Genomic DNA, 56562 nt, shown 5'->3' on the forward strand with positions numbered 1-56562 from the left:
GCTCGGAACGCCCGTACGGCATACCCGAGTACGGGCGCGGCCTGCGCCTCGTGTCCACGCTCTCCACGGCCTGGGGGATCACCTACCGCACCGGCACCAAGACGGTCTGGGCCCTGCTGCCCCTCGACGGCGCCCGCGACGCCGAGGACACCCTCGAGGCGTACGGCTGCGAGAGCGGGCCGAGCGCGGCCGAACTGCTCGGGCCCGACCTCTCCGCCTTCGCCGAGACCGCGCGAGGCGGGCACGACCCGGACTGGCGGGGCCGCGGGGCCCTCTCGTTCCTCGCGGAGGCCTCCGATCTGCTCGCCGGACAGCTCGACGAGGACCTGGTGGCCGCGCTCACCGGGCAGCTGATCGTGCCGCGGCTCGCCGACTGGTGCGCGGTGTGGCTGGAGGACGAGGCGACCGGCTGGCAGGGGCCCGAGACCGCGGTCGCCCCGGGGACCCGGCTGGCCCGCGTGTGGCACGGCAGTGAGAACCGGATCGAGGAGCTGCGCCGGTCGCTGGAGAAGGACCCGCCCCGGGTGCCCGACTCTGTGCGCTCAAGGGCCGTTCCCGTGCCGTGGCCAGGCGAGGCGCTGGGGCCGCGCGGGGCGACGGGGGCCGCGCTGGCGTACCGGCTGATCGCCGGCGGCCGGCCGCTGGGCACGCTCGTCATCGGGCGGGCCGGACTGCTGCGCTTCCCGGACGAGGTCACCGGGCTCGTGGAGGATCTGAGCCGCCGTGTGGCACTGGCCATCGGGGCTGCCCGGCAGTACGCCCGCCAGGCCACGATCAGCCGGGTGCTGCAGCGGGGCCTGCTGCCCGGCGCGGTCGCCGAGATCCCCGGGCTGCGCAGCGCCCTCGTGTACGAGCCCTGCGACAAGGGCGGCCCGAGCGGCGACTTCTACGACATCTTCCCGGCCGGCGACGGGCGCTGGTGCTTCGCGCTCGGCGACGTCCAGGGCAAGGGCCCCGAGGCGGCCGTCGTGATCGGCCTGGCCCGGCCCTGGCTGCGGCTGCTGGCCCGTGAGGGCTACGCCGTCCCCGACGTCCTGGACCGCCTCAACCAGCTCCTCCTGGACGACGCGACGGAGGCCGCGGACGCGGCGGCGCGTGCGCTGGTGGCCGCCGGCGCTCCCGTGCCGGTCGTCGACGACGGCCCGCACGCCCGCTTCCTCTCCCTCCTGTACGGCGAGCTGGTCCCCTTCGAGGGCGGGGTGCGTTGCACACTGGCCTCGGCCGGGCACCCGCTGCCGCTGGCCCTGGGCCCGGACGGCGACGTACGCGCCGTGGCGCGGCCGCAGACGCTGCTCGGGGTCGTGGAGGACGTGGCGTACGCCTGCGAGACCTTCGAGCTGCACCCCGGCGACACCCTGCTGTGCGTCACGGACGGGGTGACGGAGCGGCGCAGCGGCCCCCGGCAGTTCGACGACGCGGACGGGCTTGCGGCGGCGCTCACCGGCTGCGCCGGGCTGAGCGCGCAGCGGATCGCGGAGCGGATCAGGGGACTGGTGCACGACTTCGGAGCGAAGCCCCCGGAGGACGATCTCGCGCTGCTGGTCCTGCAGGCGGAGTGAGCGCGGTGAGGAGTTCCGGCGGTACGGGACAATGGAGGACATGCCTTCCGCACTCCCCGACGGTGAGCCCGTACCCGACGACGGGGCGCTGCCCGCACACGCCCTGGCCGGGGCCGCCGGGCGTCCCCTCGGCTTCTATCTCCACGTGCCGTACTGCGCCACGCGCTGCGGCTACTGCGACTTCAACACCTACACCGCGACGGAGCTGCGCGGCACGGGCGGAGTTCTGGCGTCCCGCGACAACTACGCGGAGACGCTGATCGACGAGGTCCGGCTGGCCCGCAAGGTGCTGGGCGACGACCCGCGCGAGGTGCGCACGGTCTTCGTCGGGGGCGGTACGCCGACGCTGCTCGCCGCGGAGGACCTGGTACGGATGCTGGGCTCGATCCGCGACGAGTTCGGGCTCGCGGACGACGCAGAGGTGACGACGGAGGCCAACCCGGAGTCGGTGGACGAGCGGTATCTCGCCACGCTCCGCGAGGGCGGTTTCAACCGGATCTCCTTCGGCATGCAGAGCGCGCGTCCGCACGTCCTGAAGGTCCTGGACCGCACGCATACGCCCGGCCGCCCCGAGGCGTGTGTGGCCGAGGCGCGGGCGGCGGGCTTCGCGCACGTGAACCTGGACCTGATCTACGGCACGCCGGGCGAGTCGGACGACGACTGGCGGGCGTCGCTGGAGGCGGCACTGGGTGCGGGGCCCGACCACATCTCGGCCTACGCGCTGATCGTCGAGGAGGGCACGCAGCTCGCGCGCCGCATACGCCGGGGCGAGATCCCGATGACGGACGACGACGTCCACGCGGACCGCTACCTGATCGCGGACGAGATGCTCGGATCGGCGGGCTACGACTGGTACGAGGTCTCCAACTGGGCGACGTCGCAGCCCGCCCGCTGCCTGCACAACGAGCTGTACTGGCGCGGCGCCGACTGGTGGGGTGCGGGCCCCGGCGCCCACAGCCACGTGGGCGGGGTGCGCTGGTGGAACGTGAAGCATCCGGGGGCCTATGCGGCGGCCCTCGCGGAGGGGCGCTCCCCGGGCGCCGGACGCGAGGTCCTGACGGGCGAGGACCGGCGGGTCGAACGCATCCTGCTGGAGCTGCGGCTGCGGGAGGGCGTTCCCTTGCCGCTGCTGCGGGATGCGGGGCTCGCGGCCTCGCGCCGCGCGCTGGCGGACGGGCTGCTGGAGGAGGGTCCGTACGGGGAGGGGCGCGCCGTACTGACGTTGCGGGGGCGGCTGCTCGCGGACGGTGTGGTGCGGGACCTGGTGGACTGATCGGACTGATCACCGGGCGGGGCCGGCCACCGCGCGGCGGTTCGGGCCCCGGCCCGGTCGGCGGGGTGGCGGCGTCCTGACGGCGTCGGAGGGCCGGTCGTCGCCCGGCCGGTGCTCACGGTTGTGCCGTGACGAAGTCGATCAGCTCCTCCACCCTGCCCAGCAGCTCCGGCTCCAGATCCTTGTAGGACCGCACCCGCGACAGGATCCGCTGCCAGGCCTCACCCGTGTTCTCCGGCCAGCCCAGGGCCCGGCACACGCCCTTCTTCCAGTCCTCGCCGTGCGGGATGCGCGGCCACTGCCTGATGCCGACCGACGACGGCTTCACGGCCTCCCAGACATCGATGTAGGGATGCCCGACCACCAGCGCGTGCTCGCTCGTCACCGACTCCGCGATGCGCCATTCCTTCGTGCCGGGGACCAGATGGTCCACCAGGACGCCCAGGCGGGCGTCGGGGCCGGGGGAGAACGACGAGACGATCGACGGCAGGTCGTCGACGCCCTCCAGGTACTCGACGACCACACCCTCGATCCGCAGGTCGTCGCCCCACACCCGCTCGACCAGTTCCGCGTCGTGGCGGCCCTCCACATAGATGCGGCCGGCACGGGCGACACGCGCGCGGGCCCCGGGGACCGCCACCGAGCCCGACGCCGTACGCGTGGGGCGTACCGGCACCTTCGACGGGCGCACCAGCGTCACCACCCGGCCCTCCAGCAGGAAGCCGCGCGGCTCCAGGGGGAACACCCGGTGCTTGCCGAAGCGGTCCTCCAGGGTCACCGTGCCCGCCTCGCAGCGGATCACCGCACCGCAGAAGCCGGTGCGCGGCTCCTCGACCACCAGACCGGGGTCCGCCGGGACCTCCGGCACGGGCTTGGGCTTCTTCCACGGCGGAGTCAGGTCCGGCGAATACTGGCGCATTCGGATGACGATAGGAGAACCGCGAACCCGCAAGGCGTACGGGGCGCCACGACACGCCGGGGCGAGCCGCCTTGCCCGCGGCGCGCGGGACCCGGGCCCCGTGGAGGGCCGTCGCGACCCTTCCCGGGCAGACGCGGCGGCCGGCGAGGACGAGCGCTCCGGGCAACCTCACGCCCGTGAGCGCGAGATACGTCACACGCCGTTCCGTGCCCGCGGGCGCCACAGGCCGCGGCGCCCGGGCGTACGGGGTGCGCCCTCGTCCGGGCGCCCGACCCGCCTCGATCGCGTGGGCCCGCCCGCTCTCCCGCGACCGGTCCGGCCGTGCCGTTTCGGACCGGAGGGCGTGGACGCCCGGTCCCCGGACCGGCCGCCCTCCGTCCTCGCCCTTCCCACGACACCGCCGTGCGGCGGTGTCGTGGGTGCCCGCGCGGCGGGGACACCCCGGGACAGGTCGGTACACGTCGGTACGACGGGTCGGAACGCGTGGGTACGACGGCGCTGCCGCCCTTGCCGGGGGCGTACCCGACCGCCGTACACTTGCTCCGGGATGTTGGCACTCGCATGCACAGAGTGCCAGGGAAGCGCCAAGGGGACACTGGAGGTGTGCGCGATGCTCAGTGAACGCCGGCTCGAGGTGCTGCGCGCCATCGTCCAGGACTATGTGGGAACCGAGGAGCCGGTGGGTTCCAAGGCCCTCACCGAACGGCACAAGCTCGGTGTCTCCCCGGCCACCGTCCGCAACGACATGGCCGTGCTGGAGGAGGAGGGCTACATCGCCCAGCCGCACACCAGCGCCGGACGCATCCCCACGGACAAGGGCTACCGCCTCTTCGTCGACAAGCTCGCGGCCGTCAAACCGATGAGCCCGCCCGAGCGCCGCGCGATCCAGAGCTTCCTGGAGAGCGCCGTCGACCTCGACGACGTCGTCACGCGCACGGTGCGGCTGCTCGCGCAACTCACCCGGCAGGTCGCGGTCGTGCAGTACCCCTCGCTGACGCGCTCCACGGTGCGCCATGTCGAGCTGCTGTCGATGGCGCCCGCACGCGTGATGCTCGTGCTGATCACGGACACCGGCCGGGTCGAGCAGCGCATGATCGACTGCCCCGCGCCGTTCGGCGAGGCGTCGCTGGCCGACCTGCGCGCCCGGCTCAACAGCCGGGTCGCCGGCCGCCGCTTCGCGGACGTCCCGCTGCTCGTGCAGGACCTGGTCGAGGCCTTCGAGGAGCCGGAGGACCGCAGTACGGTCGCTACGGTGCTCTCCACTTTGCTGGAGACACTCGTGGAGGAGACCGAGGAGCGGTTGATGATCGGCGGAACCGCCAATCTCACCCGCTTCGGGCATGACTTCCCTCTCACCATCCGCCCCGTCCTCGAGGCGCTCGAGGAGCAGGTCGTGCTCCTCAAGTTGCTGGGCGAGGCGAAGGATCCGGCCATGCGGGTGCGTATCGGTCACGAGAACGCGCACGAGGGACTCAACTCCACGTCCGTCGTCTCCGTGGGCTACGGTTCGGGCGGCGAAGCAGTAGCGAAACTCGGCGTGGTCGGACCGACCCGCATGGATTACCCGGGAACGATGGGAGCGGTACGAGCGGTGGCACGGTACGTCGGACAGATCCTGGCGGAGTCGTAAGTGGCCACGGACTACTACGCCGTACTCGGCGTGCGCCGCGACGCGTCGCAGGAGGAGATCAAGAAGGCGTTCCGCCGGCTCGCCCGCGAGCTGCACCCGGACGTCAACCCCGATCCCAAGACGCAGGAGCGGTTCAAGGAGATCAACGCCGCGTACGAGGTGCTGTCGGACCCGCAGAAGAAGCAGGTCTACGACCTCGGTGGCGACCCGCTGTCCCAGGCGGGCGGCGCCGGTGCGGGCGGCTTCGGCGCGGGCGGTTTCGGGAACTTCTCGGACATCATGGACGCCTTCTTCGGCACGGCGTCGCAGCGCGGACCGCGCTCACGCACCCGCCGGGGCCAGGACGCCATGATCCGGCTCGAGATCGAGCTCGACGAGGCGGCCTTCGGCACGACGAAGGACATCCAGGTCGACACCGCCGTCGTCTGCAACACCTGCAACGGCGAGGGCGCCGCACCCGGCACCTCCGCGCAGACCTGTGACATGTGCCGCGGCCGCGGTGAGGTCTCGCAGGTCACCCGGTCCTTCCTGGGCCAGGTCATGACGTCCCGGCCGTGTCCGCAGTGCCAGGGCTTCGGCACCATCGTCCCGAACCCGTGCCCCGAGTGCGCGGGCGACGGGCGGGTGCGCTCCCGCAGGACGCTCACCGTCAAGATCCCCGCCGGCGTCGACAACGGCACCCGGATCCAGCTTGCGGGCGAGGGCGAGGTCGGCCCCGGCGGCGGTCCCGCCGGTGACCTGTACGTGGAGATCCACGAGCTGCCGCACTCGGTCTTCCAGCGCCGCGGGGACGACCTGCACTGCACGGTCACCATCCCGATGACGGCGGCGGCCCTCGGCACGAAGGTCCCGCTGGAGACGCTCGACGGCCTGGAGGAGGTCGACATCCGTCCCGGCACGCAGTCCGGGCAGTCGATCCCCCTGCACACCCGCGGTGTCACGCATCTGCGCGGCGGCGGGCGCGGCGATCTGATCGTCCACGTCGAGGTGCAGACGCCGTCGAAGCTGGACCCCGAGCAGGAGCGCCTGCTGCGCGAGCTGGCGGTGCTGCGCGGCGAGGAACGGCCGCAGGGGCAGTTCCAGCCGGGTCAGCAGGGGCTGTTCTCACGGCTGAAGGACGCGTTCAACGGGCGCTGACCGACGGGCGGGCGCCCGGCGTTCCGTAGGCCGGATTCCGCTGCCCGCGGACCTTCACCCATCGTCCTGATGCGTTGTTCCTTCCCCTGGCATATGCCAGGGGAAGGCCGGATTCGGACTTGTTCGGGGGACGTGACAACATGCCGTCATGTCCTCCGCGCTGACCGATCTCCTCCGCCTTCCGATCGTGCAGGCCCCCATGGCGGGCGGCGTCTCCGTGCCGCAGCTCGCCGCCGCCGTGACCGACGCCGGCGGCCTGGGATTCCTCGCTGCCGGGTACAAGACGGCCGACGGCATGTACCAGGAGATCAAGCAGCTCCGCGGGCTGACGAACGGACCCTTCGGTGTGAACGTGTTCATGCCGCAACCCGAGTATCCCGGTGCAGGCGGCGGCTCCACCGGAGCGGCCGGCGCCGCGCTGCCTTCCGCCGCGGCCGTGGAGGTCTACGCCAACCAGCTCGCCGGTGAGGCCGCCTGGTACGAGACCGAACTCGGCGACCCCGACAGCGGCCGCGACGACGGCTACGACGTCAAGCTCGCCGTTCTCCTCGACAACCCGGTGCCGGCCGTCTCGTTCCACTTCGGGGTCCCCACTGCGGAGGTCCTGGACTCCCTGCGTCGCGTGGGCACCTTCACCCTTGTCACCGCGACCACCCCGGACGAGGCGCGCGCCGTGCAGGAGGCGGGCGCGGACGCGGTGATCGTGCAGGGCGTCGAGGCCGGCGGACACCAGGGCACCCACCGGGACATCCAGGAGAACGACGGATCCGGCATCGGTCTGCTGGCCCTTGTGTCACAGGTGCGCGAGACCGTGGGCATCCCGATCGTGGCGGCCGGCGGCATCATGCGCGGCGGCCAGATCGCCGCGGTGCTCGCCGCGGGTGCGAGCGCCGCGCAGCTGGGCACGGCCTTCCTCGCGACCCCCGAGTCCGGGGCCCACCCCCTGCACAAGCAGGCGCTGACCGATCCCCTGTTCGTGCGGACGGAGTTGACGCGCGCGTTCAGCGGGCGCCCGGCCCGCGGTCTGGTCAACCGCTTCATGCGGGAACACGGACCCTACGCGCCGGCCGCGTACCCGGAGATCAACCACCTCACCGGTCCGCTGCGCAAGGCGGCCGCCGCGGCGGGTGACGCACAGGGCATGGGGCTGTGGGCCGGGCAGGGGCACCGGCAGGCCCGTGAACTGCCCGCCGGGCAACTGGTGGAGGTGCTGGCGGCCGAACTGGAGGCGGCGGCGACAGCGTTGTCGAGAGGCGGTGCCGGGCGATGACGGCTCCCGTCTTCGTCGTGGACCGACTCGACGGAATCGGCCCGGAGTTCGTGCTCGACGGACCGGAGGGCCGGCACGCGGTGTCGGTGAAACGGCTGCGGCCCGGTGAGGACGTGGTCCTCACCGACGGACACGGCCGGTGGACCGAGGGCGTGGTGAAAACGGCCGAGGGCAAGGACCGGCTGGTGGTCATGGACCTCGAGTCCCTCCACGAGGAGCCCCCGCCGGCGGTGCGCATCACCGTCGTCCAGGCGCTGCCCAAGGGCGACCGGGGCGAGTTGGCCGTGGAGACGATGACCGAGGTCGGGGTGGACGCGATCGTCCCCTGGGCGGCCTCCCGGTGCATCACGCAGTGGAAGGGCGACCGCGGGCTCAAGGCGCTCGGCAAATGGCGGGCCACCGCCCGCGAGGCGGGCAAGCAGTCGCGCCGGGTGCGCTTCCCCGAGGTCGCGGACGCCGCGACCACCAAGCAGGTGGCGGAACTTCTGGCAGAGGCCGATCTCGCCGCGGTCCTGCACGAGAGCGGCGACGAGCCCCTGGCGACGGTGGACCTGCCCGCGGAGGGCCGGATCGTGCTGGTCGTCGGGCCCGAAGGAGGCGTGGCTCCCGAGGAGTTGGCGCTTTTCGCGGACGCGGGTGCGAGGGCGTTCCGGCTGGGGCGTACCGTCCTGCGTACATCGACCGCCGGAACCGCGGCGGCCGCTCTGCTGCTCGGCCGTACGGGCCGCTGGTCCTGACCCACGGGGGCGTTCCATGGAACTCGCACAGATACGACTGCTGGTCTCGGACTTCGCCGAGTGCTACCGGTTCTACGCGGAGGTCCTCGGACTCAAGCCCCAGTCGGGAGCGGTGGACGGACCGTACGAGAAGTTCAGCCCCGCCACCGGTTCGGCGGGCATCGCGCTGCAGGACCGGTCGATGATGGCCGGGGTCCTCGGTGAGCTGTCCGACGAGGCCAGCGGCCACCGTTCGCTCGTGGTGCTGCGGGTGGACGACCTGGACGCGTACTGCGAGCAGATCACGTCCCGGGGCGCGACCCTTCTGCACGGTCCGGCCCCCATGACCGACCGCATGCGTGTCGCCCACCTCAAGGACCCGGAGGGCAACCTGGTGGAGCTCCAGGAGTGGCTCCTGCTGCTCCCCTGACGATCCTTCGGCGCGCGGCGGCACACATCCCGTGGGAGTGAACGGGGGCGTGCACATGGCTGTATGCGCCCTGTCCCCCTGCGCCGTGGAGTGGCAGGCTGCCCTCCATGGGGGTATTGAGACGGATCCGGCGGCGCCCCGGAGGCGGGCGGCTCGTCGCCGTGACCGGGGCCGTGCTGGTCACCGCGGGCGGAGCCGTCGCCTGCCAACCCGGTGATCTGAGTTCCGCGTCGGTGGCCTACACGACCGACCAGACCGCGACCAGGCAACTGGAACGGCAGCATGTGAACGTGCGCTGGCTGAGCTGCGTGGGCGACTACGGCAGCAGATCCTCCACCTCCGGCCGGACGCCCGCGCCGTCCGCGAGCACCGTCGTCACCGTCGACTGCCAGGGCCAGACCGACGACAAGAGGGACATCACCGTCACGGGCAGGGTCACCCGCGCCGTCGACGGCAAGTGCGTCCGCGGGAACCTCACGGCCACCGTGGGCGGCAGGCGCTGGTTCCGCGTGAGCGGCCTCGGCGACTGCAACGCCGCCGGCACCCCGATTCCACCCGTCACGTTCCGCCCGACCGCTCCCGGGCAGCCCGGGCCCACCGTCACCGTCACGAAGACGATCTGGTGCCAGGGCGACCCGACCTGCTGGCCGGTGCGGGGCAAGTGACGTCCCCCCGGGGCGGTTTCATCTGGGGAAAACCCCTGTCAGGGAACGAGATCGCTGCTTAGGGTGATCTGGTGACTCAGTCCGTATCGCCCGCGTACCTCCGGTTCCCGCATCTGCACGGCGAGTTGGTCGCCTTCACCGCCGAGGACGACGTCTGGGTCGCCCCGCTCGACGGCGGCCGCGCCTGGCGGGTCAGCGCCGACAACGTCCCCGTGAACCACCCCCGTATCTCCCCGGACGGCACGGTCGTCGCCTGGACCTCCACCCGCGACGGTGCCCCCGAAGTCCACGTCGCCCCGATCGACGGCGGCCCCTCGAAGCGCCTGACGCACTGGGGAAGCGCGAAGACCCAGGTGCGCGGCTGGACCCCCGAGGGCCGGGTGCTCGCGCTCAGCACGGCCGGTCAGGCGTCGCTGCGCCGCACCTGGGCGCGTGCCGTGCCGCTCGACGGCGGACCGGCCACCACCCTGCCGTACGGGCCCGTCGGCGAGGTCGCGTACGGGCCCGCCACGGTCCTGCTGTCCGCGCCGATGGGACGCGAGGCCGCCTACTGGAAGCGGTACCGGGGCGGTACCGCCGGCAAGTTGTGGATCGACCGTGAGGGCGACGGCGAGTTCGTGCGGCTGCACGAGGACCTCGACGGGAACATCGAGTACCCCCTGTGGGCGGGGACGGGGGACCGGGCGAGGATCGCCTTCCTCTCCGACCACGAGGGCGTCGGGGCGGTGTACTCCTCGCAGGCCGACGGGTCGGATCTGCGCCGCCACACACCCCTCGGGGAAGCGGACGAGAGCGGGGAGGGCTTCTACGCCCGCCACGCCGCCACCGACGGCACCCGGGTGGTGTACGCCTGTGCCGGTCAGCTGTGGCTCCTCGACGACCTGGACGGCGCCGAACCCCGGCGGCTGGACATCCGGCTCGGCGGGCAGCGCGCGGACCTCCAGCCGTACCCGCTGCACGCGGGCCGCTGGTTCGGCACCGCCTCGCCTGACCACGGCGGACGCGGCAGCGCGATCTCCGTGCGCGGCGCCGTGCACTGGATCACCCACCGTTCGGGGCCGGCCCGCGCGCTCGCCGCGGATCACGGCGTACGAGCCCGGCTGCCGCACACCTTCCGCGCCGACGGCGAGGAGTGGGTGGTGTGGGTGACGGACGCGGAGGGCGAGGACGCGCTGGAGTTCGCGCCCGCCACCGGATTTCTCCCGGCGGCCACCCCCCGCCGGCTGGCGGCCGGGCAGTTGGGGCGGGTGCTCGGGCTCGCGGTGGCACCCGACGGCGGCCGCGTCGCGGTCGCCACGGACGACGGACGGGTGCTGCTCGTCGAGCGGGACAGCGGCGAGGTGCGCGAGGTCGACCGCAGTGACGACGGGGAGGCCGACGGGCTGGTCTTCTCACCCGACTCGGCATGGCTTGCCTGGTCGCACCCCGGCCCGCGCCCGCTGCGCCAGCTCAAGCTCGCCAACACGGCCGACCTGTCGGTGACCGAGGCGACCCCGCTGCGCTTCCGGGACTACGCACCGGCGTTCACGCTGGACGGCAAGCACCTGGCGTTCCTCTCGGCGCGCTCCTTCGACCCCGTCTACGACGAGCACGTCTTCGACCTGGCCTTCGTGGGCGGTTCACGGCCGCACCTGATCACCCTGGCCGCGACCACGCCGTCCCCCTTCGGGCCGCAGCGGCACGGCCGCCCCTTCGAGGCGCCCGAGAAGGACGAGACGCCCGACAGCGAGGGCGCCCCCGCCACCCGGATCGACCTGGACGGGCTCGCCGACCGGATCGTGCCCTTCCCGGTCGAGGCGGCGCGCTACTCCGGGCTGCGGGCCGCCAAGGACGGTGTGCTGTGGCTGCGGCACCCCGTGCGCGGAGTGCTGGGTGCCTCCCGCGCCACACCCGACGACCCCGATCCCAAGACCGAGCTCGAGCGCTACGACCTGGTCCAGCAGCGCATCGAGCATCTCGCCGCGGACGCCGACCACTTCGCGGTCAGCGGTGACGGCAAGCGGGTGCTGCTGTGGACCGACGGCAAGCTCAAGGTCGTACCGAGCGACCGCCGCGCCCCGAACGACGACGACAGCGACGCGAACATCACGGTCGACCTGTCGCGGGTGCGGCAGACCGTCGACCCCGCCGCGGAGTGGCGGCAGATGTACGACGAGACGGGCCGTCTCATGCGGGACAACTTCTGGCGGCCGGACCTCGGCGGGATCGACTGGGACGGGGTCCTGGACCGCTACCGGCCGGTGCTCGCACGGGTGGCCACGCACGACGACCTGGTGGACCTGCTGTGGGAGGTGCACGGCGAGCTGGGCACCTCCCACGCGTACGTCACGCCGGCCGGCCACGGGGCCGACGCGGACCGGCGGCAGGGGCTGCTCGGTGCGGACATCTCCCGCCACACCGACGGCCAGTGGCACGTCGACCGGGTGCTGCCCTCGGAGACCTCCGACCCGGACGCACGGGCGCCGCTCGCCGCACCCGGTGTGGCCGTGCGCACCGGGGACGCGATCGTCGCGGTGGGCGGGCGGCCGGTGGACCCGGTGACGGGACCCGGGCCGCTGCTGGTCGGTACGGCGGGCCGGCCGGTGGAGCTGACGATCTCCCCGGCGGGCGGCGGGGATCTGCGGTACGCCGTCGTCGTCCCGACCGCCGACGAGGAGCCGCTCAGGTACCACGCCTGGGTGGCGGACCGGCGGGCGTATGTGCACGAGACCTCGGGCGGGCGGCTCGGGTATCTGCACGTGCCGGACATGGTGGGTTCCGGGTGGGCGCAGCTCCACCGGGACCTGCGGATCGAGGTCGCCCGGGAGGGGCTGGTCGTGGACGTCCGGGAGAACCGGGGCGGGCACACCTCCCAACTGGTCGTCGAGAAGCTGGCGCGCCGGATCGTGGGCTGGGACCTCCCGCGAGGGCTGCGGGCCTACAGCTATCCCGAGGACGCCCCGCGCGGGCCCGTCGTCGCCGTCGCCAACGAGTTCTCCGGGTCGGACGGGGACATCGTGAACGCGGCGGTCAAGGCGCTCGGGATCGGGCCGGTGGTCGGGACACGGACCTGGGGCGGGGTCATCGGGATCGACAGCAGGTACCGGCTTGTGGACGGGACCCTCGTGACGCAGCCGAAGTACGCGTTCTGGCTGGAGGGTTACGGCTGGGGCGTGGAGAACCACGGCGTCGATCCGGACGTCGAGGTGGTGCAGGCGCCGCAGGACCACGTCGCCGGGCGCGATGTGCAACTGGACGAGGCGGTGCGCATAGCGCTGGCCGCGCTCGAGGAGCACCCGGCGAAGACGCCCCCGGAGCTGCCCCGGCTGTGAGCCGGCGCCCCGCACCGGCGGCCCGGTGAGCCACCTCGCGTGGTGCCGACCCCCGCGGGTGCGGCGCCGGTGGGTCGCCGCGCCCCGGGCCGTCCGCTCCCGTGGAGCCCCGGTCGGCCGACCGGCCCGGGGCGGCCCGCGCCCCTCCGCGGCGGAGTGCGGGGACTCCGTCGGCGGCGGCCGGGCGGATACCATGCCGTCGTCGTGATCAGTCGGTGTGAGGAGGCACGCACATGGCGGGAGAACCGCAGGACGACTGCCTGTTCTGCAAGATCGTCGCGGGGCAGATCCCGGCGACGATCGTCCGGGAGACGGAGACCACCGTCGCCTTCCAGGACATCAACCCCCAGGCACCGACCCATGTCCTGGTCATCCCCCGGGTCCACTACCGGGACGTCGCCACCCTCGCCGCCGCCGTACCGGCCGTGGCCGCCGACCTGCTCCGCGAGACCGGCGAGGTCGCCGCGCAGGAGAAGCTCGAGAGCCACCGCGTCGTCTTCAACACCGGCAGCGGCGCCGGGCAGACCGTCTGGCACGCGCACGCCCACGTTCTCGGCGGCCGCGGCCTGCAGTGGCCCCCCGGGTAGGACGCCGTGTCCGTACGCGAACTGGTCGTCCTCGGTACCGCCAGCCAGGTCCCGACCCGGCACCGCAACCACAACGGCTATCTGCTGCGGTGGGACGGGGACGGCATCCTCTTCGACCCCGGCGAGGGCACCCAGCGGCAGATGCTGCACGCCGGGGCCGCCGCCCACGACCTGCGCCGGGTCTGTGTCACGCACTTCCACGGAGACCACTCGCTCGGGCTGGCCGGAGTCATCCAGCGGATCAATCTGGACAAGGTGCCGCACCGGATCACCGTGCACTACCCGAAGTCGGGGCAGCTCTTCTTCGAGCGGCTGCGGTATGCGACGGCCTACCGGGAGACCGTCGGGATCACCGAGGCGCCGGTCGCGGAGGACGGCGTGATCGCGACGACCCCCGCGTACACCCTCGAGGCCCGGCGGCTGTCCCACCCCGTCGATTCCTTCGGCTACCGGCTCGTCGAGCCCGACGGGCGGCGCATGCTGCCCGAGCGGCTCGCCGCGCACGGCATCAAGGGCCCGGACGTGGGCCGCATCCAGCGCGAGGGCTCCCTGGACGGAGTCGCGCTGGAGACCGTGAGCGAGGTGCGGCGCGGGCAGCGCTTCGGGTTCGTCATGGACACCCGGCTGTGCGACGGGGTGTACGCCCTCGCGGAGGGCTGCGACATGCTGGTCATCGAATCGACCTTCCTCGACGCGGACGAGCAACTGGCCGTCGAGTACGGGCATCTGACGGCAGGCCAGGCGGCGCGGGTGGCGCAGGGGGCCGGTGTGCGGCACCTGGTGCTCACCCACTTCAGCCAGCGCTACGCGGAGCCTGAGGAGTTCGAGCGGCAGGCCCGCGACGCCGGGTTCGGGGGCGAGCTGACCGTGGCCCGCGACCTGCTGAGAGTGCCTCTCCCGAAACGGGTGTGACCAGGCCGTACGATGCTTTGATGCCCCTCCCCAAAGCTGAACTGCACCTTCATGTCGAAGGCACCCTCGAGCCCGAGCTGGCCTTCGCGCTGGCCGCGCGCAATGGTGTCGAACTGCCGTACGCGGACACGGAAGAGCTGCGCAAGGCGTACGCCTTCGACGACCTCCAGTCCTTTCTGAACCTGTACTACGAGCTCATGGCCGTGCTGCGGACCGAGCAGGACTTCGAGGACCTGGCCGACGCCTACCTCGAGCGGGCCGCGGCGCAGGGAGTGCGGCACGCCGAGATCTTCTTCGACCCGCAGGCCCATCTCGCCCGGGGTGTCGGTATGGGCACGGTCGTCGAGGGGCTGTGGCGGGCGCTCGGACGCAGCGAGGAGAAGCACGGCGTCTCCACCCGGCTGATCATGTGCTTCCTGCGTGACGAGTCCGCCGATTCGGCGCTGGAGACGCTCGAGGCCGCGAAGCCGTACCTGGACCGGATCATCGGGGTCGGTCTGGACTCAGCCGAGGTCGGCCATCCGCCGGCCACGTTCCGTGCCGTGTACGAGGCCGCCGCCGCCCTCGGACTGCGCCGCGTCGCGCACGCCGGTGAGGAGGGGCCGCCGGAGTACATCACCGAGGCCCTCGATCTGCTCGGCGTCGAGCGCGTCGACCACGGGCTGCGCTGCCTGGAGGACCTGGCCCTCGTCGAGCGGCTGGTGCGCGATCAGGTGCCGCTGACGCTGTGCCCGCTGTCCAACGTCCGGCTGCGCGCCGTGGACACCCTGGCCGACCACCCGCTGGCCGCGATGCTCGACGCCGGACTGCTGTGCACCGTCAACTCCGACGATCCCGCCTACTTCGGCGGGTACGCGGGGGACAACTTCCACGCCGTGCGCGACGCCCTCGGCCTGAGCGAGGAGCACATGCGCCGGCTGGCCCGCAACTCCTTCGCCGCCTCCTTCCTGGAGCACGACGAGGAGCGGCGGGCGCGCTACCTGGCCGAGGTGGACGCGTACGAGTTCGGCGGGCGCTAGAGGGTTCCGGGTCCCGGTGCGGCGGCGGCCTGCCGGGGCCCTGCCGTGTCGTACTCCTCTCGCACCGTCACCGCCGCCGCGTCGAGCGGGAACTCCACGACGGCCTGCTCCGGTGCGCCGGCCGGGGGTACCGCCCCCGAGGGGGTGCCCGTGGTGACGGCCACCACGACGGCCGGGGTGCGACGACGTGCGGCGCCGGACCGCAGCGGCCGGCCACCGGTGTGCAGGGCGACCGCGGTCAGCGGGAGCGTGATGGCCAGCAGGCCGACGGCGAGGATCGTCCCCATCGCCGGGAAGCCCGCCCGAGCGGACAACAGGCTGCCGGCCAGCGGGCCCGCGGCCGTGCCGAGCGAGGAGGCCGAGCCCACGAGGACCGCCCAGCGGCCGCGCCGGTCGAGGGAGGCGGCGAGGCCGATCAGATACGACAGCACGATCGGGTAGAGCGTGTTCCAGGCGATCTCGCCGGTCGCGAAGGTGCCGAAGCCGGTGGCGGAGGCGCTGAGCGCGATACAGCCGGCGATGAGCGCGGTGCCCAGACCGATGGGGAGCGCGCGGCCGAGACGCGGGCCGAGTGCTCCCGCGCCGATCACGCCGAGCAGTCCGGCCCCGAGCGCGATCGCGAAGACCGCGCCGACGGTGACCTCCGTGAGATGCGCCTGGGTGAGGCCGATACGGCCGCTCACGCCCCACAGCGAGTTCTGGGCGAGGGACCAGCACAGAATGCCGGCGGCGAGGACGATGCCGGAGCGGGTGTGGGGCAGTGGGCCGCTCTCCCCGGTCCCGCGGGGAGCGGTGGTGATCCGCGCCGGGGTGGACAGGCGGCCGGTCGCAGGCCACACCAGCAGTGCGGTGAGCGCGAGGGCGGCGAGCGGGAGTCCATGGCCCGGGCCGAGCCGGGGAACCGTCAGGTAGATCACGCCGGCGAGCGCGGAGACGCCGAGCAGGCCGAGTGTGGAGGTGCGGTGCGGGTCGCGCTGGGCGGCGATCCCGGTCGCGGCGACGGTGGTCGCCGTACCGGAGCCGAACCCGCCGGCCACCGCCCCCGCGACGACCACGGGGATGCTGTGGCTGAGCGCCGCCGTGCCGTATCCGGCGGCGGCGAGCAGGAGTCCGGCACGGGCGAGTCGGCGGGGGCCGATCCGGTGGACGTGCGCGGCGAGCAGGAAGCCCGCGCAGGCCGAACCCAGCAGCAGGGCACTGCCGATGGAGCCGGCTTCGGTGGAGGAGAGCGGAAGGCCCGAGTCCAGCCTGCCGACGGTGGTGGGCAGGAGGTACGCGGCCAGATACCCGGATGTGAAAAGGGCGACGAGGGGCCAGGGCGGAGCAGGACGGGAGGACACGGGCGTTCCAGGGCATACGGAAGGAGCGGCGGAAAAACGGGGGATGGGGCGCCGACCGTCGAACGACAGGAACGCGCGGGCAATTTGTATCAAGCACGCGGTTCAAGAAAAAAGCGCGGGGTGTGTGATCTGGGTCACTAAAAGGTTTGGGGCTGGTCGGGCCGGGTACAAGCGCCGTCTTTTGGTTGGCGGGGACCCTGGATCACCCTGGGTCAGCGCCAGCGCGGTGCCCCGGTTCCGCCGCCTGCCGCCCCCTCGATCCGGGTCCGGATCTCCCCCATCACCGCGACGATGTGCTCCTCGTGACCGGGCGTCAGCCGGGCCACCGGCACCGAGCAGCTGATCGCGTCCTGGGCCGGCATGTCGTAGCGGAGGGCGAAACCGAAACCGACGATGCCGGCGACGCCCTCCTCGCGGTCGATCGAGTGCCCGCGCTCACGGGTCACGGCCAGATCCGCCAGCAGCGAGGCGCGGGATGTGTGCGTGTGCGGGGTGAGGGCCGCGTACGGGCCCTTCGGCAGCCATGCGTCGGGCCGCTCCGCCAGCAGTGCCTTGCCGAGTGCGCCCGCGTGCGCGGGCAGCCGCCGGCCCACGCGGCTGATCGTGCGGAGGTATTCGTGCGATTCGCGCGTCGCGAGATAGGCGACGTCGGTGCCGTCGAGGCGCCCCATGTGGATCGTCTCGCCGAGGGCCTCCGACGCCTCGTCGAGGTACGGGCGCACGGCGCGCACCCGTGGGTCGGAGTCCAGATAGCTCGTGCCTGTCAGCAGGGCGTGGATGCCGATGCCGTAGAGCGAGCCGGTGACGTCCGTGCGGACCCAGCCCCGCGAGACAAGGGTCTGCAGCAGGGCGTACATCGAGCTGCGCGGCACCTCGAGCTGGTCCGCGAGCTCCTGCAGGCGTGCCGGACGATCGCCCCGCGCGGCGAGTACCTCGAGCAGCTCGACCGTGCGCGCGGCCGACTTCACCTCGCGGACGCCCCCGGTGTCTGACATGCGCCGATCGTAATCCGGGCGGGGGAGTGCGGGGGCCGGTCCGCATCCCGCCGTTGACGGGGCCCGTCCATGTATCTAATCTGCATTTGTATATATGGATGGCGTCTACATGAGGAGATGAGTGCAGTGGGCGGCGCCAGGGACGCGGACCCGGAGGCGGTGGCACAGAGGCTGCGGAACGGCATGGCACAGGGGGTCCTGTCGTTCCCGCTCACCAGCTTCCACAAGGACGGCTCGCTCGATCCCGACGGATTCCGGACCCATGTCGCGGCGCAGCTCGCCGCCGCGCCCGGCGCCGTCTTCCCGGCCTGCGGTACGGGCGAGTTCTTCTCCCTGGACGAGGAGGAGTACGGACAGGTCGTCGCCGCGGCCGTGGAGGCGGCCGGCGGGCGGGTACCCGTCGTCGCCGGTGTGGGATACGGCTGGGCGCAGGCCGTCCGGTTCGCGCGGATCGCCGAGCAGGCGGGCGCGGACGCACTGCTCGTCCTGCCGCACTACCTCGTGGCCGCACCGCAGGACGGACTCGTCGCGCAGCTGGAGCAGATCGCCGCCCGCACCCCGCTCCCGCTCATCGCCTACCAGCGCGGCCAGGTCGCCTTCGGCACCGAGGCGTTCCGGCGTGTCACCCGCATCCCCGGCGTCATCGGGCTCAAAGACGGCCACAGTGACCTCGACCGGCTGCAGCGCCTCACCCTCGCAGCGCCCGAGCGCTTCCTGTTCTTCAACGGGGCCGCCACCGCCGAACTCCAGGCGCGTGCGTACGCCGCGGTCGGGGTGCCGGCCTACTCCTCCGCCGTCCACGCCTTCGCACCCGAGATCGCGACCGCCTTCTTCGCGGCGCTGCGCGACGGCGACGACGCCCTGGTGAAGACGCTGCTGCGCGAGTTCTACGTTCCGCTCGTCGCCGTCCGCGACCGGGTGCCCGGATACGCCGTGTCGCTGGTCAAGGCGGCGGCCCGGCTGCGGGGCGGCCGGGTGGGGCCCGTGCGCGCCCCGCTCGTCGATCCCTCGCCCTCCGATCTGGCCGATCTGGAGGTCCTGCTCGCCGCCGGACTCGATCTCGTAGGAGCCGCCCTGTGACCGCCGCGACCTCCCGTGACCTCACCATCGCCGAGGTGCGCCTGACACCGATCCTGGTCGCCGACCCGCCGCTGCTGAACACCCAGGGCGTCCACCAGCCCTACACGCCCCGGCTGATCGTGGAGGTGGTGACCGACGACGGGACCACGGGGGTCGGCGAGACCTACGGGGACACCAAGTACCTCGAACCGGCCCGGCCCCTGGCGGACAAGCTGATCGGCCGTCCGGTGTCCCGCCTCAACGGCCTGTTCGCGCTCGCCGACGACGTCGCCGTCGACGGCTCCCGGTCCGGCGGCCGGCTCGACGTCGGCGGGCTGCGCGGTGTCCAGACCGCCGACAAACTCCGCCTGTCCGTCGTGTCCGCCTTCGAGGTCGCCTGCCTCGACGCCCTCGGCAAGGCGCTCGGCCTGCCCGTGCACGCGCTCCTCGGCGGCAAGGTGCGGGACGAGGTCGAGTACAGCGCGTATCTCTTCTACAAGTGGGCCGGCCATCCGGAGGGAGTGTCGAGCGAGCAGGACGAGTGGGGCGCAGCCCTCGATCCGGAGGGAGTGGTCGAGCAGGCCCGGAGGTTCAAGGAGCGGTACGGCTTCACCTCCTTCAAGCTCAAGGGCGGCGTCTTTCCGCCGGCGGAGGAGATCGCGGCGGTCCGGGCGCTGGCCGCGGCCTTTCCCGGGCACCCCCTGCGGCTGGATCCGAACGGTGCCTGGTCGGTGGAGACCGCGCTGGCGGTGGCCCGCGAGCTGGGCGACGTCCTCGAGTACCTGGAGGACCCCGCCCTCGGCACCCCGGCCATGGCCGAGATCGCCGCGCGGAGCCGGGTGCCGCTCGCCACCAACATGTGCGTCACCACGTTCGCCGAGATCCGGGAGGCGTTCACGCGCGGCGCCGTCCAGGTGGTCCTGTCCGACCACCACTACTGGGGCGGGCTGCGCAACACGCGTGAACTCGCGGCGATCTGCCGTGCGTTCGGCGTCGGGGTGTCCATGCACTCCAACACGCACCTCGGCATCTCCCTCGCCGCGATGACCCATGTCGCGGCCACGGTGCCGGACCTCCACCACGCCTGCGACACCCACTACCCCTGGCAGACCGAGGACGTCGTCACCGAGCGTCCCGCCTTCCGGGACGGCGCGGTCGCCGTGTCCGACGCCCCGGGGCTCGGCGTCACCCTGGACCGCGACCGGCTGGCCGCCCTGCACGAGCGCTGGCTCGCGGACGACGGCGCCCTGCGCGACCGCGACGACGGCGCGGCCATGCGCGTCGCGCATCCCGGGTGGCGCGCGCCCGCGGTCCCCCGCTGGTGAGGTCCCGGCGGCGTCGCGCCGACGCCGCCGCCGGGCGAGCCGTTTGGTGCACACTGGCTGGATCCGCACCATGTCAGGGAGCCCACCGTGACCGCGACCGCCGGAGAGGGACCGCACCACCCCCACATCGGGGACGGGCCGCACCACCATCCCCACGTCGATCCGCTCGCGCCTCTGCGGGCGCCGGGCGATCCGTCCTGTGACGTCTACCTCACGGGGACGGTCTTCCTCGACATCATCTTCACCGGGCTCGCGTCCGCCCCGGTGCGCGGCACCGAGTCCTGGGCGCGCGGGATGGGGTCGAGCCCCGGGGGCGTGGCCAACATGGCGGCGGCGCTGGCCCGCCTCGGCCTGAAGACCTCCCTGGCCGCGGCCTTCGGCGACGACCACTACGGCGAGTACTGCTGGGACGAGCTGGAGCAGGGCGAGGGCATCGACCTCTCGATCTCCCGCAGGGTGTCCGGATGGCACTCCCCGGTCACCGTCTCCATGGCCTACGAGGGCGAGCGGACCATGGTGTCGCACGGCCACGAACCACCGCCCGAGGAACCCGCGCCCGCCTGCCCGCCCCGCGCCCGGGCCGCCGTCGCCTCACTGACCCCGGGCAGACGCGCCCCCTGGATCGCCGAGGCGGCCAAACAGGGCACCCGCGTCTTCGCCGACGTCGGCTGGGACGACACCGGTGCCTGGGACCTGGCGGGCCTCGCCGACCTCGAACACTGCGAGGCGTTCCTGCCGAACGCGCAGGAGGCCATGCGGTACACCGGCACCGAATGCCCCCGCGCCGCCGCGCACGCGCTGACCGAACACGTGCCGCTGGCCGTCGTCACCCTCGGCGCGGACGGTGCGTACGCCGTGGACGGCAGCACCGGGGAGACCGCCGCCGTGCCCGCGATCGCGGTCGAGGCACTGGACCCCACGGGGGCGGGCGACGTCTTCGTGGCGGGTTTTGTGACCGGCACACTGGCCGCATGGCCGCTGGCCGACCGCCTGGCCTTCGCCGGTCTGACGGCGGCGCTCTCGGTGCAGGAGTTCGGCGGGTCGCTCTCGGCGCCCGGGTGGGCCGAGATCGCGGCGTGGTGGAGCAGGGTCCAGTCGTACGAGGACCAGGATCCGGCGGCGCTCAGCCGGTACGCGTTCCTGGAGCGGCTGGTGCCGGACGAGTGCGTGGACCCGTGGCCGCGGCGGCGCGCCGTGCCGACGATCGGATTCCGCAGGGCGACATGAGCGCGAGCCGCCCGCGCGACGTACCGGTACCGCTCAGAAGCCCAGACGGCGCAGCTGCTTGGGGTCGCGCTGCCAGTCCTTGGCCACCTTGACATGGAGGTCGAGGAACACCGGGGTGCCGAGCAGCGCCTCGATGTGCTTGCGGGACTTGATGCCGACCTCCTTCAGGCGCTTGCCCTTCGGCCCGATGATGATCCCCTTCTGACTGGGCCGCTCGATGTAGACGTTCGCGTGGATGTCGAGGAGCGGCTTGTCCGCCGGGCGGTCCTCACGCGGGAGCATCTCCTCCACCACCACCGCGATCGAGTGCGGCAGTTCGTCGCGCACACCCTCCAGCGCCGCCTCGCGGATCAGCTCCGCCACCATGACCTGCTCCGGCTCGTCCGTCAGGTCGCCCTCGGGGTAGAGCGCGGGCCCCTCGGGCAGCAGCGGGATCAGCAGGTCCGCCAGCAGGTCCACCTGCTTGTTCGCGGTCGCCGACACCGGCACGATCTCCGCCCAGGCGAATCCCAGCTCCTCGCCCAGCCGGTCGATCGCGATGAGCTGTTCCGCCAGGGTCTTGGAGTCCACGAGATCCGTCTTGGTGACGATCGCGACCTTCGGGGTCTTCTTGATCCCCGCCAGCTCCTTGGCGATGAAGCGGTCACCGGGACCGATCTTCTGGTCGGCCGGCAGACAGAAGCCGATCACGTCCACCTCGGCCCACGTCGTGCGCACCACGTCGTTCAGCCGCTCGCCCAGCAGCGTCCGCGGCTTGTGCAGACCGGGGGTGTCCACCAGGATCAGCTGCGCCTCGGGGCGGTGCACGATGCCCCGCACCGTGTGCCGTGTCGTCTGCGGCCGGTTCGAGGTGATCGCCACCTTCTGCCCGACCAGAGCGTTCGTGAGGGTGGACTTGCCCGCGTTGGGGCGGCCCACGAAACAGGCGAAACCTGCCCGGTGGACGGCCTCGGTCGGCTCGGAAGACTGGGTGCGAACGCTCATGGCGCCCATTCTCCCTGATCCACGGAGCCCCTCCGCACGATCCGGCCCCGCCCCGGAGCCCGCGCCTTCCCGGAAGCGCCGCCGCACCACCCAGCGTCACGGCGGCGTGCCCGTATGCGACCGGGAGAGGTGCGCACACGCAGCTGCCGGGACCTTACGGCGGGGGCCGGCACCGCCTACGATCACGGCGTCCCGGGCCAATGGCGCCCCGGTCGCCCACTTCGCCTCGCAGAAGGTCACCCCCGGCATGAAGCTCATCACCGCCGTCGTCAAACCGTTCCGCCTCGACACGGTCAAGACGGCCCTGCACGAACTGGGCGTACACGGACTGACCGTGAGCGAGGCGAGCGGTTACGGGCGCCAGGGCGGGCATACCGAGGTGTACCGCGGCGCGGAGTACCGGGTCGACCTCGTGCCCAAGGTCCGCATCGAGGTCGTGGTCGAGGACGCGGACGCCGACGGCGTCGTCGACGCGATCGTGAAGGCCGCGCGGACGGGGAAGATCGGGGACGGGAAGGTGTGGGCGGTACCGGTCGACACGGTGGTGCGGGTCCGGACCGGTGAGCGGGGCCCCGACGCGCTCTGACCGCCGGACGAGCCGTCACGGTCCCGAGGCCACCGGGGTGTGCGGGAGGCCGACGGGGACGCGGCCCGGGGGCTGATGCGCCGTCATGAGGGGTCGTGGGCCGCACCGATGGGTGCGGCCCGACGAGCGGGCCGACACAGGCGAGGGCACCGGGCGGCGCCCCGGATCTCAGCCCGCCGTGACCGTGTGCCGCAGTACTCCGTCGGGCGACGCCACCAGCACCGGCGTGCCGGGCCCGCCGAGGTCCCGCACCGCCGCCCGGTCCTCCGCGGACGCGGACTCCGACATGGTCACGACCGCGGCGGCCTCCAGGGACTTGGCCCCCGACGCCACCGCCATGGCCACCGCCGTCTGCAGTGCGCTCAGCTTCAGCGACTGAAGTTCGACGGTCCCGGCGGCATACGTGCGCCCGGTCTCGTCCCGTACGGCGGCACCCTCGGGCACACCGTTGCGCGCCCGTACGGAACGGGCCAAGGTGACGATCTTGCGGTCGTCGGGGTCGAGCGCGGTGCTGTCGGTCATGCCCCGAGCATACGGAGAGGTCTTGCGGTCGCCGGGCGACGGGGTCCGTCGTCCGGTGCCGGTCCTCGTCAGGGGCGGTCGAGGCGGAGGCGGTCGGCGCGCGGAAGTCCGGCGACGACGAGGTCGTACGAGTCCTCGACGAGTTCCCGGACCAGGCGGTCCGGGAGCCCGCCGTCCACGGTGACGGTGTTCCAGTGGCGCTTGTTCATGTGCCAGCCGGCCACGATCAGGCCCTCGTGCTCGGTGCGCAGGCGCACCGCGTCCTCGGGATCGCACTTCAGGTTGACCTTCAGGGGCCGCCCGGCCAGGTTCGTCAGGGCGAAGAGCCTTCCCTGGACCTTGAAGACCGAGGTCTGCGGATCGAAGGGGAAGTCCTCCACCGCGGCGTTGAACGACAGGCAGAACGCGCGCAGCTCCTGTGGGGTCATTCCGCCTCCGGCTCCTCCCGCGGGGGCCCGGCCGGGCCCACCGGCTCCACCAGCACGGTCGCGATCCTGTTCCGGCGTCCGGCCGCGGCCTCGGCGGTCAGCCGCAGTGCGCGTCCGTCGGGGAGCTCCACGAGCGACGAGGCACCGGCGATGGGCACCCGGCCCAGTGCCTTCGCGAGCAGTCCGCCGACCGTCTCCACGTCCTCGTCGTCGTAGGCCTCGAGGCCGTACAGCTCGCCGAGGTCCCCGATGTCGAGGCGGGCGGTGACCCGGTAGCGGTCCTCGCCCAGGTCCGCGACGGGCGGCAGCTCGCGGTCGTACTCGTCGGTGATCTCGCCGACGATCTCCTCGAGGATGTCCTCGATGGTCACGATCCCGGCCGTGCCGCCGTACTCGTCGATGACCACGGCGACGTGGTTGCGGTCCTTCTGCATCTCGCGCAGCAGATCGCCGGCGTTCTTGGTGTCGGGCACGAACGTGGCGGGCCGCATGGCGGTGGACACCAGCTCGGACTCGGCGTCGCGGCTGATGTGCGTCTTGCGGGCCAGGTCCTTCAGATACACGATCCCGACGATGTCGTCCTCGCTCTCGCCGGTGACCGGGATGCGCGAGAAGCCGGATCTGAGGGCCAGGGTCAGGGCCTGGCGAATGGTCTTGTAGCGCTCGATGACCACCAGGTCCGTGCGCGGGACCATCACCTCCCGCACGAGGGTGTCGCCCAGCTCGAAGACGGAGTGCACCATACGGCGCTCCTCGGCCTCGATGAGGGACTCCTTCTCGGCGAGGTCGACCAGCGCGCGCAGTTCCGCCTCGGAGGCGAAGGGGCCGCGGCGGAAGCCCTTGCCGGGGGTGAGCGCGTTGCCGATGAGGATCAGCAGGGAGGGGATCGGGCCCATGATCCGGGCCAGCGGCACCAGGACGTACGCCGCGACCGTCGCCGTGTTCAGCGGGTGCTGGCGGCCGATGGTGCGCGGGGAGACCCCGACGGCGACGTACGAGACGAGGACCATGACCGCGATCGCGATCAGGAGCGCCTCGGCGGTGTTGTCGAACTCCCGGAGGCAGGCGAAGGTCACGAGCGCGGCGGCGGCCATCTCGCAGGCGACGCGGACCAGCAGCGCCACGTTCAGGTAGCGCGTCGGGTCCGCGGCGATCCGGGCGAGCTTCGCGCTGCCCCGCCGGCCGCTGCGTACGGCCTCCTCGGCGCGGAAGCTGGAGACCCGCGCCAGGCCCGCCTCCGCACAGGCGGCGAGCCAGGCGACGACGACCAGAGCGATCGCGCCGATGACGATCTGAGGGCTCATGAGACGGTCGGGGCAGGGGACGGGCCGGTCAGGCCCTTCTCCGCGCGCCAGCCGTCCACGATGGCCGCCTGGAGACCGAACATCTCGGCCTTCTCGTCGGGCTCCTCGTGGTCGTAGCCGAGCAGATGCAGCACCCCGTGGACCGTCAGGAGCTGGAGCTCCTCGTCCATGGAGTGCTGCGTCGGCGCCTCGGCGCCCTGCTTGGCGGCGACCTCGGGGCACAGCACGATGTCGCCGAGCAGCCCCTGCGGCGGCTCGTCGTCGTCCTTGGACGGCGGCCGCAGCTCGTCCATGGGGAAGGACATGACATCCGTCGGTCCGGGCAGCTCCATCCACTGCACGTGCAGCTGCTCCATGGCGTCGGCGTCCACGACGATCACCGAGAGCTCGGAGAGCGGGTGGATGCGCATCCGCGCGAGCGCGTAGCGGGCGATGTCGAGGATCGCCTGCTCGTCGACCTCGGTGCCGGACTCGTTGTTGACGTCGATCGACATGGTGCTGCTGGTCTACTTCCCCTTGTGGGCATGCCCGGCCTTGCCGCGGCCGGGCTTCTGCGTGCCGTTCTCGGTGCCGTTCTGGCTGTCGTACTTCTCGTAGGCGTCGACGATACGGCCGACGAGCTTGTGCCGTACGACATCGTGGGACGACAGCCTGGAGAAGTGCACGTCCTCGACGCCTTCCAGGATCTCCTGGACCTGCCGCAGGCCGCTCTTGGTGCCGTTCGGCAGATCGACCTGGGTCACGTCACCCGTGATCACGATCTTCGAGTCGAAGCCGAGGCGGGTGAGGAACATCTTCATCTGTTCGGGGCTCGTGTTCTGGGCCTCGTCGAGGATGATGAAGGCGTCGTTCAGAGTGCGGCCACGCATGTAGGCGAGCGGGGCGACCTCGATCGTCCCGGCGGCCATGAGCCGCGGGATCGAGTCGGGATCGATCATGTCGTGCAGCGCGTCGTACAGCGGGCGCAGATACGGGTCGATCTTCTCGTACAGCGTGCCGGGCAGGAAGCCGAGCCGCTCGCCCGCCTCGACCGCCGGCCGGGTCAGGATGATGCGGTTGACCTGCTTGGACTGCAGGGCCTGCACGGCCTTGGCCATGGCGAGATAGGTCTTGCCGGTACCCGCGGGACCGATGCCGAAGACGATCGTGTGCTTGTCGATCGCGTCCACGTACCGCTTCTGGTTGAGGGTCTTGGGGCGGATCGTGCGGCCGCGGGAGGACAGGATGTTCTGCGTCAGCACCTCGGCCGGGGTCTCCGGTCCGTCGCCCTCACCGTCGTCGCTCGCCCGGAGCATGGCGATCGAGCGTTCCACTGCGTCCTCCGTCATCGGCTGTCCGGTGCGGAGCACCAGCATCATCTCTGCGAACAGGCGCTGGATCAGGGCGACATCCGCCGAGTCGCCGACCGCGCTGATCTCATTGCCCCGGACATGGATGTCGACCCCCGGGAAGGCCGTCTCGATCACGCGCAGGAGGGAGTCGCCTGAACCCAGCACCATCACCATGGGGTGCTTGGCGGGGACGGTGATCTGTGTGCTCGCCTGCCCCTGCGCAGGGGTACGAGCTGTGGGTGTCTGAGTCATGGGCCGGCCCGCAGGCCTGCGGTTCCTCCTCGTCACGGCCGCGTAGCTGAGGGCGGCCTCGCGATTCCAAGGGTACGACGCGGTACTGACAAGGCCGTAGGGCTTTTCGGGGCCGAAGTTTCCCGAGTGGGATCCGGCCCGGCGCCCCGCCGTGCCGCCCCGGTCCACGGCCGTCCTCGGGGTGTGCGGCGCCGCGGTGCTCCGGCGTCAGTCCACACCCCGGATCCGCCGCACAAGCAGCGCCCCCGCCAGCCCGACCACCGCCGCCACCAGGTAGAGCACCCGGTAGCCGCCCAGATACGTCACGATCGGCGCGGCCAGGGCCGGGGCGGCGACCTGGGGAAGGGCGTTGGCCACGTTGATCACCCCCAGGTCCTTCCCGCGGTCCAGGGCCTTCGGCAGGACATGGGTCATCAGCGCGAAGTCGACCGAGGTGAAGACCCCGAAGCCCACACCGAGGACGGCCGCCGCGACGACGGTGCCGGTCCAGGTCTGCCAGCCGGACAGGGCCGCCGTGGCGAGCGCCATCAGCACGCCGGACCAGATCACGAACGGTTTGCGCCGGCCCACCCGGTCCGACCAGACCCCGCCGACCACGACCGTGGCGAGGAGGGTGGCGCCGTTGACCGCGGTCAGGACGAGAACGCCCTGGTCGGGGTCGTGGTAGCCGATGCGGTCCCGCAGGTAGTACAGCAGGTACAGCAGCACCAGCGCGTTGCTGAGATTGATCAGGAAGCGGGTCAGCCAGGCCCAGCCCAGATCGGGGTGGCGGCGCGGACTCAGCCGGAACCCGGCCAGGAAACCCCGCCAGGACCAGGGCGGCCGGGCCGCTGCGGGCAGTCGCAGGTCCCGGTGGCGCAGGACATAGGGCAGCACGCCCACCACCGTGAACACCGCGCATGCCGCGTAGCCCGCGCGGATGCCCCCGGCGACGGTCGCCAGACCGGTGCCGCCGACGACGCCCAGGATCTGCGCCGCACCCAGCCAGCCGCCCACCGAGCCCCGCTGGGAGGGCGGCACCCGGTCGGGGACCGCCGCCGTCACCGCCGCGAAGGCGGCGTTCAGCGTGAGCTGCACCAGGCACCAGCCGAGCGCCATGGTCCACACCCCGCCCGCCCCGCCCAGCAGCAGGAGTGACAGCGCCCCGCCCGCCGTCCCGGCCACGATCCACGGTGTGCGGCGGCCCCGGCGGGAGGTGGTGCGGTCGGACAGCGCACCGAAGAACGGGTTCGCGACGAGCGACACCACCGCGCCCGCGCCCGTCACCCAGGCCAGCATCGTCTCCTTGGACATGCCGGCGCCCGGGGCGAAGTCCGTCGCCTGGGAGGCGAGCAGGATCTGCAGCGGGCCGTACCAGCCGACCCAGATCGCCCCGTTGGCCAGTGCCAGGGCCGAGGTCCAGCCCCGGCCGACCGGCTCGACGGGCTCGGCAAGAGCGTCCGGGGGCCGGTCGGCGGGCCGCTCGGCCGTTGTCATCTCTGCGCCCGCAGCAGGTCGCGCAGCCACGCGTAGGACGCCTTGGGGGTCCGCTCCAGCGTCTCGAAGTCCGTGTGCACCAGCCCGAAGCGGCGCGTGTACCCCTCGGCCCACTCGAAGTTGTCCAGCAACGACCACACGAAGTAGCCGCGTACGTCGACCCCCGCCTCGACGGCCCGGTGCAGCGCCCGTATGTGGCCGTCCAGATAGGCGATGCGCTCCTGGTCGTCGACGCCCTGGTACGAGCAGCCGTTCTCGGTGATGAGGACGGGCGGGAGCCGGTCGCCGTAGCGCTCGCGGAATCCGGTGAGCAGTTCGGTGAGCGCCTCCGGGACCACCGGCCACCCGAAGTCCGTGACCGGACGGTCCTCGATCTCCCGGACCGTGAAGGGCAGTTCGGCGGGGAGCGAGAGACCGCCGAACTCGATCTCCGCGCCCTGCGGTGCGCCCACCCTCGTCGGCGCGTAGTAGTTGATCCCGTACCAGTCGATCGGTTCCGCGATCACCTTGAGATCGGCCTCGACGTCACCCGGCATCAGTTCGCCGAACCCCTCGGGGTAGCGGCCGATCAGGAGGGGGTCCGAGAACAGGCGGTTGAGCAGGAGGTCGTAGAACTCCGCGGCCTCCCTGTCCTCCGGGCTCTCGGACGCCGCCCAGGTCGGGCCGTGCGAGTTGGCGATCCCGATGTCGCCCGCCCCGGCCGCGCGCAGGGCCCGTACGGCCAGGCCGTGGGCGAGCAGCTGGTGGTGGGCCACCGGCAGTGCGTCGAACATCAGCCGCCTGCCGGGGGCGTGGACCCCGAGCGCATGGCCCAGCAAGGTGTGTTCGGCGGGCTCGTTGAGCGTGATCCACTTGGCGACGCGGTCGCCCAGGCGCTCGGCGACGACGCAGGCGTGGTCGGCGAAGCGGGACGCCGTGTCCCGTTCCAGCCAGTCCAGGGCCACCGGAAGGTCCCAGTGGAACAGGGTGACCACCGGCCGTACGCCCGCCGCGCACAGCGCGTCGACCAGGCGGTCGTAGAAGTCGAGGCCGCCGGGGGAGGCCACCCTCGGCCAGGAGACCGAGAAGCGGTAGGCGTCGACACCGAGGCCGGCCAGCAGCGCCACGTCCTCGTGACTGCGGTGGTAGGAGTCGCAGGCCACCGCCGCGGTCGAGCCGTCCTTCACCCGCCCAGGCTCGGCGGTGAACACGTCCCACACGGAGGGCTCGCGGGTGTCCGCCGCCCCTTCGATCTGGTGCGCCGAGGTCGACACACCCCACAGAAAGCCGGCCGGGAACTGAGGCATCGGGTTCGTCACCATGCGCCGGATCATCCTTACCGTCGGTAACGGAAGTCAACGGCCGGGAACGAACCATCAGTCGGAATCTCGAGGGTGGCAGGGGCCCCCGCCCCGGGCGGGGGAGGGTCAGGCGCCTTCCTTCAGCACCCGTGACACCAGTGCCCGCTGCTCCTCGGTCAGCCGGGGGTCCGCGCAGTACACGGTCCTGCCGTCCACGGTGATCTCGTAACTGAAGCCGTCCGGCACCACGGCGGGCGGCGCGCCCCGGCCCGCGGCGACCGCCCGCTCGGCCAGGGAGTGCCACTCCTGGGCATCGGCCCGTCCCGAGGTCTCCACCTCGGCCCGGCGCTCGATGCCCGCGAACCCGCCCGTGCGCCTCACCCGAATACGCATGGCACCTGTCTAGTACGACAACGGGCGTGAGGGCTACGAGGCGGGCACCCCGACCTGTTCCCAGGCCTTGAGGACGGCCTCCTGCTCCTCGCCGCCCTCGGTGTAGCGGGTCCTCGCGGCCGCCACCGTCAGCCTGGCGAAGTCCGCGAAGGTCGCCTCCGCCGCCAGCTCCCCGCCGGCCAGCACGTCGTACCAGATCTGCCCGGCCCGTTCCCAGGCGTGGCCGCCGAGCGCGGTGGCCACCAGGTAGAAGGCGCGGTTGGGGATACCGGAGTTGATGTGCACCCCGCCGTTGTCGCGGCCGGTGTTCACATAACCGTCCATCGTCGACGGTTGGGGGTCCTTGCCGAGGACGTCGTCGTCGTACGCGGTGCCCGGTTCCTTCATCGAGCGCAGTGCCTTGCCGGTCACGCGCGGCGCGAGCAGCCCCGCGCCGATCAGCCAGTCGGCGTCGGCGGCGGTCTGGCCGAGCGTGTACTGCTTGATCAGCGAGCCGAAGACGTCCGAGACCGACTCGTTGAGCGCGCCCGACTGCCCGAAGTAGGCCAGGTTCGCCGTGTACTGGGTGACTCCGTGGGTGAGTTCGTGGCCGATCACGTCGACCGGGATGGTGAAGTCCAGGAAGATCTCGTCGTCCCCGTCGCCGAACACCATCTGCTCGCCGTTCCAGAAGGCGTTGTCGTAGCCCTCGCCGAAGTGCACCGTCGCGTCGAGCGGAAGGCCCTTGCCGTCGACGGAGTCCCGGCCGTACGCCGTCCGGTACAGCTCGAAGGTGGCGCCGAGCCCCGCGTAGGCACGGTTGACCGAGGCGTCCTGACCGGGTTCGTCGCCCTCGCCGCGGACCTTCCTGCCGGGCAGGTTCTCCTGGTGGCCGGCGTCGTAGACCGTTCGGTACGGCTTGCCCGCGGTGTGCTCGGGAGGGGTGGCCGCGGGGGTGCCGATGACGGTGGTCAGCCGGCGCCGGGTGCGCTCCAGGGCGTCGCGCTCGAGTGTGCGGCGCGCGGGAGCGGCGAGTCCGGAGTCCTCGTGCTGTGCGAGCTTGTCGAGGACGTGGGGCGGCACGATCGTGCAGAAGACGGGCTGGAAGCCCCCGTTGGTGGTCATGACCGGAACCATTGCACTGCGTAATGGGATTGTCACTACCTGCAACCATGATTGGTGAACTGCGGCCGTGGCGGGCCGCGTGTCGCCGGGTGCGGTGTTATGGCGTTCCGTGTGAGGGGGAGGCGGGTGTGATGCGGCACACTTTATGTCCGAATTGTCCCTGCGGTCCCGCATACTGATACGGGCCTTCGCGGTCGGCGTGGCTCGGCTAGCATGCGGAGCATCATGCGTTTCGGGCTGCTCCTCCTTAGCTGCCGCGGCGAGGGCCTGTAGTCGAGGCCGACTCCCTCCCCGCGGAGTTCGGCGTTGCGCCGTCGGCCGTCCTTCCGGACCCCATGAGGAGCCCACGCACCATGGCCAACCGCCAGCAGCCCACGTCCATGCCGATCCACAAGTACCGTCCGTACGACCAGGTCGACATCCCCGACCGCACGTGGCCGGACCAGCGGATCACCCAGGCTCCGCGCTGGCTCTCCACCGACCTGCGCGACGGCAACCAGGCCCTGATCGACCCGATGTCGCCGGCGCGCAAGCGTGCGATGTTCGACCTGCTGGTGAAGATGGGCTACAAGGAGATCGAGGTCGGCTTCCCGGCGTCCGGACAGACCGACTTCGACTTCGTGCGCTCGATCGTCGAGGAAGAGGGCGCGATCCCGGACGATGTGACGATCTCCGTACTGACCCAGGCCCGCGAGGACCTGATCGAGCGGACCGTCGAGTCGCTGAAGGGCGCGAAGCGCGCGAACGTCCACCTGTACAACGCCACGGCCCCGGTCTTCCGCCGGGTCGTCTTCCGCGGCTCCCGCGACGACATCAGGCAGATCGCGGTGGACGGCACCCGGCTGGTGATGGAGTACGCCGAGAAGCTGCTGGGTTCCGACACCGAGTTCGGCTACCAGTACAGCCCCGAGATCTTCACCGACACCGAGCTGGACTTCGCCCTGGAGGTCTGCGAAGGGGTCATGGACGTCTGGCAGCCCGAGCCGGGCCGCGAGATCATCCTGAATCTGCCCGCCACCGTGGAGCGCTCGACCCCGTCCACGCACGCGGACCGTTTCGAGTGGATGCACCGCAACCTCTCCCGCCGCGAGCACGTCTGCCTGTCCGTCCACCCGCACAACGACCGCGGCACCGCGGTCGCGGCGGCCGAACTGGCCCTGATGGCCGGTGCCGACCGCGTCGAGGGCTGCCTGTTCGGACAGGGCGAGCGCACCGGAAACGTCGACCTGGTCACCCTGGGCATGAACCTCTTCTCCCAGGGCGTCGACCCGCAGATCGACTTCTCCCACATCGACGAGATCCGCCGCACGTGGGAGTACTGCAACCAGATGGAGGTCCACCCCCGCCACCCGTACATCGGGGACCTCGTCTACACCTCCTTCTCCGGCTCCCACCAGGACGCCATCAAGAAGGGCTTCGACGCCATGGAGGCCGACTCGGCCGCCCAGGGCAAGACGGTCGACGACATCGAGTGGGCGGTGCCGTACCTGCCGATCGACCCCAAGGACGTCGGCCGTTCCTACGAGGCGGTCATCCGCGTCAACTCCCAGTCCGGCAAGGGCGGCGTCGCCTACGTCCTGAAGAACGACCACAAGCTGGACCTGCCGCGCCGGATGCAGATCGAGTTCTCCAGGATCATCCAGGCGAAGACGGACGCCGAGGGCGGCGAGGTCACGCCGAAGGAGATCTGGTCGGTCTTCCGGGACGAGTACCTGCCGAACCCGGACAACCCCTGGGGCCGTATCCAGGTCAGGACCGGTCAGTCGACGACGGACACGGACGGCGTGGACGCCCTCACGGTCGAGGCCACCGTGGACGGCGAGGACACGGTGCTGACCGGATCCGGCAACGGCCCGATCTCGGCCTTCTTCGACGCCCTGCAGTCCATCGGGATCGACGTGCGCCTGCTGGACTACCAGGAGCACACGATGAGCGAGGGTGCCTCCGCGCAGGCCGCCTCCTACATCGAATGCGCGATCGACGGAAAGGTCCTGTGGGGCATCGGTATCGACGCGAACACGACACGTGCATCGCTGAAGGCGGTCGTCTCGGCCGTCAACCGCGCCGAGCGCTGACCCTCTGACCGGCATGTTCGTGGCCCCGTCCGCCCCGCAGGGCGGGCGGGGCCACGTCATGGACCAGCCATTTCTGCCCAAGATCACGGAGAGGTCTCGTCCGGGGTACTGACTTCGCATCACCAATGTGGCTAACATCACGCCAACGCGGCGATGTTGCCGCGGCGGCACCGCCCACGCCCTCAAGGCAGTGGGGGAGTTACGGAGGTGCGACGTGCTGCCAGGACGGGGACGCAACGGCCGAGGAGCCCGCAGAAGTCGCGTCGCGCCCGTCCTCGGTATTCGCACCGTGTGGACCGCCGCAGGTGACGGCGAGTTCTTCTGCCCCGGCTGCGGGGGCGATCGCAACTACCAACGGCTCACCGGCCGCCGCCGCTTCGCCCTGGTCGGCGTTCCGGTCCTGCCCCGTGGCGAGACGGGCCCGGTCGTGGAGTGCGCGGCCTGCGGCCGGCACTACGGCACGGACGTCCTCGACCACCCCACCACGACCCGCTTCTCGGCGATGCTGCGCGACGCGGTGCACACGGTGGCCCTCGCGGTCCTCGCCGCGGGGGGCACCTGCTCGCGCACCTCCCTGGAGACGGCCGCCACCGCCGTTCGTTCGGCCGGCTTCGACGACTGCACCGGGGACGGGCTCAGCGCCCTGGTCGACGCCCTCGCCGCCGACACCGGCCGGGTCAGCGGCGAACCGGGCGGCGCGAGCCTCGCCATAGAACTCCACGAGGCGCTGGACCCCCTCGCCCCTCACCTCGCGCCCGCGGGCCGCGAGTCGATTCTCCTCCAGGGTGCCCGGATCGCCCTGGCGGACGGGCCGTACACCCCCGCCGAACGCGACGTCCTGGCCACGGTGGGCGCGGCTCTGACGATCTGTTCGGACGATGTGACCCGCCTGCTGGCGGCGGCGCGCACGCCGTCCTAGTCACTCACATCGGTGACATGATCGCGGCGCAGGGATCACGGACGGTGACGGTGGGGAGCATGTGACCGACAACGGTCACCGTCCCGCGAGGGACGCACTCCCTGGGGGACAGACATGACCCTTCCGTTCCGCGCCCTCGTCGCCGCGGCCGTACTGTTCACCCCGCTCTTCGCGACCGCACCCGGCTCCGCGAGCACGGGCTGTGTCTCCTCGGTGCCGTACACCGCAGGGAAGAGCGGATACGACACCTACCGGATCCCCGCGGTCGTGACCACACGGAAGGGGACCGTGCTCGCCTTCGCCGAGGGCCGGCGGAACGGGGCCGGGGACAGCGGCGCCATCGACGTCGTGCTCAGACGCTCCTTGGACGGCGGCTGCACCTGGGGGCCGCTGGGCGTCGTCGCGTCCGGCAGGAGAGACACCCGGGGCAATCCGGCGCCGGTGGTGGATCCGGGTACCGGCCGGGTCGTCCTGGTCACCTCCTACAACAGCGGTGCGGTGACGGAGGCGCAGATCATGCGCGGTGAGGCCGCACGCGCGCAGAGCCGCCGGGTCTTCGTGCAGACGAGCAGTGACGACGGGCGGCACTTCACGGCCCCACGGGAGATCACCTCGCAGGTGAAGAGGCCGGGCTGGCGGTGGTACGCGACAGGCCCGGGCCACGCGATCGCCCTCACCCGGGGACCGTATGCGGGCCGTCTCGTCGTCCCCGCCAACCACTCCACGGCGCCGCCCGCGGGCTCCTCCGACACCGGGCGGGAGGCCAGGTACTACGCCGCGCACGCGCTCTACAGCGACGACGGGGGGCGCAGCTGGCACATCGGTTTCACCGACGGCTCCCACGACGGTCGCGACAACTCCAACGAGAGCAGCGCGGCCCAACTGCCCGACGGCAGGCTCTACTTCAGCGCCCGCGACCAGGGCGGAACACAACGGGGCAACCGCCTCGACAGCTACTCGAGCGACGGCGGCGAGACCCTCGACCGCCCGTACACGATGCAGCACGGTCTGGACGACGTCCCGGCCGTACAGGCGAGCGTCCTTCAGCTCGGCGGCCGGGCGGCGCCGTTGCTCTTCTCCGGGCCCTCCGTCCCCACCGCGCGCCGGGCGATGGCGATCTGGCGCAGCACCGACGGCGGAGCGACCTTCACCAAGGCGCTGACGCTGTCCCGGAAGCCCGCGGCCTACAGCGACCTCGTACAACTGCGCGGTGGCAGGGTCGGGATCCTCTACGAGACGGGTGCGACCGGCATGTACGACACGATCGCGTTCCGCCGGATCCCGGTCGCCGACCTGGACTGACGTCTACAGCAGTCCGGCCCCCGCCAGGAACTTCGCCACCTGCTCGGTCTCCGCCTCCGACAGCGGCACCTGCGGCTCCGCCGTCGCGGGACAGGCGATCACCCCCCGCAGGTGCAGGGCCGCCTTGAACGCGCCCAGGCTCGACGAGCCGCCGCCCATCCGGGCCGGATCCCCGACGCGCACCATGCCGTACAGGCCGCACAGCCGTTCCTGCTCCGCCCGCGCCGCGTCCCAGTCGCCCGCGCGGCACAGGCGGTACAGCCGGACATAGCCCTCCGGGTCCACGTTGGCCAGCCCGGGCACCGCACCGTGTGCGCCGAGCGCCAGGGCCGAGTCCATCACCAGCTCCGAGCCGGTCAGTACGGCGAAGCCCTCGAGCCCGGGGCGGGTGCGGGCTCCCGACACGACCGTGCGGAAGCCGGCCAGGTCACCGCTGGAGTCCTTCAGCCCGGCCAGGGTCCGGTCGGCGGCCAGTTCCAGGACCAGTTCGGGGCTCAGCCGGGAGTGGACGGCGACGGGGATGTCGTAGGCGACGACGGGTGCGGGGGAGCGGTCGGCGATCAGCCGGTAGTGGCGGGCGATCTCCGCGGGGTGGGTGCGGGTGTAGAAGGGCGCCGTCACGACCACGGCGTCCGCGCCCGCCTCCGTCACATCGGCCACATGGTCCAGCACTCGCGGCGTCGTCATGTCGATCGCCCCGGCCAGCACGGGGAGCCGGCCGGCCACATGGGAGACCACCGTCTCCACCACGAGACGGCGCTGACGATCGGTCAGGTACGCGGCCTCCGAGGACGAACCGAGCACGAACAGGGCGTCCACCCCACCGTGCACAAGATGGTCGACGAGCCTCACGAGCGAAGAGACGTCCACCTCGCGTTCCGGTGTCAGGGGCGTGCAGACGGGCGGGACGACACCGGTCAGCGGTGCGGGGAAGGACATCAAGGCTCCCGTGCGGGTTTCTGGTCCGGCAGTAGCCCGGCCGTGGCGGTGGCCGGGAAGGGTACCGCCGCCTGGCGCACCAGATCGCGGGTCGGCACGCCCTCCTCCACAGGATGGTGGCAGCGGAAGCGGTGTCCGGTGGCCGACGCGCCCGAGAAGTCCGGCATCACGGTGGCGCACACGGCGTCCGCCCTCCAGCAGCGGGTACGGAACGGGCAGCCGCTCGGCGGCCGGGTCGCGGAGGGCACCGGGCCGGCCAGCGGGATCGCGTCCAGCGGATCGAGCAGACCGGGGGCGGCGGAGAAGAGGGCACGGGTGTACGGGTGCCGTGCGTGGTCGGTGACCCGGTCGGCCGGGGCCTCCTCGACGATCCGGCCGAGGTACATCGTGACGACCCGGTCGCTCATCCGGCGGACCGTCCGGATGTCGTGCGAGACGAAGACGATGGCCAGGCCCAGGCGTTCCTTGAGGTCGAGCAGGAGGTTCAGGATCTGCGCGCGGACCGAGACGTCCAGCGCGCTGGTCGGTTCGTCCGCGACCACCAGGTCCGGTTCCAGCGCGAGGGCGCGGGCGACGGCGACGCGCTGGCGCTGGCCGCCGGAGAGCCGGCCGGGCAGACCGTCGGCGAGGGCGCGGGGAAGCCCCACGAGGGACATCAACTCCCGTACCCGCTCTTCGCGCTGGGCCGGGGTGCCACGGCCGTGCACGTCCAGCGGGTCCCGCAGGATCCTGCGCACTGTCAGCCGCCGGTTCAGGGCCGTCGACGGGTCCTGGAAGACCATGCCGGTGCCGGCGCCGACGACGGACCGGCGTTCGGCGGGCGGCATCGACCACAGGTCGCGGCCGCGGAAGAGGACCCTGCCCGACGTCGGCCGTTCCACCCCCACCAGCACCTTCGCCAGTGTCGACTTGCCGCAGCCGGACTCGCCGACCACCCCGACCGTCTCACCGGGTGCCACGCAGAGGTCGGCGCCGGTCAGCGCGTACACCGTGTCCCGGGTGAACAGACCACCGCTGCGGGCCCTGTGGACGACATGGGCGCCGGACAGCTCCACGACGGCGTTCATGAGAGGGCCTCGCTGTCCGTGCTCACCGGATCGACCGCAGGATGGTGGCAGGCCGCCCTGTGCGTTGCGGGTCCGAGCAGCTCCGGTGCCGTGGCGCGGCACACCTCGCCGGCCAGCGGGCAGCGGTCCGCGAAGCGGCAGCCCGCCGGGAAGCCCGCGGGCGCGGGGACGACCCCCTTGATCTGCGTCATTCGCTCGGCCGACGACTCCAGCGACAGCACGCTGCCGAGCAGCCCGCGGGTGTAGTGATGGGCGGGCGCCTCCACCAGGTCCGCGGTGACCCCGCTCTCCACGATCTGCCCGCCGTACATGACCACCATCCGGTCCGTGACGTCCGCCACCAGCGCCAGGTCGTGCGAGACGAGGATCAGTGCGAAGCCCAGCTCCTCCCGCAGCCCGAGCAGCAGCTCCATGATCTGCGCCTGCACCGTCACGTCCAGGGCGGTCGTCGGCTCGTCGGCGACGATCAGCTTCGGGTCGCGGGAGAGTGCCATGGCGATCAGCACGCGCTGGCGCTGGCCGCCGGACAGCTCGTGCGGGTAACTGCGCAGGGTGCGCTCGGGATCGAGGCCGACCAGAGCGAGCAGCTGCGCGGGGTTGCGGCGGCCGCCCCGCCGCACGACCTGTTTCAGCTGCGCCCGGACCGTCATCGCCGGATTCAGCGAGGACAGGGCGTCCTGGTAGATCATGGCCATCTCGTGGCCCAGCAGCCGTCGCCGCACGCGCATCGATTCGCCCACCAGCTGCCGCTCGCCGAACCGCACCCGGCCGCGCACCCGCGCCCCCTTCGGTTCCAGGCCCATCACCGCGAGCGCCGTCAGCGACTTGCCGCAGCCCGACTCGCCGACCAGGCCGAGGACTTCGCCGCGGTGCACCTCGAAGCTGATGCCGTCCACGATGTCGACGCCGTGGTGACGGCCGGGGAAGCCGATGGCGAGGTTCTCCACCGCGAGCACCGGCTGCCCGCCGGGCAGCGGGCGGGCCCGGGAACGGAGCCGCAGCGCCGCCTCGGCCAGGCCGGGCAGGGCGACCACCTCTCCGCTGCCCGGTTCCGGCGCCTCCAGGCGGTCCTGGGCCATGTCCACGTCCCGGCCGGACGGGGCCGCCCAGGCGTCCGAGACGCCCTCCGACAGGACGTTCAGCGAGAGGACCGTGATCAGCATCAGCAGGCCCGGGAAGGCCGTCGCCCACCAGCCGCCGGTCAGCACCATGTTCTTGCCGTCGGCGATGACGCTGCCCCACGAGGGGTCCGGGGGCCGCACGCCCGCCCCGATGAAGGACAACGACGCCTCGAACACGATGGCCTCGGCGACCTGGACCGTGCAGAACACGAGGACAGGAGCCGCGCAGTTGACGGCCACGTGCCGGACGACGATGTGGGGCGTGCGGGCGCCGATGACCCGTTCCGCCGTCACATAGTCCTCGCCGTACTGGTCCAGGACGTTCGCGCGGACGACCCTGGCGACCGGCGGGGTGAACAGGAAGGCGATCGCGCAGATCAGGACCGTGATGCCGCCGCCGAAGACGGAGATGAGGACGGCCGCGAGCGCGATGCCGGGGAACGCCATCACGACGTCCAGGCACCGCATCAGCGTCTCGTCGACGGCCTTGCGGGAGGTCGCCGCGACAGCGCCCAGGAGGGCTCCGACGACCAGGGCGAGGGCCGTCGCACCGAGCCCGATGGCGAGTGACCAGCGGGCGCCGTACATCAGCCGGCCGAGGATGTCCCGGCCGAGGCTGTCCTGGCCCATCCAGTGACCGGCCGACGGATGCCCGCTGCCGTCCACGGGCTCCTGCTGGTCGAGCGGATCGTGCGGGGCGATGAGGGGTGCCAGCAGCGCGACCAGCACGACCAGGGCCAGGAAGCAGACCGCCACCCGCGACGGCAGCGGCATCCGGCGCAGTCCGCGCAACCGGACACCCGGACGGGACAGGGTGTCGGCGAGTGCCTTGCGGGTGATCATCGGGCCGCGTCCCTCAGTCGAGGATCGACCAGCAGATACAGGATGTCGATGACGAGGTTGACGACCACGAAGCCGGTCGCCGTGGTCAGCACGACGCCCTGGACGACGGCCGGATCGCCGTTCTTGACGGCGTCGATCATCAGCTTGCCCATCCCCGGCAGGGAGAAGACGGTCTCGATCACGACCGCACCCCCGAGCAGATATCCCACCCGCAGGCCCAGCACGGTCAGCGGGTTGACCAGCGCGTTGCGCAGTACGTTCCGGCCGACGACCACCCACGGGGGAAGCCCGCTGCCGATCGCGGTGCGCACATAGTCCCTGTCCAGTTCCTCCACCACGGCCGTCCGCACGATCCGGGTGAGCTGCGCCGCCACCGGCAGTGAGAGCGCCAGGGCGGGCAGGGCCATGGTCCGCAGCCAGCCGGTGAGGGAGTCCGCGGGGTTGACGTAGCCGCCGGTCGGGAACCAGCCCCGGTCCACGGCCAGGTACTGGATCATCAGCAGCGCCAGCCAGAAGCCGGGGGCGGCCACACCGGTCAGGGACACCACACGGATGACCTGGTCGGGCAGCCGGTCGCGGTGGATCGCGGCGATCACCCCGCCGAGCAGCGCCAGCACCACCGCGATGCCGAGGCCGAGAAGGGTGAGCTGGAGCGTGAGGGGCAGCGCGGTGGTGACCTGTTCGACCACCGGCGCCCGGGTCAGCGCGCTGGTGCCCATGTCGCCGCGGAGCAGATCGCCCACGAAGTGCAGGTAGCGCACGGGCAGCGGGTCGAGCAGCCCGTTCTGCTCCCGGAAGTCGTGCAGTTGCCGCGGGCCCGGGTCGGCGCCCTGGAAGAACGCGGACGCCGGGTCGACGTCGGAGAACCGCATCACCAGGAACACGAACAGTACGATCCCGAGCATCAGCGGCACGAGCAGGAGGACGCGGCGGGCCAGGATCCTGGCGATGGCGACCACGGAATCGACTCCCCCGCCGCTAGGCCCACTTGGCCTGGAGGAGGTTGATGCCCGGGTAGGGCTGCGCCCTTGTCCCGGTGAGCCTCTTCGGGTTCCAGGCCGTCATCAGCTCGTTGTGGACGACCGGGTAGAGCACGGCCTGCTCGGCGACGATGTCGATGTAGTCCTGGATCATCGTCTTCTTCCGGTCCGGGTCCGGCTCCCGCGTCGCCTGGTCCATGTCCTTGAAGAGCTTCTTCGCGACCGGGTCGTCGGCCCAGCGGGTGTACCGCATCCAGAGGTTCTGCGGACCGTAGTTGTAGTGCATGATCAGGTCGGCGTCGAGGCCGAACTGGTTGGGGTTGGAGGCGGCGGCGACGACCTGGTAGTCCTGACCCTGGTCCAGCTTCGTGAAGACGGCCGTCGTCTCCTGCGGCGTCAGCGTCGTCTCCACGCCGATCGCGTCCCAGGACGCCTTGATCGTCGGCAGGCAGTCGACGATCCAGCTCACATTCACCGCGAGGATGTCGATCCTCAGCCCGCTGACCCCGGCTTCCTTCAGCAGCCGCTTCGCCTTGCCGGGGTCGTGGTCGTAGACGGTCCCCGCCCGCCGGTAGCCCGGGTTGGCCTCGTCGAGGAAGGACGACGAGGGCCTGCCATGGCCCTTCAGAGCCACCTCGACCATCTTGCGGGTGTCGACGGCGTAGTGCAGCGCCTGCCGGACGCGGACGTCGTCGAAGGGCTTGTGCCGGGTGTTGAACATCAGGAACAGGTTGTTCATCCCGGCCCCGCCCGCGACCGTCAGCCCGCCGCTCCTCAGCCGCGCGATGTTGGCGTACGGGATGTTGTCCGCGATCTGCGCCCCCGCACCGGTACCGGAGATCCGGGCCACCCGCGACGCGGCGTCGACGATCGTCAGCCAGTTCATCCTCTTGAAGGCGGGTCTGCGGGGCCCGTTGTAGCCGGCGAAGGCCTCGAAGGCCGTGTTCGACCTCGGGTGGTGCACGGTCTGACGGTACGGTCCCGAGCCGATCGCCCTGCCCTTGATCGCGTCGTCCCAGGCGCCGGGCCGGGAGAAGATGTGCCGCGGCATGATCTTTGCCAGCGTCAGCCGTGAAAGCCCCTCCGGGAAGGGGAACTTCAGCACCAGCTCGACGTTCCGGTCGTCGAGCCCGCGCACTTCCCGCAGCCAGCTCGCGAAGAAGCCCTTGGCGAGGGTCTGCGTGTCCGGGTCCAGGATCCGGTCGAAGACGAACACGACGTCGTCGGCCGTGACCGGGTGCCCGTCGTGGAACGTCGCCCCCGCCCGCAGTGTGAACTTCCAGGACGTGCTCCGCAGGTCCTTCGGCACCTGGGTCGCGAGAGCCGCGTAGGGCTCACGCGAGACGGGGTCGGTGTCGAGCAGCCCTTCGTAGACGTGGTGGTTGGCGGCCATGCAGAAGGCCGAGGCGGTCTGGGTCGGATCCCAACTGCCGTCGTTCCCGTAGCCGATGACCGCCGTCAGCGTCCGGTCCTGCTCGCTCCCGCCGCCGGTGTCGTTGGTGGACTCCGGACCCGAGGAGCAGGCGGCCGGCGAGGACAGTGCGGCGGCCGCGCCGAGCGCGCCGGAGTACTTCAGCACCGTCCGGCGGGCCGTCACCGGAACGTCGGGGGTCGCGTCGCGCACGGTTCCTCCAGCAAAGATGGTCTGGGTGAGGACTTCCGAAGGGCTCGAGGGCGAGGGGGAGATACGACGTCCTACGTCACAGGCGGCAGCGTGACCTTAGGAGTGGGCGTGGGGGCGGTCAAGGGAACGCCCACGAATGGAGTAGTCGTCAAGGGCGCGATCGATGACACCGTGAACCGCAGGTTGTTGACGTCGTCGCCCCTCCGGGAGGGGGAACGGCGGGCACGTACCGGCGTACGGTGCGGCACAGGTCCGAGGACTCCGGAAACCGGCGACGTGGCGAACGGCGCGTCAGCATGCGGATCCGGCGGGCGGTTGTGCGGATCGTCCTCGATCGCAAACTCCGGCCCGGCGACCCGCCGCCGACCGGGTCGGAGCCGATGGCCGATCTCGGCGTCGGCCGCCACTCCGTCCGCGAGGCGCTGCAGACCCTCCAGGCGCTCGACATCGTGGAGATGAGGCACGGCTACGGGACGTATGTCGGGCAGGCGTCGCCGACCCCGTTCGTGGACGGTCTCACCTTTCGCACACTTGTCCGGCCGGACGACGAGATGGAGGCGTTGGGCGAGATCCTCCAGGTCCGCGAGGTGCTGGAGGAAGGGCTGATCCGCCGGGTGGCCATGACGCCCGCCGAGCCGGATCCGGACCGTCCGGAGGCGGGCGTGGCCGGGATGGAGGCGGCGGCCCGGGAGGGCCACACGATCCCCGAACTCGACCCGGAATTCCACGCGTTGCTCTACGGCAACCCGGGAACCGCCCTCGTTCCGCGACTGCTGGGCGCCTTCTGGACGGTGTTCCGACGGGTCACCCGCGCCCGCGACCGGTCGGACGCGGCCGCGCCCCGGTTGACGGCCCGACGCCACCGCGACATCGGCACGGCCCTGCGCGCGCGGGACCGCCGAGGGCGCGGAGCGGGCGATGGCGAACCATTTCCGGGGCGTCGAGGCGCGCACGGCGCGGGAACTCGGCGGGCGGCTCGAGCGGTGGCGGGCGGCTCGCCGTGAAACGGGTCCCGCACCGGGAAATGTGGCCGACACTGGGGAGATGAGCGAGCACGACCGAGGCCCGGAGACCGGCGCCGGGGGCTGGGACCCCGGGGCGCCCGGCGTACTGCGGCTGCCGTCCGGCCGGCTCGTACGCGGCCGCGCCCTGCGCCGTCCGTTCCCGGACGGTCCGGAGCCCACCTTCGCCGTCCATCTGCTGGGCAGGCGGCCCCCGCGGGTGGCCTGGGAGGCGGAGTGGCTGCGCTGGCCCGACTTCGGTCTGCCCGTCGACCGCGGCGAGGCGCTGCGGGTGTTGGCGCAGGCGTGGACCCGCGCGGGTGGCGGGCGGGTCGAGATCGCCTGCGGCGGTGGCCGCGGCCGCACCGGCACGGCGCTGGCCTGCCTCGCTGTGCTGGACGGTGTGCCGGCGCGGGAGGCCGTCGCGTTCGTGCGGGCCCACTACGACCGGCATGCGGTGGAGACCCCGTGGCAACGGCGGTACGTACGGCATTTCGCCGTCTGAACGACGGTCCCCGAGCCTCACAGCCCCCGCGCCGTGAGCCTCACAGTCCGAGCGTCATGATGAGCCGGTCCTCGCCGGGGCCGAAGTAGTCGTGGCGCACACCCTCGTCGGACGAGAAGCCCAGGGAGCGGTACAGCATGATGGCGGCGGCGTTGGCCGGTTCCACGGTCAGCCGGACCTCGCGGACGTCCTCGCCCCGCAGCCGGCGCAGCACCTCCAGCATCAGCCGCCGGCCTAGCCCGCGCCCCCGCTGGTCACGCGTGACACCGAGGCTGACGATCCAACTCCGGTACCCGTCCCGTGTGGTGACGTACAGGACGTAGCCGTGCAGGCTCTCGCCGTCCTCCAGCACGAGCAGGCAGTCGCCGTGCAGATCGCACAACTGGCGGAGCACGAAGTAGGGGTAGGGGTCGTCGGGGAAGGCCTCCTGGTCGACGCGTACGAGTTCGGGCAGGTCGTCCTCCGTGACCTCCCGCATCGTCAGGGGCCGCTCGGCGAACGCCCCGTCGCGGTACAGCGACGGGCCGGTGCGGCCACGACGCGAAGGGAAACGTTCCTCTGGTAGCGCAGTCATGCGGCCCCCCTGTGGGAAGGAGTCAGGGACATGCCCCACCCGTAGGGGTGGTACGGACGGGACGCGTGCCGTCTGCCGTTCGGGTGTGTTCGGCGGAGTTGCGACCATCTTGAGCGGGAATGATCCGGGCGTTCAAGGCCTGATCAGGTCTCGAAGTCCATTCGCCCCGATGCGCCCCCGATGCGCCCCGCGGCGTAATTGTTCCCCGGCGCCGGGGCGAGGGGATCCACCGGGTCTCCGGCGTTGGTACCGTGTAGGGATGACCTTCAGATCGCCGGGGGACACGCAGTTGAATGCGGATGTGTCCTGGGCCTCGTTCGACCCGATCGCCTACGTTGATCACAATTACCGCGACTTACAGGCGGAGGACGAGGAGATCATTCATATCGTACGCGATCATTTCGGCGATCATTTCAGAGGGTGTACCTCCGGGCCTGTTTCGGGCATCGATGTGGGGGCCGGCGCGAACCTCTACCCCGCACTGGCCATGCTGCCCTGGTGCGACGAGATCACCCTCCTCGAGCGCTCCTCCGCCAATGTGCGCTATCTCGAGAGCCAGGTCGGTTCCTACGACGCGAACTGGGACCAGTTCTGGCGCGTCCTGTGCAAGAACGAGGCGTACGCCGCCCTCGACATGGACCCGCGGGCCAAGTTCCGCGACGCCGTCCGGGTCGAGCCCGGCAACCTCTTCGACCTCGCGCGGCACGAGGGACGGTGGTCCATGGGGACCATGTTCTTCGTCGCGGAGTCGATGACGACCTCGCACAAGGAGTTCGCCCGGGGCGTCGAGTGCTTCCTGCGCGCCCTCGCACCCGGCGCGCCCTTCGCCGCCGCGTTCATGGAACATTCCAGGGGTTATCACGCGGGCGAGCATTTCTTCCCCGCCTGCGACGTGGGAGAGTTGGAGGTGTACGAGAGCCTCGAGTCTTTTGCGGGCGAGTTCAAGACCATGCGCCTCAAGGCTTCGGCCGCCGTACGCGAAGGCTATTCCGGAATGATCGTCGCCTACGGGCGGCGGAATTCGGACTCCGGGATTCCGACCGATTGAGGAACGGCCGTCACAGCTGAGGACGGCCTTCCTCGAATGATGGCAGTGCGGCCTGTGTGAGGGGCATGGGGATGCAGATCAAGCCACGCCAGCATCTGCTGGACATCTGGCAGGCAGTGGCCCGCAACTCGTTCGACGGCGGCGAGTGGGCATGGGGCAAACGGGGCGGGGAGAGCAGTGTCTCCGATGCGGAGCGCCTGCTCTGCCTGCTCTACCCGGCAACGGAGATCCCGGCCTTCCGCCTCGACGACCCCGACACCACTCAGGACGACGTCCAGAAGGTGCTGAGGAAGGCGGGCGGGCGGCTGGAGGTCCCGGCGAAACTCGTCCTGGCCGCGGCGCAGTTCATGCGGATGCACACCGGCGAGGACAAGAGACCCACGTTCGCCGGTGGCTCCTACTTCGTCTCCGCGGACAAGGACCGGGACCTCACCGAGGAACAGCGTGAACTCGGGGTCGTCGACTCGTACTCGATGTCGATCACCCTGTGTCTGGCCACACTCGGTTTCCTCAAGGTGTACGAGTCCAAGACCCGTCGCAGCGACGTCCTGGAGACGATCCAGGAACTGCGGGCCGCGACCAGCAACCGGCTGACCGCGGCCATGGTGAGCCTGCTGCGCTCGTTCACCGTCAACGCCTTCGACACCGACTCCTCCCAGGGCCGTACGCTCTGCGAACTGCTGGGCCAGGGGCGGTTGTCGCAACGGCACGTACTGCAGAAGTTCCAGCGCCGCTTCCGGCCGCTGCGCGCCGCCATCGTCGAGAGCTTCGTCCTCGGTGTCGACGTCCAGGAGGGCCTCAAGGACGAGAACCAGCTCTTCGAGTGCGGCTGGGGCTGGAGCATCGTCAAGGACGCCCCCGAGGTGGAGACCGACGAGGAGATCGGGCCGCAGCCCGTGGGTGTCGCCAACCAGGTGCCCTACCTGTACTTCACCGTGGTCGCGCTCGACGGTATCCAGGACCTGTTCTCCGACCGCACGCTGACCCTCGGCCTGCTCAACTCCGAGCAGCAGAAGCTGGCCGAGGCGTTACGACTGCGCTGGGAGATCACGCAGCAGTTCTGGTCCGGCATCGCGCGCTTCGACAGCGACCGCTGGCCCCTGGAGGACATCCCCTGGCGCACCACCGGCCAGAAGCTGGAGTCCGAGTACTTCTCGCTCTCCGTCGCCGCCATCCTCGTCCACGACCTGATGCGGCGCCGGGCCACCGACGACGACCTGACCCGCACCGTCAGCGTCATGGAACGCCTCGCCGAACGCGGCCGCGTCACCAGCCGCATGACGCGCGACGATCCCATGGTCCAGTTGCACAACCCCGGTGTCACCCTGCCGCTGCAGGGCAGCGAAGCCGCCGGGCCGCCGATGCAGTGGATCATGACGGATTTCTCGGCACAGCTGCTCAAACGGACCATCCAGCTGTGCACGCTCTCCCGCAACCTCGGCTCGCACGACAGGCTGCTCAGACTCGCCGAGGACATCTTCGGCCATGTGTGGCTGCGCAGGATCCGCGACGGTGAGGGAGCCGGGCTGTGGGACAACGTCCACGCCGCCTACCCCGAATCGCCCGTCTTCGAGGGACCGGTGTCCTGGAGCGTCACCGAGCGTGTCACCGAGGTGATGGTCCAGGTCCACCAGATGTACCACCAGCCTCCGATCCGCAGCCTGGAACTGACCCAACTCGCCCGGGCGCTGCTCAGCGAGTCGGCACACCTGCTCGGCAACGAGCAGATGGAACCCGCACCCGCCTCCGAGGGCAACCGCGGGATGGAACTGAGGGGCATCGAGGTCAAGTTGCGCCGTGCCAGGAATCTCGTCGACGACCAGCCGGGCACCGCGTGCGCGTTGACGCTCGACGTGCTCGGACAGCTCGACGCCCTCGCCCGGGCCCGCGAAGCCGCGGCCCAGGGGGTGTGACAGTTGATCGTCTTCGCGGCCTCCGACAAGGGAGGCACGGGCCGCTCCGTCACCAGCGCCAACCTCGCCTACCATCGGGCGCTGGCCGGTGACGACGTGTGCTACCTCGACTTCGACTTCGGATCGCCCACCGCGGCGGCCGTCTTCGACGTCCCCGACGCGCGCCGGACCGCCGAGGACCGGGGCCTGCACTCGTACCTGATCGGCGAGGTGGGCGAGCCCCTCCGTATCGACGTCTGGTCGGACACCGAGCACCGGGTGCTGCGCAACCGGCCTCCCGGCTCCGGCCGCCTGGTGCTGATGCCCGGTGACCTCAGCGGTGGTGAGTTCGCCACCGGTGAGGAGAACCTGCGCCGCTGCGTCGACCTCCTGCTCCGGCTCAACGGCGAGTTCGACCTGATCGTCGTCGACCTCAGCGCCGGCCGCAGCTACGCCGTCGACATGGTGCTCGAGGCCACCTCGAAGCGCGAGATGCGCGGTGTGGACTTCCGCTGGCTCGTCTTCCACCGCTGGACCCGGCAGCATGTGGCGGCCGCGGCGAGCCTGGTCTTCGGTAAGCGCGGCATCGTCGCCGGCGGTGTGGCCCGCGGGCACGACGAGGATGCGCTGCGCGGCGTCATCCGCTTCGTGCGGGCAGCCGTGCCCGATCCCGAGTCCCCGCTGTGGTCGCAGGTCTCGGCCACCCAGTCGGCGTGGATGCGCGAGTGCGACCGCGACCTCAAGCAGATGTCCTCGGCGCTCGGCATCGGCTACACCCAGGTCCTCGGCTCCGTGCCCCTGGAACCCGTACTGCAGTGGCGCGAACAGCTCATCACCGACGAGGACGTGCTCGACAGCCAGATCGCCACCAGGGAGACCTGGGACGCGCTCAGCGACCTGGCCGGCCGGCTGACCGACGACAAGTACTGGGAGCAGGCGTGACGGAAGCCGTGTTCCAGGAGACCACCGCGCAGCCCCGCACGCAGTCCGTACCGCTCTCCCACCTCTCGCTGGAGCTGGGCCACCTCTACATGGAGGACTTCGAGGCGGGCCCCGAGCGGCTGCGCGAGCACTTCGCCGAGGTACGGATCTGGGTGGACGCGGCCCGCGCCGCCGCCGCACGTCGCACGGGCGGCAGGCGGCCCCGCATCAGCACATGCTTCCTCATCGACGACTACTTCACGCGCTTCTCCACCCCCGCCGAACTCGTCCCCGTGGTGCTGGCGGAGGCGGAGCGAGCCGGCCTCGTCATCGACTACCTCGCGCGCGAGTCCGGCTGCGCGGTGGCCGACAAGATCGAGCTGGCCGAATCCGTGATGCACCGCCTCGTCGAGTCGCCGCCGCCGGGCAGCTACGGCTCCCGCCCGCCGGTGAGCGAGACCGGCTGGCTCCCCAACGGCCAGCGGACCCCGACGTCGCGCAGTGCCATGGGCGAGGTCACCGGCTGGCAGCCGCCGCAGGAGACCGCGGCCCGCAACCACTCGGTGTTCATGGACGTCGAGCTGTGGTCGGAGAAGGAGGGGCAGCGCCTGTGGTCCTGCCCGTTCCTCGCCGCCGTCTGGCAGCTGGCCCGCCTCGGCCTGCTGCGCCACCTCGGCGCACCCGTGCTGGCCCCGCGCCCCTGGAACGGCGGCGACTTCCCCCACGACTGGGACCTGCTGCCGCCGTTGCTCCAGCTCAACGCCTCCGCGGCGCCCTTCAGCGCGTACCGGACCTGCACGCTGATGCCGAACCGCTTCCTGGCCGTGGAGGACGCCGTGCGACTCGTCCTCGACCAGGTCGACGTCGACTCCGGCGCTCTGCGGCAGGTCGCGGAGCGTTCCGCCCGTGAGGGGGCCGCGGTGCCGGCTGCGGTCGCGCAGCGCGCCACATACGTCTTCTACGAAGAGCCGACCGACGCCCTGTCCCACGGGGAGACGTGAGATGGCGGCCACCGGGCGGACGGCGCCCGCGGTCCTGGCCTGCGGCGAGACACGTACCTGTCTGCTTCCGTCCTTCCAGGCGCTGGACGGCCGGGCCGCCGCCCAGTTGCTGAGGTTGCGCGCCGACGAACAGGTCAGCGTCTCCGAGCGGCCGAACCTCTACGCGCTCTCCCCGGAGGTACTCACCGGCGTGGACTGCAGGCTGCCCACCGCCAACGGCGCCAAGGTGCGCGCCGTCGGCACGGTGGCCTCCCGGGCCGCGCTCACCGAGGGCCGTGTCCTGCAGGCCGGCGCCTGGTTCAGCGTCCCGGCCGCCGGCCCGGACACACGCCGGCCCTGGGGCCACTATCTGGTACGTCCCGGACTGGTCGAACCCTTCGGGAAGCTTCCCGTGCAGGCAACCGCGCAAGGCGTGCTGCGCGGGAGCGCCCGCGGCGAACTGGACCTCGGGATGATCGCCGAGGGGCTGCTCGCCCAGTTGCTGCGGCATCCGCTGCTCGATCACAAGGCGCCCTTCAAGTCCCGGCGGACCCATCTGCGCTGGGTCGCGCGGCGCTCCCCGGAGGGTGAAGGGGCGTCGCTGGAGCGCTTCACCCTGGCCGAGGACGGGCTGCGGACCGTGGAGTTGCGGCTGCCGGAGGAGACACCGGTCGCCGCGGCCGTGGGTCTGTGCGAGGACCTTGCGCTGCACGACTGGTTGCTGACGACCCTCGTGCACATGCTGGACAACAGCCGGCTGGGTGCCGTGGACGGCCCCTCGGCCGTCCTGGCGCTGCGTCCGGCCGTGGACCATCTGCTGCATCTGTGGATGCCGCAAGCGCACGTGGAACGGACGCTGGGCCGATTGTGGGACGTGCTGGAACGGGAGCCGGGGTTCACTCGCCAGTGGCAGACCCTGGTCCAGCGCATCCGCGACCAACTGGCCGTCCAGGCCATTCCGCTGCTGCACGAGGCGCTGAGCACGCGCTGAGCGGCGGCACGAACGAGACACCGACGGGGGAGGCCGATATGAGCGGAGCATCGACAGGGGACGCCGGGGCCGTGCCGCAGCGGCAGGAGCAGCGCATATCCAAGCTGCTGCGCAAGACGCTGCTCACGGTCGTGGTGGCGGCCGGCACCTATGTGCTGACCAACGTACTGGACCAGGACAAGAACCAGGTGTGGCAGTTGACCGTGTCCGTCGTCCTCGGTGGCGCGGCACTGATCATCCAGTACCTGGTGGAGTTCGAGCAGCGCCTCGAGGCCATGGAGGCGAGTCAGAAGAAGCGCATCCGGGAGATGCGCGACAGTCTGGCCGGCCATCACGAGCAGATGCGCAGGGCGGTCGACGAAAGCTTCGCCAAGATCAACGACGCGACGGAGCTGTTCAGCCAGGTGGACCGTTCGGTGCTGCGCTCGGACGGCGTGACCCGGCTGGCCCGGAAGTACACACAGGTGGGCGAGCACGGTTCGGAACTGGTCAAGACCTTCGCCCAGGAGGAGATCGGCCGGCTCGCCTCGCTGATGGAGAGCCTCAGCAACGGCAGCGCCGACTGTCCGGGCGAGAACCACGACTGGCTGATCGACCTCACCACCTGCGCCAAGAAGACGGTGTACGCCACCAGCACCTCGGTGGACCGCGACTTCTGGTTCAGCGAGCCCGCGAACCGGTATCTGAAGGCGCAGGAGAGGGCGATCAAGCAACGCGGTGTGGTCGTGCGGCGGCTGTTCCTGGTCAGCAGGCCCGAGGATCGCACTTCGAGCCTCGAGCAATTGTGCGAGCGTCATCGCGAGTTCGGCATCGACGCCCGTATCGCGGTGCGCGCGCTGCTTCCGCCGCCCGCGCAGGTGACCCCGCTCAACGACTTCATCGTCTTCGACGGGGAACTGTCCTACGAGACCGAACCGGACGTCGAGGTCATGCCCGCCAAGACGACGCTGAAGATGACCCGGGAGCACGTCGCGGAGCGCATCAACCGCTTCACCGTCCTCTGGGAGGCCACGGAGCCCGCGGACCCGGAGCCCGAACCGCAGCCGACCGTGACATCCGGCTGACCGGCGCGGCCCGGCACATCGCACGGCACGTCACGTGTCGCGGGCGGTCCTCGGGAGCCGTCCGGTGACGCGCGCCGCGCCGTGCGACGCCGAGGCCGGCGTCGCGGTGCCGTTCTCCTCCTTCTCTCCTCGTCTTCGCTTTCTTTCCAGATCTTTAGGGTGAAGCAGCCCCCATCGGAAGCGAGAAAGGTCCGAGAGGGTGACGGATCACCCGTACATCTCGGATGAGTTGCGCCCCATGCTGCCCGCGGGCAGCATGACACCGTCAGCGCAAAGCTGCTGTTCACAGCACATGTGCACTCACTTGGGGTACCGGTGGAACGGATACCCAGGGGGTGGCCCCGCGAGCATCCGGCTCGATTGCGAGGATGGAGATTCCTCGGAGATCCACTTGTGCGGAACCAGCCACAGGCATACCTGAATCAGCAGCAGCAAATGCGCAAATCCGTCCGTCAGGAGGTGTCTCGTGAGCAGCATCGCCGAGTGGCTCGAAGAGAACGTCACAACCGACAAACGCGCACTCGACTGGTACCGGGAGCCCGAGTGCGAACCCCGTATCATCCGCGCCTACCGCCAGCTGCTGAGCGGCTATGAGATCGACACATCGACGATCCTCAAGACCACGGTCGAGATCCAGGGTGAGCATGCAGGCGTGGTCCGCGTCCACGACATCAACTACTACTCGATCTGTGCGCACCACTTCCTGCCCTTCTACGGGAAGGTGGCGGTCTCGTACGTGCCCGGCGACCGGATCCTCGGGCTGGGCAAGTTCCCGCGGCTGGTACAGGCGTTCAGCCGCAGGTTCCAGATCCAGGAGCACCTCGTGAAGGACATCGCCGAGGAGATCATGAACTCGGGCGGTGCGCGCGCGGTGCGGGTGGTCTCGACCGGACGGCACATGTGCATGTGCAGCCGGGGCCCCTCCGACCAGACGGTGATCACCGACACCTCCTACGTCGCCGGTGACAAGGAGCTGTTCTCCCGGTTCGGCCTGGAGGCCTGACGGTCCGCCGGCTCCGGCGCACCGGGTTTCGCGCGGTGGGCATCTGGAAGGGCCCACCGCGCGAGGCCGTGCCGTCCGGCAGCCGGGCCCCTTGACGGGCGCCCGAGACCGTCAGATCCGGAGTTCCGGGAGTGAGGCATGAAGCTGGACTTCGTTCCACCGCGCGCGCTGAACGACGGCGCCGTACACCACTATTGCCTGCGGTGCCACGCCGAGCCGGTGCAGTGGCGCACCGCCGGGGGGCGACGGCACTGCGCGTGCCGGGCCTGCGGCCATGTCGCCGACCGGGCGCTGGTGCTGGATCCCGCGGTCCGCTGGTGGGCCGATGCCGAGGGCGAGTACTGGCACGAGACGGCGGGCGTGTTCGTCCGGGACGTCCGTGGCCGGGTCCTCCTCTTCGACCGAACGGCCTTCCCTTTCGGCCTGACGATTCCCGCCGGGCATGTCGAGTGCGACGAGCAGCCCGACGACGCGGCGGAGCGCGAACTGCGGGAGGAGACCGGCATCGCCGGTCCGCCGCTCGAACACCTGGCCAGGATCCGGGTACCCGGTGACGGCTGCCGCCGCGGGGCCGACGCCCATCTGTGGCACGTCTACCGGACGGCCACCGAGGTGGACGCGGACCTCGCGGTGGACCTCGGCCCGGAGGGCAGTTCGGCCGTATGGCTGACACCCGCCGAGGCGCTGGAGCGTCCGGTCACCCCTGCGGTACGCCGCCTGCTCGAGGACTGCCGGGACGCACTGGTCTCCTCCTGTGCGGCAGGTTGACCCCCGTGGTGCGACCACACGGCGGCGCGGGCGTCCCGATACGGGCCGGGCGCCGGGAGTGGACCGGACTGGCGGTCCTCGCACTGCCGACCATGCTCATCGGCCTCGACATGACCGTGCTGCACCTGGCCGCCCCCCGCATCAGCGAGCGGCTGCACCCGAGCGGCACGCAACTGCTGTGGATCGTCGACATCTACGGCTTCATGGTCGCCGGTTTCCTCGCCACTATGGGCACGCTCGGTGACCGGATCGGGCGCCGCCGGCTGCTGTTGATCGGTGCCGCCGCGTTCGCCGCGGCCTCCGTGCTCGCGGCCTGTTCGTCCGGTGTGGGGATGCTCATCGCCTCGCGGGCCCTGCTGGGGGTCGCCGGGGCCACCCTGATGCCCTCGACCCTCTCCCTGATCAGCAACATGTTCCGCGACCCGGGACAGCGGCGGGTGGCGGTCGCGGTGTGGATGACCAATTTCAGCATCGGCGGGATGATCGGCCCGTTGGTCGGCGGACTGTTCCTGGAGCACTTCTGGTACGGCTCGGTGTTCCTGATGGGCGTGCCGGTCGGAGTGGTCCTGCTCATCGCCGGTCCGCTGCTGCTGCCCGAGTACCGCGATCCGGCGGCCGGCCGGCTGGATCCGGCCAGCGTCGCCCTGTCCATCGCCACGGTGCTGCCGGTGGTCTACGGCTTCAAGCAGATCGCCCAGCACGGTGTCGGCACGGTGCCGCTGATCGGCCTCGCGCTGGGGCTCGGCCTCGGCGCCATATTCGTGCGCAGACAGTTGAGACTCCCCGATCCCATGCTCGACCTCAGACTTTTCACCCGGCCCGCCTTCGGGGTCTCGCTGGGCGGGCTGACCCTGGGGCTCTTCGCGGTGACCGGGATCCAGTTCCTGCTCCTGCAGTACCTCCAGCTGGTGCTGGGACTGTCCCCGCTGGTGACCGGGCTGTGGACGCTGCCCGCGGTGCTGGCGGGCGTGGTGAGCGCGCTCCTCGCACCCTTCGCGGCGGCACGGACGAGTCCGGGACGGGTCATGGCGGGCGGCTTCCTGCTGGCCGTGCCGGGGCTGGCGCTGCTCACCCGGGCGGACACGACGTCCGGGCCGGGCCTCGTCGTCATCGGCTTCGCCGTCATGTCGTTCGGTGTGCAGGCGGCGCTCGCGCTCACCAACGACGTCATCATCAGCAGCGCTCCGCCCGAACGCGCCGGAAACGCTTCGGGTATCGGGGAGACCGGTGCGAACCTGGGCGAGGCGCTGGGCGTGGCCGTCGCCGGATCCGTCGCCGCCGTCGTGTACCGGGCGAAGCTGAGCGGCGACGCCCTGCCGGACGGTGTCGGGCCGGACGCGGCCGGGGCCGCCCGCGCGACCCTCGGCGGTGCCACCGAGGTCGCCGGCCGGCTGCCCGAACGGCTCGGGGGCGACCTCCTCGCGCTGGCCCGGAGGGCGTTCACGGACGGACTGCATGTGGCGGCGCTGGTGAACATCGGCATCCTGCTGGTGCTCACCGCCGCGCACCTGACCCTGCTGCGGCACGAAAAGGCGCACGGGGGTCCCGGAGCCCCTGCACCGGAACGCCGGGAAGCGGTCCCGCGCAGACGCTGGGCCGACGCCGTGGGCCGCGTCACACGTCGCGGCGGTCCACGGCGACCACCGCGACGACGGCCGCCGCGAGCGCCCACGCACCGAACACGATCCAGCCGCCCGTCACCGTCGTCGGATAGCGGGGAGTCAGCGTGAACGGCTGATGCCCGTACTCGACGTCGACGAGGCGGTACCAGGCGTTGAACGGCAGGGCGTTTTTGACGCAGGCCGTCCAGTGGTAGCGCTCGGTGACGAAGGTGGGCAGGAACAGCAGGACGAAGACGTCGACCACCGTGGTCGTCGCGCTGTGCCGGAGCAGAGCGCCCAGACCCAGGCCGGCCAGGGCGCACACCGGCGCGAGCAGCGCCGACGCCACGACCACGCGCAGCGCGCCCGGATGGCCGATCGACACGCCCTGGCCACGTCCGTCGAGGACGGCCTGCGTCAGGATGAAGGAGGCGCCCGCGGTGAAGGCGCCGTACACCGTCATGACGGCCGTCACGACGACCACCTTCGCGGACATCAGCGCGCGCCGGTCCGGGACGGCTGCGAAGGTCGTGCGGACGAGACCCGTCGAGTACTCCCCGACGATGCAGATGGCGCCGATGCTCGACGCCACGAGGACCAGCATCATGGCGGCGCCCTGGGTGAACGCGTCGCGCAGTGCCCAGGAGAGGAAGTGCGTCTGGACGAGGGGGCCGTAGTGCGGATAGCCGACGTAGTCCGCACGGGCCGCGTTGGTGTTGAAGGCGATGATCCCGAGGGCGCCGGCGCCGAGCGCCCAGTGGATGGAGCGCAGCGAGCGGATCTTGATCCACTCCGCGGCGAGCAGGTCGGTGAAACGGGCGGCGGGCAGGGGGAGCGCGGTCGCTGAGGCGGTCATCGGGGCTCTCCGGCGAGGTATTCGACGCTGTCGGCGGTCAGTTCCATGAAGGCGGCTTCCAGAGAGGCGGCCTCGGTGGCCAACTCCCGCAGCATGAAGTGATGTTCGAAGGCGATCTCGCCGATCCGGTCGGAGCTGAGCCCGGTGACCTTCAGCGTCTCGCCGTCGTACGGCGCCACGGCCGCGCCCTCGGCCGACAGCGCGGCGGCCAGCGCCCCGGCGTCGGGCGTGCGCACGGTCACGGTCGGCCGGGTGCCGCGCGCGGCGAACTCGGTGAGGCTCTCGGCCGCGATCAGTTCGCCGCGCCCGATGACGATCAGTTCGTCCGCGGTGTTCTCCATCTCGGACATGAGGTGACTGGAGACGAAGACGGTACGGCCCTCGCCGGCCAGCCTCCGGAACAGTCCGCGGACCCACAGCACGCCCTCCGGATCGAGTCCGTTGAGCGGCTCGTCGAACAGCAGCACCGGTGGATCGCCGAGCAGCGCGGTGGCGATCCCGAGGCGCTGCTTCATGCCCAGCGAGTAGCCGCCGACCCGGCGCCCGGCCGGGGCGCCGGCCAGTCCCACTTCGGCGAGGACCTCGTCCACCCGGCGTGCCGGGATGCGGTTGCCGCGGGCCAGCGCCTGCAGATGCGCCCGCGCGGTCCGCCCGCCGTGCACATCGCCGGCGTCGAGGAGGGCGCCGACGTGACGGAGTGCGCGCGGATGCCGGCGGACGATGTGCCCGTCGACGGTGGCGGCGCCGGAGGTGGGCTCGACCAGGCCGAGCAGCATCCGCAGGGTGGTGGTCTTGCCGGCGCCGTTGGGTCCGAGGAAGCCGGTGACATGGCCGGGGCGGACGGTGAAGGACAGTTGGCGGACGGCGGTGGTCCCGCCGTAGCGTTTGGTGAGACGGTCGACTTCGATCACGGGACCACCGTCGCGCGGCCGGGCGGCGTGGGGCATCGGGCAGCCGACGACATTCACCGCGGGCCGTTGTCGACCGTGGTTGTACGTCCCCGGTCCGATGACCGCCGCCGCGCCGCGCCTCTACGATCGCGCCATGCCCGTCACTGCGCCGCTTCCCCTGGCCAAGCGAGTGTCGCCGCGGACGTGGATCGTGCTCGTCTGGTGCGCGAGCACGCTCTTCACGCTCCTGACCACCTTCAGGCTGCCCGGTGAGACGGAGCCGGAGGAGTGGGGGACGGCCCAGCTGTACCGCTGGGACGGTCTGCTGTTCCACGTGGTCTCCGCCCTGATGGCGCTGTACGGCGCCGTGTCGCTGCGGAGGCGGCCGCTCGCCGCGCTCGCCCTGCTGATCCTGGCCTCGATCTGCGAGGCGGTCACGATCGGGGTGAGCGAACTGCCGATGACGCAGTACCTCGCGCCGATCCTCGCGCTGTACTTCATCGCGGCGGCGGCGCCGCACCGCACCTCGGTCCTGGCTCTGGTCCTGGGGGTCGGTGCGCTGGT

The 56562-nt window shown here is 71.5% G+C and carries 52 protein-coding genes (2 of these 52 only partly in view); 31 read left to right on the forward strand and 21 right to left on the reverse strand.

Features of this window, described 5'->3' with window-relative positions; translation table 11 throughout:
- On the forward strand, window positions 1-1559 hold the 3' portion of the coding sequence (locus ACSHXN_RS27135) for a SpoIIE family protein phosphatase (RefSeq protein ID WP_355139350.1). 367 nt of this gene lie to the left of the window's left edge; the window shows 1559 of its 1926 coding nt (coding positions 368-1926); its start codon lies off the left edge, out of view; the stop codon is at window positions 1557-1559.
- A 40-nt stretch (window positions 1560-1599) separates the two neighbouring features.
- Window positions 1600-2832, forward strand: coding sequence for a radical SAM family heme chaperone HemW (gene hemW, locus ACSHXN_RS27140; protein WP_356114595.1), 1233 nt, complete (start codon window positions 1600-1602; stop codon window positions 2830-2832).
- Between the two features lie 115 nt (window positions 2833-2947).
- Here the strand turns inward: hemW and ACSHXN_RS27145 are convergent, their stop codons facing one another.
- On the reverse strand, window positions 2948-3751 hold the full coding sequence (locus ACSHXN_RS27145) for a DUF3097 domain-containing protein (protein WP_438303889.1): 804 nt from the start codon (window positions 3749-3751) through the stop codon (window positions 2948-2950).
- A gap of 610 nt (window positions 3752-4361) precedes the next feature.
- Between ACSHXN_RS27145 and hrcA the strand changes: the two genes are divergently transcribed.
- The 10 genes from hrcA (at window position 4362) to ACSHXN_RS27195 (ending at window position 15428) form a co-directional block, all read left to right on the forward strand.
- Complete coding sequence (gene hrcA / locus ACSHXN_RS27150; protein ID WP_355139355.1) at window positions 4362-5381, forward strand: heat-inducible transcriptional repressor HrcA; 1020 nt, start codon at window positions 4362-4364, stop codon at window positions 5379-5381.
- A complete protein-coding gene (gene dnaJ, locus ACSHXN_RS27155) occupies window positions 5382-6518 on the forward strand; it encodes a molecular chaperone DnaJ (protein WP_331267116.1) in 1137 nt (378 codons plus the stop codon).
- Between the two features lie 148 nt (window positions 6519-6666).
- Window positions 6667-7788 (forward strand): nitronate monooxygenase, encoded by a 1122-nt coding sequence (locus ACSHXN_RS27160; protein WP_355139357.1) that lies wholly within the window; start codon window positions 6667-6669, stop codon window positions 7786-7788.
- A complete protein-coding gene (locus ACSHXN_RS27165; protein WP_355139359.1) occupies window positions 7785-8525 on the forward strand; it encodes a 16S rRNA (uracil(1498)-N(3))-methyltransferase in 741 nt (246 codons plus the stop codon). Before ACSHXN_RS27160 ends, ACSHXN_RS27165 begins: the two co-directional genes overlap by 4 nt.
- Before the next feature lie 16 nt (window positions 8526-8541).
- Window positions 8542-8934 carry a VOC family protein gene (locus tag ACSHXN_RS27170; protein ID WP_355139361.1) on the forward strand — a complete coding sequence of 131 codons (393 nt, stop codon included), beginning with the start codon at window positions 8542-8544 and terminating at the stop codon, window positions 8932-8934.
- Between the two features lie 107 nt (window positions 8935-9041).
- A complete protein-coding gene (locus tag ACSHXN_RS27175) occupies window positions 9042-9599 on the forward strand; it encodes a hypothetical protein (RefSeq protein WP_355139363.1) in 558 nt (185 codons plus the stop codon).
- Between the two features lie 71 nt (window positions 9600-9670).
- Entirely contained in the window at window positions 9671-12910 is a 3240-nt protein-coding gene (locus ACSHXN_RS27180; protein WP_438303895.1) for a S41 family peptidase, read from the forward strand.
- Window positions 12911-13143: 233 nt separating this feature from the next.
- Window positions 13144-13497 carry a histidine triad nucleotide-binding protein gene (locus ACSHXN_RS27185; RefSeq protein WP_355139367.1) on the forward strand — a complete coding sequence of 118 codons (354 nt, stop codon included), beginning with the start codon at window positions 13144-13146 and terminating at the stop codon, window positions 13495-13497.
- Between the two features lie 6 nt (window positions 13498-13503).
- Window positions 13504-14409: a ribonuclease Z gene (locus ACSHXN_RS27190; protein WP_438303897.1), complete on the forward strand. Its 906-nt coding sequence runs from the start codon at window positions 13504-13506 to the stop codon at window positions 14407-14409.
- A 20-nt stretch (window positions 14410-14429) separates the two neighbouring features.
- Window positions 14430-15428 (forward strand): adenosine deaminase, encoded by a 999-nt coding sequence (locus tag ACSHXN_RS27195; protein ID WP_438303900.1) that lies wholly within the window; start codon window positions 14430-14432, stop codon window positions 15426-15428.
- Here the strand turns inward: ACSHXN_RS27195 and ACSHXN_RS27200 are convergent.
- Together ACSHXN_RS27200 and ACSHXN_RS27205 are read right to left on the reverse strand one after the other, a co-directional pair.
- A complete protein-coding gene (locus ACSHXN_RS27200) occupies window positions 15425-16768 on the reverse strand; it encodes an MFS transporter (RefSeq protein ID WP_356114600.1) in 1344 nt (447 codons plus the stop codon). The two genes, ACSHXN_RS27195 and ACSHXN_RS27200, sit on opposite strands and share 4 nt — an antisense overlap.
- A 212-nt stretch (window positions 16769-16980) precedes the next feature.
- Window positions 16981-17763: an IclR family transcriptional regulator gene (locus tag ACSHXN_RS27205; protein ID WP_355139375.1), complete on the reverse strand. Its 783-nt coding sequence runs from the start codon at window positions 17761-17763 to the stop codon at window positions 16981-16983.
- Between the two features lie 117 nt (window positions 17764-17880).
- Here ACSHXN_RS27205 and ACSHXN_RS27210 point away from each other — a divergent pair, with 117 nt between their 5' ends.
- The 3 genes from ACSHXN_RS27210 to ACSHXN_RS27220 all read left to right on the forward strand — a co-directional run bounded on the left by ACSHXN_RS27210 (window position 17881) and on the right by ACSHXN_RS27220 (window position 21374).
- Window positions 17881-18843 carry a 5-dehydro-4-deoxyglucarate dehydratase gene (locus ACSHXN_RS27210; RefSeq protein WP_355139377.1) on the forward strand — a complete coding sequence of 321 codons (963 nt, stop codon included), beginning with the start codon at window positions 17881-17883 and terminating at the stop codon, window positions 18841-18843.
- Window positions 18840-20147: a glucarate dehydratase family protein gene (locus tag ACSHXN_RS27215; RefSeq protein WP_355139379.1), complete on the forward strand. Its 1308-nt coding sequence runs from the start codon at window positions 18840-18842 to the stop codon at window positions 20145-20147. The genes ACSHXN_RS27210 and ACSHXN_RS27215 overlap by 4 nt, the downstream gene beginning before the upstream one ends.
- Window positions 20148-20273: 126 nt before the next feature.
- Entirely contained in the window at window positions 20274-21374 is a 1101-nt protein-coding gene (locus ACSHXN_RS27220) for a carbohydrate kinase family protein (RefSeq protein ID WP_356114608.1), read from the forward strand.
- A 33-nt stretch (window positions 21375-21407) separates the two neighbouring features.
- Here the strand turns inward: ACSHXN_RS27220 and era are convergent, their stop codons facing one another.
- Window positions 21408-22358: a GTPase Era gene (era, locus tag ACSHXN_RS27225; protein WP_355139381.1), complete on the reverse strand. Its 951-nt coding sequence runs from the start codon at window positions 22356-22358 to the stop codon at window positions 21408-21410.
- A 247-nt stretch (window positions 22359-22605) separates the two neighbouring features.
- On the opposite strand from era, the gene ACSHXN_RS27230 reads away from it, so the two are divergent.
- Complete coding sequence (locus ACSHXN_RS27230; protein ID WP_355139383.1) at window positions 22606-22944, forward strand: P-II family nitrogen regulator; 339 nt, start codon at window positions 22606-22608, stop codon at window positions 22942-22944.
- Window positions 22945-23112: 168 nt separating this feature from the next.
- On the opposite strand, the gene ACSHXN_RS27235 is transcribed toward ACSHXN_RS27230, so the two are convergent.
- From ACSHXN_RS27235 to ACSHXN_RS27275, 9 genes are all read right to left on the reverse strand, one after another.
- The gene (locus tag ACSHXN_RS27235) at window positions 23113-23466 is read right to left on the reverse strand and encodes a cytidine deaminase (RefSeq protein ID WP_438303905.1); all 354 of its coding nucleotides are present in this window, start codon (window positions 23464-23466) and stop codon (window positions 23113-23115) included.
- A gap of 68 nt (window positions 23467-23534) precedes the next feature.
- A complete protein-coding gene (locus tag ACSHXN_RS27240) occupies window positions 23535-23894 on the reverse strand; it encodes an MmcQ/YjbR family DNA-binding protein (RefSeq protein WP_355139387.1) in 360 nt (119 codons plus the stop codon).
- Window positions 23891-25198: a hemolysin family protein gene (locus ACSHXN_RS27245; protein WP_355139389.1), complete on the reverse strand. Its 1308-nt coding sequence runs from the start codon at window positions 25196-25198 to the stop codon at window positions 23891-23893. The genes ACSHXN_RS27240 and ACSHXN_RS27245 overlap by 4 nt, the downstream gene beginning before the upstream one ends.
- A complete protein-coding gene (gene ybeY, locus ACSHXN_RS27250; protein ID WP_059131516.1) occupies window positions 25195-25692 on the reverse strand; it encodes an rRNA maturation RNase YbeY in 498 nt (165 codons plus the stop codon). The genes ACSHXN_RS27245 and ybeY overlap by 4 nt, the downstream gene beginning before the upstream one ends.
- Before the next feature lie 12 nt (window positions 25693-25704).
- Window positions 25705-26781 carry a PhoH family protein gene (locus ACSHXN_RS27255; protein ID WP_355139391.1) on the reverse strand — a complete coding sequence of 359 codons (1077 nt, stop codon included), beginning with the start codon at window positions 26779-26781 and terminating at the stop codon, window positions 25705-25707.
- 207 nt (window positions 26782-26988) lie between these two features.
- Window positions 26989-28257 (reverse strand): MFS transporter, encoded by a 1269-nt coding sequence (locus tag ACSHXN_RS27260; RefSeq protein ID WP_356114602.1) that lies wholly within the window; start codon window positions 28255-28257, stop codon window positions 26989-26991.
- Window positions 28254-29570 (reverse strand): GH1 family beta-glucosidase, encoded by a 1317-nt coding sequence (locus tag ACSHXN_RS27265; RefSeq protein ID WP_355139395.1) that lies wholly within the window; start codon window positions 29568-29570, stop codon window positions 28254-28256. Before ACSHXN_RS27265 ends, ACSHXN_RS27260 begins: the two co-directional genes overlap by 4 nt.
- A gap of 93 nt (window positions 29571-29663) precedes the next feature.
- Window positions 29664-29930, reverse strand: coding sequence for a protealysin inhibitor emfourin (locus ACSHXN_RS27270; RefSeq protein WP_355139397.1), 267 nt, complete (start codon window positions 29928-29930; stop codon window positions 29664-29666).
- Between the two features lie 33 nt (window positions 29931-29963).
- Window positions 29964-31034 carry a M4 family metallopeptidase gene (locus tag ACSHXN_RS27275; RefSeq protein WP_356114604.1) on the reverse strand — a complete coding sequence of 357 codons (1071 nt, stop codon included), beginning with the start codon at window positions 31032-31034 and terminating at the stop codon, window positions 29964-29966.
- A 353-nt stretch (window positions 31035-31387) separates the two neighbouring features.
- On the opposite strand from ACSHXN_RS27275, the gene leuA reads away from it, so the two are divergent.
- From leuA to ACSHXN_RS27290, 3 genes are all read left to right on the forward strand, one after another.
- The gene (leuA, locus tag ACSHXN_RS27280; RefSeq protein ID WP_355139401.1) at window positions 31388-33109 is read left to right on the forward strand and encodes a 2-isopropylmalate synthase; all 1722 of its coding nucleotides are present in this window, start codon (window positions 31388-31390) and stop codon (window positions 33107-33109) included.
- A 214-nt stretch (window positions 33110-33323) separates the two neighbouring features.
- On the forward strand, window positions 33324-34028 hold the full coding sequence (locus tag ACSHXN_RS27285) for a TerB family tellurite resistance protein (protein ID WP_438303911.1): 705 nt from the start codon (window positions 33324-33326) through the stop codon (window positions 34026-34028).
- 114 nt (window positions 34029-34142) lie between these two features.
- The gene (locus tag ACSHXN_RS27290; RefSeq protein ID WP_355139405.1) at window positions 34143-35330 is read left to right on the forward strand and encodes a sialidase family protein; all 1188 of its coding nucleotides are present in this window, start codon (window positions 34143-34145) and stop codon (window positions 35328-35330) included.
- A gap of 3 nt (window positions 35331-35333) precedes the next feature.
- Here ACSHXN_RS27290 and ACSHXN_RS27295 read toward each other — a convergent pair whose 3' ends face one another.
- The 5 genes from ACSHXN_RS27295 to ACSHXN_RS27315 are packed head-to-tail and all read right to left on the reverse strand — an operon-like array spanning window position 35334 to window position 41904.
- Complete coding sequence (locus ACSHXN_RS27295; protein ID WP_355139407.1) at window positions 35334-36269, reverse strand: dihydrodipicolinate synthase family protein; 936 nt, start codon at window positions 36267-36269, stop codon at window positions 35334-35336.
- Window positions 36269-37336: an ABC transporter ATP-binding protein gene (locus tag ACSHXN_RS27300; RefSeq protein WP_356114605.1), complete on the reverse strand. Its 1068-nt coding sequence runs from the start codon at window positions 37334-37336 to the stop codon at window positions 36269-36271. Before ACSHXN_RS27300 ends, ACSHXN_RS27295 begins: the two co-directional genes overlap by 1 nt.
- Window positions 37333-39300, reverse strand: coding sequence for a dipeptide/oligopeptide/nickel ABC transporter permease/ATP-binding protein (locus tag ACSHXN_RS27305; protein ID WP_438303915.1), 1968 nt, complete (start codon window positions 39298-39300; stop codon window positions 37333-37335). The genes ACSHXN_RS27300 and ACSHXN_RS27305 overlap by 4 nt, the downstream gene beginning before the upstream one ends.
- Window positions 39297-40259: an ABC transporter permease gene (locus ACSHXN_RS27310; protein ID WP_438303917.1), complete on the reverse strand. Its 963-nt coding sequence runs from the start codon at window positions 40257-40259 to the stop codon at window positions 39297-39299. Before ACSHXN_RS27310 ends, ACSHXN_RS27305 begins: the two co-directional genes overlap by 4 nt.
- Before the next feature lie 19 nt (window positions 40260-40278).
- A complete protein-coding gene (locus tag ACSHXN_RS27315) occupies window positions 40279-41904 on the reverse strand; it encodes an ABC transporter substrate-binding protein (RefSeq protein ID WP_438303919.1) in 1626 nt (541 codons plus the stop codon).
- A 296-nt stretch (window positions 41905-42200) separates the two neighbouring features.
- Here ACSHXN_RS27315 and ACSHXN_RS27320 point away from each other — a divergent pair, with 296 nt between their 5' ends.
- Window positions 42201-42908, forward strand: a complete 708-nt coding sequence (locus ACSHXN_RS27320; RefSeq protein WP_438303922.1) for a FadR/GntR family transcriptional regulator — start codon at window positions 42201-42203, stop codon at window positions 42906-42908.
- A gap of 40 nt (window positions 42909-42948) precedes the next feature.
- Window positions 42949-43410 carry a protein-tyrosine phosphatase family protein gene (locus tag ACSHXN_RS27325; protein WP_355139465.1) on the forward strand — a complete coding sequence of 154 codons (462 nt, stop codon included), beginning with the start codon at window positions 42949-42951 and terminating at the stop codon, window positions 43408-43410.
- Window positions 43411-43450: 40 nt separating this feature from the next.
- Here ACSHXN_RS27325 and ACSHXN_RS27330 read toward each other — a convergent pair whose 3' ends face one another.
- Window positions 43451-43984, reverse strand: a complete 534-nt coding sequence (locus ACSHXN_RS27330) for a GNAT family N-acetyltransferase (protein ID WP_438303924.1) — start codon at window positions 43982-43984, stop codon at window positions 43451-43453.
- 259 nt (window positions 43985-44243) lie between these two features.
- Here ACSHXN_RS27330 and ACSHXN_RS27335 point away from each other — a divergent pair, with 259 nt between their 5' ends.
- From ACSHXN_RS27335 to ACSHXN_RS27375, 9 genes are all read left to right on the forward strand, one after another.
- Window positions 44244-45032, forward strand: coding sequence for an SCO2525 family SAM-dependent methyltransferase (locus tag ACSHXN_RS27335; protein ID WP_438303926.1), 789 nt, complete (start codon window positions 44244-44246; stop codon window positions 45030-45032).
- A 71-nt stretch (window positions 45033-45103) separates the two neighbouring features.
- Window positions 45104-46945 (forward strand): SCO2524 family protein, encoded by a 1842-nt coding sequence (locus tag ACSHXN_RS27340; protein WP_355803618.1) that lies wholly within the window; start codon window positions 45104-45106, stop codon window positions 46943-46945.
- Window positions 46946-46948: 3 nt separating this feature from the next.
- Window positions 46949-47866, forward strand: a complete 918-nt coding sequence (locus ACSHXN_RS27345) for an SCO2523 family variant P-loop protein (RefSeq protein WP_355139425.1) — start codon at window positions 46949-46951, stop codon at window positions 47864-47866.
- Window positions 47863-48846, forward strand: a complete 984-nt coding sequence (locus ACSHXN_RS27350) for an SCO2522 family protein (protein WP_355139427.1) — start codon at window positions 47863-47865, stop codon at window positions 48844-48846. The genes ACSHXN_RS27345 and ACSHXN_RS27350 overlap by 4 nt, the downstream gene beginning before the upstream one ends.
- A 1-nt stretch (window position 48847) precedes the next feature.
- Window positions 48848-49816, forward strand: coding sequence for an SCO2521 family protein (locus ACSHXN_RS27355; protein ID WP_438303930.1), 969 nt, complete (start codon window positions 48848-48850; stop codon window positions 49814-49816).
- Window positions 49817-49854: 38 nt separating this feature from the next.
- Window positions 49855-50880 carry a DUF6879 family protein gene (locus ACSHXN_RS27360; protein WP_355139431.1) on the forward strand — a complete coding sequence of 342 codons (1026 nt, stop codon included), beginning with the start codon at window positions 49855-49857 and terminating at the stop codon, window positions 50878-50880.
- A 466-nt stretch (window positions 50881-51346) separates the two neighbouring features.
- Window positions 51347-51883 (forward strand): GTP cyclohydrolase I, encoded by a 537-nt coding sequence (gene folE / locus ACSHXN_RS27365; protein ID WP_355139433.1) that lies wholly within the window; start codon window positions 51347-51349, stop codon window positions 51881-51883.
- Between the two features lie 138 nt (window positions 51884-52021).
- Window positions 52022-52651, forward strand: coding sequence for an NUDIX hydrolase (locus tag ACSHXN_RS27370; protein WP_355139435.1), 630 nt, complete (start codon window positions 52022-52024; stop codon window positions 52649-52651).
- 5 nt (window positions 52652-52656) lie between these two features.
- On the forward strand, window positions 52657-54381 hold the full coding sequence (locus tag ACSHXN_RS27375; RefSeq protein WP_355139437.1) for an MFS transporter: 1725 nt from the start codon (window positions 52657-52659) through the stop codon (window positions 54379-54381).
- Here ACSHXN_RS27375 and ACSHXN_RS27380 read toward each other — a convergent pair.
- A complete protein-coding gene (locus ACSHXN_RS27380) occupies window positions 54266-55108 on the reverse strand; it encodes an ABC transporter permease (protein ID WP_383353739.1) in 843 nt (280 codons plus the stop codon). The genes ACSHXN_RS27375 and ACSHXN_RS27380 overlap by 116 nt on opposite strands.
- Window positions 55105-56019 (reverse strand): ABC transporter ATP-binding protein, encoded by a 915-nt coding sequence (locus tag ACSHXN_RS27385; protein WP_355139441.1) that lies wholly within the window; start codon window positions 56017-56019, stop codon window positions 55105-55107. The genes ACSHXN_RS27380 and ACSHXN_RS27385 overlap by 4 nt, the downstream gene beginning before the upstream one ends.
- A gap of 133 nt (window positions 56020-56152) precedes the next feature.
- Between ACSHXN_RS27385 and ACSHXN_RS27390 the strand changes: the two genes are divergently transcribed.
- A protein-coding gene (locus tag ACSHXN_RS27390) for a sensor histidine kinase (RefSeq protein WP_356293455.1) crosses the window boundary here: on the forward strand, window positions 56153-56562 show its start. Its footprint extends 796 nt past the window's final position; only the first 410 of its 1206 coding nucleotides appear in the window; it begins with the start codon at window positions 56153-56155; its stop codon lies beyond the right edge, outside the window.

It is taken from the genome of Streptomyces sp. HUAS TT11, from assembly GCF_051553595.1.
In the GTDB taxonomy this organism is placed as follows: Bacteria; Actinomycetota; Actinomycetes; order Streptomycetales; family Streptomycetaceae; genus Streptomyces.

Bases quoted from the DNA above. Each gene is read 5' to 3' on its own strand.
- hemW (WP_356114595.1), top strand. From the start codon at position 1,600: ATGCCTTCCGCACTCCCCGACGGTGAGCCCGTACCCGACGACGGGGCG.
- ACSHXN_RS27145 (WP_438303889.1), bottom strand. From the start codon at position 3,751: ATGCGCCAGTATTCGCCGGACCTGACTCCGCCGTGGAAGAAGCCCAAG.
- hrcA (WP_355139355.1), top strand. From the start codon at position 4,362: ATGCTCAGTGAACGCCGGCTCGAGGTGCTGCGCGCCATCGTCCAGGAC.
- ACSHXN_RS27160 (WP_355139357.1), top strand. From the start codon at position 6,667: ATGTCCTCCGCGCTGACCGATCTCCTCCGCCTTCCGATCGTGCAGGCC.
- ACSHXN_RS27165 (WP_355139359.1), top strand. From the start codon at position 7,785: ATGACGGCTCCCGTCTTCGTCGTGGACCGACTCGACGGAATCGGCCCG.
- ACSHXN_RS27170 (WP_355139361.1), top strand. From the start codon at position 8,542: ATGGAACTCGCACAGATACGACTGCTGGTCTCGGACTTCGCCGAGTGC.
- ACSHXN_RS27175 (WP_355139363.1), top strand. From the start codon at position 9,042: ATGGGGGTATTGAGACGGATCCGGCGGCGCCCCGGAGGCGGGCGGCTC.
- ACSHXN_RS27185 (WP_355139367.1), top strand. From the start codon at position 13,144: ATGGCGGGAGAACCGCAGGACGACTGCCTGTTCTGCAAGATCGTCGCG.
- ACSHXN_RS27195 (WP_438303900.1), top strand. From the start codon at position 14,430: ATGCCCCTCCCCAAAGCTGAACTGCACCTTCATGTCGAAGGCACCCTC.
- ACSHXN_RS27205 (WP_355139375.1), bottom strand. From the start codon at position 17,763: ATGTCAGACACCGGGGGCGTCCGCGAGGTGAAGTCGGCCGCGCGCACG.
- ACSHXN_RS27210 (WP_355139377.1), top strand. From the start codon at position 17,881: ATGAGTGCAGTGGGCGGCGCCAGGGACGCGGACCCGGAGGCGGTGGCA.
- era (WP_355139381.1), bottom strand. From the start codon at position 22,358: ATGAGCGTTCGCACCCAGTCTTCCGAGCCGACCGAGGCCGTCCACCGG.
- ACSHXN_RS27230 (WP_355139383.1), top strand. From the start codon at position 22,606: ATGAAGCTCATCACCGCCGTCGTCAAACCGTTCCGCCTCGACACGGTC.
- ACSHXN_RS27235 (WP_438303905.1), bottom strand. From the start codon at position 23,466: ATGACCGACAGCACCGCGCTCGACCCCGACGACCGCAAGATCGTCACC.
- ACSHXN_RS27240 (WP_355139387.1), bottom strand. From the start codon at position 23,894: ATGACCCCACAGGAGCTGCGCGCGTTCTGCCTGTCGTTCAACGCCGCG.
- ACSHXN_RS27245 (WP_355139389.1), bottom strand. From the start codon at position 25,198: ATGAGCCCTCAGATCGTCATCGGCGCGATCGCTCTGGTCGTCGTCGCC.
- ybeY (WP_059131516.1), bottom strand. From the start codon at position 25,692: ATGTCGATCGACGTCAACAACGAGTCCGGCACCGAGGTCGACGAGCAG.
- ACSHXN_RS27255 (WP_355139391.1), bottom strand. From the start codon at position 26,781: ATGACTCAGACACCCACAGCTCGTACCCCTGCGCAGGGGCAGGCGAGC.
- ACSHXN_RS27260 (WP_356114602.1), bottom strand. From the start codon at position 28,257: ATGACAACGGCCGAGCGGCCCGCCGACCGGCCCCCGGACGCTCTTGCC.
- ACSHXN_RS27265 (WP_355139395.1), bottom strand. From the start codon at position 29,570: ATGATCCGGCGCATGGTGACGAACCCGATGCCTCAGTTCCCGGCCGGC.
- ACSHXN_RS27270 (WP_355139397.1), bottom strand. From the start codon at position 29,930: ATGCGTATTCGGGTGAGGCGCACGGGCGGGTTCGCGGGCATCGAGCGC.
- ACSHXN_RS27275 (WP_356114604.1), bottom strand. From the start codon at position 31,034: ATGACCACCAACGGGGGCTTCCAGCCCGTCTTCTGCACGATCGTGCCG.
- leuA (WP_355139401.1), top strand. From the start codon at position 31,388: ATGGCCAACCGCCAGCAGCCCACGTCCATGCCGATCCACAAGTACCGT.
- ACSHXN_RS27290 (WP_355139405.1), top strand. From the start codon at position 34,143: ATGACCCTTCCGTTCCGCGCCCTCGTCGCCGCGGCCGTACTGTTCACC.
- ACSHXN_RS27295 (WP_355139407.1), bottom strand. From the start codon at position 36,269: ATGTCCTTCCCCGCACCGCTGACCGGTGTCGTCCCGCCCGTCTGCACG.
- ACSHXN_RS27300 (WP_356114605.1), bottom strand. From the start codon at position 37,336: ATGAACGCCGTCGTGGAGCTGTCCGGCGCCCATGTCGTCCACAGGGCC.
- ACSHXN_RS27305 (WP_438303915.1), bottom strand. From the start codon at position 39,300: ATGATCACCCGCAAGGCACTCGCCGACACCCTGTCCCGTCCGGGTGTC.
- ACSHXN_RS27320 (WP_438303922.1), top strand. From the start codon at position 42,201: ATGCGGATCCGGCGGGCGGTTGTGCGGATCGTCCTCGATCGCAAACTC.
- ACSHXN_RS27325 (WP_355139465.1), top strand. From the start codon at position 42,949: ATGAGCGAGCACGACCGAGGCCCGGAGACCGGCGCCGGGGGCTGGGAC.
- ACSHXN_RS27330 (WP_438303924.1), bottom strand. From the start codon at position 43,984: ATGACTGCGCTACCAGAGGAACGTTTCCCTTCGCGTCGTGGCCGCACC.
- ACSHXN_RS27335 (WP_438303926.1), top strand. From the start codon at position 44,244: ATGACCTTCAGATCGCCGGGGGACACGCAGTTGAATGCGGATGTGTCC.
- ACSHXN_RS27340 (WP_355803618.1), top strand. From the start codon at position 45,104: ATGCAGATCAAGCCACGCCAGCATCTGCTGGACATCTGGCAGGCAGTG.
- ACSHXN_RS27355 (WP_438303930.1), top strand. From the start codon at position 48,848: ATGGCGGCCACCGGGCGGACGGCGCCCGCGGTCCTGGCCTGCGGCGAG.
- ACSHXN_RS27360 (WP_355139431.1), top strand. From the start codon at position 49,855: ATGAGCGGAGCATCGACAGGGGACGCCGGGGCCGTGCCGCAGCGGCAG.
- ACSHXN_RS27370 (WP_355139435.1), top strand. From the start codon at position 52,022: ATGAAGCTGGACTTCGTTCCACCGCGCGCGCTGAACGACGGCGCCGTA.
- ACSHXN_RS27380 (WP_383353739.1), bottom strand. From the start codon at position 55,108: ATGACCGCCTCAGCGACCGCGCTCCCCCTGCCCGCCGCCCGTTTCACC.